This window comes from Cognatishimia sp. WU-CL00825 (assembly GCF_040364665.1).
In the GTDB taxonomy this organism is placed as follows: Bacteria; Pseudomonadota; Alphaproteobacteria; order Rhodobacterales; family Rhodobacteraceae; genus Cognatishimia.
Genome location: NZ_BAABWX010000009.1, coordinates 1 through 57671, shown reverse-complemented (window position 1 = coordinate 57671; position 57671 = coordinate 1). Strand labels below are relative to the sequence as shown.

The 57671-nt window shown below is 53.0% G+C and carries 51 protein-coding genes and 1 pseudogene (1 of these 52 running past the window's edge); 18 read left to right on the top strand and 34 right to left on the bottom strand.

The features are described from left to right. The 8 genes from repC to ABXG94_RS17080 all read right to left on the bottom strand — a co-directional run. Window positions 1-537 carry the start of a plasmid replication protein RepC gene (gene repC / locus ABXG94_RS17115; RefSeq protein WP_353536204.1) on the bottom strand. 639 nt of this gene lie to the left of the window's left edge, so 537 of the gene's 1176 nt are visible here — the first part of the coding sequence; it begins with the start codon at window positions 535-537; its stop codon lies beyond the left edge, outside the window. Between the two features lie 216 nt (window positions 538-753). Then, on the bottom strand, window positions 754-1731 hold the full coding sequence (repB, locus tag ABXG94_RS17110) for a plasmid partitioning protein RepB (protein WP_353536203.1): 978 nt from the start codon (window positions 1729-1731) through the stop codon (window positions 754-756). Beyond that, window positions 1721-2941: a plasmid partitioning protein RepA gene (repA, locus tag ABXG94_RS17105; RefSeq protein ID WP_353536202.1), complete on the bottom strand. Its 1221-nt coding sequence runs from the start codon at window positions 2939-2941 to the stop codon at window positions 1721-1723. The genes repB and repA overlap by 11 nt, the downstream gene beginning before the upstream one ends. A gap of 375 nt (window positions 2942-3316) precedes the next feature. Next, window positions 3317-4564: a glycerate kinase type-2 family protein gene (locus ABXG94_RS17100; protein ID WP_353536201.1), complete on the bottom strand. Its 1248-nt coding sequence runs from the start codon at window positions 4562-4564 to the stop codon at window positions 3317-3319. Window positions 4565-4695: 131 nt separating this feature from the next. Continuing rightward, entirely contained in the window at window positions 4696-5115 is a 420-nt protein-coding gene (locus ABXG94_RS17095; RefSeq protein WP_353536200.1) for an NUDIX hydrolase, read from the bottom strand. Between the two features lie 83 nt (window positions 5116-5198). Continuing rightward, the gene (locus ABXG94_RS17090) at window positions 5199-6005 is read right to left on the bottom strand and encodes an ABC transporter substrate-binding protein (protein ID WP_353536199.1); all 807 of its coding nucleotides are present in this window, start codon (window positions 6003-6005) and stop codon (window positions 5199-5201) included. Further along, the gene (locus ABXG94_RS17085; RefSeq protein WP_353536198.1) at window positions 6002-6718 is read right to left on the bottom strand and encodes an ATP-binding cassette domain-containing protein; all 717 of its coding nucleotides are present in this window, start codon (window positions 6716-6718) and stop codon (window positions 6002-6004) included. The genes ABXG94_RS17090 and ABXG94_RS17085 overlap by 4 nt, the downstream gene beginning before the upstream one ends. After that, on the bottom strand, window positions 6712-7416 hold the full coding sequence (locus ABXG94_RS17080) for an ABC transporter permease (RefSeq protein ID WP_353536197.1): 705 nt from the start codon (window positions 7414-7416) through the stop codon (window positions 6712-6714). Before ABXG94_RS17080 ends, ABXG94_RS17085 begins: the two co-directional genes overlap by 7 nt. Before the next feature lie 281 nt (window positions 7417-7697). Between ABXG94_RS17080 and ABXG94_RS17075 the strand changes: the two genes are divergently transcribed. Both ABXG94_RS17075 and glpD read left to right on the top strand, forming a co-directional pair. Further along, on the top strand, window positions 7698-8471 hold the full coding sequence (locus tag ABXG94_RS17075; protein ID WP_353536196.1) for a DeoR/GlpR family DNA-binding transcription regulator: 774 nt from the start codon (window positions 7698-7700) through the stop codon (window positions 8469-8471). Then, complete coding sequence (gene glpD, locus ABXG94_RS17070) at window positions 8464-10041, top strand: glycerol-3-phosphate dehydrogenase (RefSeq protein WP_353536195.1); 1578 nt, start codon at window positions 8464-8466, stop codon at window positions 10039-10041. The genes ABXG94_RS17075 and glpD overlap by 8 nt, the downstream gene beginning before the upstream one ends. Window positions 10042-10447: 406 nt before the next feature. Here the strand turns inward: glpD and ABXG94_RS17065 are convergent, their stop codons facing one another. Both ABXG94_RS17065 and ABXG94_RS17060 read right to left on the bottom strand, forming a co-directional pair. Beyond that, complete coding sequence (locus ABXG94_RS17065; protein ID WP_353536194.1) at window positions 10448-11554, bottom strand: saccharopine dehydrogenase family protein; 1107 nt, start codon at window positions 11552-11554, stop codon at window positions 10448-10450. Between the two features lie 114 nt (window positions 11555-11668). Beyond that, a complete protein-coding gene (locus ABXG94_RS17060) occupies window positions 11669-12100 on the bottom strand; it encodes an Lrp/AsnC family transcriptional regulator (protein ID WP_353536193.1) in 432 nt (143 codons plus the stop codon). Window positions 12101-12408: 308 nt separating this feature from the next. Between ABXG94_RS17060 and ABXG94_RS17055 the strand changes: the two genes are divergently transcribed. Genes ABXG94_RS17055 through ABXG94_RS17040 form a run of 4 tightly spaced genes read left to right on the top strand, consistent with a single transcriptional unit; the run spans window position 12409 to window position 16363 of the window. Beyond that, window positions 12409-13821 (top strand): circularly permuted type 2 ATP-grasp protein, encoded by a 1413-nt coding sequence (locus tag ABXG94_RS17055; RefSeq protein ID WP_502901727.1) that lies wholly within the window; start codon window positions 12409-12411, stop codon window positions 13819-13821. Between the two features lie 6 nt (window positions 13822-13827). Beyond that, window positions 13828-14772 (top strand): alpha-E domain-containing protein, encoded by a 945-nt coding sequence (locus ABXG94_RS17050; protein ID WP_353536214.1) that lies wholly within the window; start codon window positions 13828-13830, stop codon window positions 14770-14772. Then, window positions 14765-15583 carry a transglutaminase family protein gene (locus ABXG94_RS17045; protein ID WP_353536191.1) on the top strand — a complete coding sequence of 273 codons (819 nt, stop codon included), beginning with the start codon at window positions 14765-14767 and terminating at the stop codon, window positions 15581-15583. Before ABXG94_RS17050 ends, ABXG94_RS17045 begins: the two co-directional genes overlap by 8 nt. Window positions 15584-15622: 39 nt before the next feature. Next, window positions 15623-16363 (top strand): proteasome-type protease, encoded by a 741-nt coding sequence (locus ABXG94_RS17040; protein ID WP_353536190.1) that lies wholly within the window; start codon window positions 15623-15625, stop codon window positions 16361-16363. Between the two features lie 99 nt (window positions 16364-16462). On the opposite strand, the gene ABXG94_RS17035 is transcribed toward ABXG94_RS17040, so the two are convergent. The 6 genes from ABXG94_RS17035 to ABXG94_RS17010 form a co-directional block, all read right to left on the bottom strand. Beyond that, window positions 16463-17863: a TRAP transporter large permease gene (locus ABXG94_RS17035; protein ID WP_353536189.1), complete on the bottom strand. Its 1401-nt coding sequence runs from the start codon at window positions 17861-17863 to the stop codon at window positions 16463-16465. Window positions 17864-17873: 10 nt separating this feature from the next. Next, on the bottom strand, window positions 17874-18512 hold the full coding sequence (locus ABXG94_RS17030; protein ID WP_353536188.1) for a TRAP transporter small permease subunit: 639 nt from the start codon (window positions 18510-18512) through the stop codon (window positions 17874-17876). 65 nt (window positions 18513-18577) lie between these two features. Continuing rightward, window positions 18578-19588 (bottom strand): TRAP transporter substrate-binding protein DctP, encoded by a 1011-nt coding sequence (gene dctP, locus ABXG94_RS17025; RefSeq protein ID WP_353536187.1) that lies wholly within the window; start codon window positions 19586-19588, stop codon window positions 18578-18580. Between the two features lie 135 nt (window positions 19589-19723). Further along, window positions 19724-21064, bottom strand: a complete 1341-nt coding sequence (locus ABXG94_RS17020) for a sigma-54-dependent transcriptional regulator (protein WP_353536186.1) — start codon at window positions 21062-21064, stop codon at window positions 19724-19726. Further along, window positions 21057-22793, bottom strand: coding sequence for a sensor histidine kinase (locus ABXG94_RS17015; RefSeq protein ID WP_353536185.1), 1737 nt, complete (start codon window positions 22791-22793; stop codon window positions 21057-21059). Before ABXG94_RS17015 ends, ABXG94_RS17020 begins: the two co-directional genes overlap by 8 nt. A gap of 158 nt (window positions 22794-22951) precedes the next feature. After that, window positions 22952-24157 (bottom strand): methionine gamma-lyase, encoded by a 1206-nt coding sequence (locus ABXG94_RS17010; RefSeq protein ID WP_353536184.1) that lies wholly within the window; start codon window positions 24155-24157, stop codon window positions 22952-22954. Between the two features lie 164 nt (window positions 24158-24321). Between ABXG94_RS17010 and ABXG94_RS17005 the strand changes: the two genes are divergently transcribed. Beyond that, window positions 24322-24789 (top strand): Lrp/AsnC family transcriptional regulator, encoded by a 468-nt coding sequence (locus ABXG94_RS17005; protein ID WP_353536183.1) that lies wholly within the window; start codon window positions 24322-24324, stop codon window positions 24787-24789. Between the two features lie 13 nt (window positions 24790-24802). Here the strand turns inward: ABXG94_RS17005 and ABXG94_RS17000 are convergent, their stop codons facing one another. The 9 genes from ABXG94_RS17000 to ABXG94_RS16960 form a co-directional block, all read right to left on the bottom strand. Further along, window positions 24803-27238 (bottom strand): GcvT family protein, encoded by a 2436-nt coding sequence (locus ABXG94_RS17000; protein WP_353536182.1) that lies wholly within the window; start codon window positions 27236-27238, stop codon window positions 24803-24805. A gap of 165 nt (window positions 27239-27403) precedes the next feature. After that, window positions 27404-28378 (bottom strand): LysR family transcriptional regulator, encoded by a 975-nt coding sequence (locus ABXG94_RS16995; RefSeq protein ID WP_353536181.1) that lies wholly within the window; start codon window positions 28376-28378, stop codon window positions 27404-27406. Between the two features lie 529 nt (window positions 28379-28907). Next, on the bottom strand, window positions 28908-30284 hold the full coding sequence (locus tag ABXG94_RS16990; protein ID WP_353536180.1) for an FGGY-family carbohydrate kinase: 1377 nt from the start codon (window positions 30282-30284) through the stop codon (window positions 28908-28910). After that, window positions 30281-30595, bottom strand: coding sequence for an L-rhamnose mutarotase (gene rhaM / locus ABXG94_RS16985; protein ID WP_353536179.1), 315 nt, complete (start codon window positions 30593-30595; stop codon window positions 30281-30283). The genes ABXG94_RS16990 and rhaM overlap by 4 nt, the downstream gene beginning before the upstream one ends. Before the next feature lie 15 nt (window positions 30596-30610). Next, complete coding sequence (locus ABXG94_RS16980) at window positions 30611-31606, bottom strand: ABC transporter permease (RefSeq protein ID WP_353536178.1); 996 nt, start codon at window positions 31604-31606, stop codon at window positions 30611-30613. Further along, entirely contained in the window at window positions 31603-32580 is a 978-nt protein-coding gene (locus ABXG94_RS16975; protein WP_353536177.1) for an ABC transporter permease, read from the bottom strand. Before ABXG94_RS16975 ends, ABXG94_RS16980 begins: the two co-directional genes overlap by 4 nt. Beyond that, window positions 32577-34121 carry a sugar ABC transporter ATP-binding protein gene (locus ABXG94_RS16970; RefSeq protein ID WP_353536176.1) on the bottom strand — a complete coding sequence of 515 codons (1545 nt, stop codon included), beginning with the start codon at window positions 34119-34121 and terminating at the stop codon, window positions 32577-32579. Before ABXG94_RS16970 ends, ABXG94_RS16975 begins: the two co-directional genes overlap by 4 nt. A 95-nt stretch (window positions 34122-34216) precedes the next feature. After that, on the bottom strand, window positions 34217-35206 hold the full coding sequence (gene rhaS / locus ABXG94_RS16965; protein WP_353536175.1) for a rhamnose ABC transporter substrate-binding protein: 990 nt from the start codon (window positions 35204-35206) through the stop codon (window positions 34217-34219). Window positions 35207-35263: 57 nt separating this feature from the next. Next, window positions 35264-36064, bottom strand: a complete 801-nt coding sequence (locus ABXG94_RS16960) for a DeoR/GlpR family DNA-binding transcription regulator (RefSeq protein ID WP_353536174.1) — start codon at window positions 36062-36064, stop codon at window positions 35264-35266. Window positions 36065-36251: 187 nt separating this feature from the next. Here ABXG94_RS16960 and ABXG94_RS16955 point away from each other — a divergent pair, with 187 nt between their 5' ends. Continuing rightward, window positions 36252-38348 carry a bifunctional rhamnulose-1-phosphate aldolase/short-chain dehydrogenase gene (locus ABXG94_RS16955; protein ID WP_353536173.1) on the top strand — a complete coding sequence of 699 codons (2097 nt, stop codon included), beginning with the start codon at window positions 36252-36254 and terminating at the stop codon, window positions 38346-38348. A gap of 55 nt (window positions 38349-38403) precedes the next feature. Then, window positions 38404-39678 carry an L-rhamnose catabolism isomerase gene (rhaI, locus tag ABXG94_RS16950; protein ID WP_353536172.1) on the top strand — a complete coding sequence of 425 codons (1275 nt, stop codon included), beginning with the start codon at window positions 38404-38406 and terminating at the stop codon, window positions 39676-39678. 196 nt (window positions 39679-39874) lie between these two features. Here the strand turns inward: rhaI and ABXG94_RS16945 are convergent, their stop codons facing one another. Next, window positions 39875-40891 (bottom strand): LacI family DNA-binding transcriptional regulator, encoded by a 1017-nt coding sequence (locus tag ABXG94_RS16945; protein ID WP_353536171.1) that lies wholly within the window; start codon window positions 40889-40891, stop codon window positions 39875-39877. Between the two features lie 242 nt (window positions 40892-41133). Here ABXG94_RS16945 and ABXG94_RS16940 point away from each other — a divergent pair, with 242 nt between their 5' ends. The 7 genes and pseudogenes from ABXG94_RS16940 to ABXG94_RS16910 all read left to right on the top strand — a co-directional run bounded on the left by ABXG94_RS16940 (window position 41134) and on the right by ABXG94_RS16910 (window position 47895). Beyond that, the gene (locus tag ABXG94_RS16940) at window positions 41134-42168 is read left to right on the top strand and encodes a TRAP transporter substrate-binding protein (RefSeq protein ID WP_353536170.1); all 1035 of its coding nucleotides are present in this window, start codon (window positions 41134-41136) and stop codon (window positions 42166-42168) included. An 80-nt stretch (window positions 42169-42248) separates the two neighbouring features. Continuing rightward, a pseudogene (locus ABXG94_RS16935) lies at window positions 42249-42812 on the top strand (TRAP transporter small permease subunit); the annotation flags it as partial. Window positions 42813-42986: 174 nt separating this feature from the next. Continuing rightward, entirely contained in the window at window positions 42987-44264 is a 1278-nt protein-coding gene (locus ABXG94_RS16930) for a TRAP transporter large permease (protein WP_353536213.1), read from the top strand. A gap of 1 nt (window position 44265) precedes the next feature. Next, window positions 44266-45183: an L-threonate dehydrogenase gene (ltnD, locus tag ABXG94_RS16925; protein WP_353536169.1), complete on the top strand. Its 918-nt coding sequence runs from the start codon at window positions 44266-44268 to the stop codon at window positions 45181-45183. Then, window positions 45180-46451, top strand: a complete 1272-nt coding sequence (gene otnK, locus ABXG94_RS16920) for a 3-oxo-tetronate kinase (protein ID WP_353536168.1) — start codon at window positions 45180-45182, stop codon at window positions 46449-46451. Before ltnD ends, otnK begins: the two co-directional genes overlap by 4 nt. Next, the gene (gene otnC / locus ABXG94_RS16915) at window positions 46448-47098 is read left to right on the top strand and encodes a 3-oxo-tetronate 4-phosphate decarboxylase (RefSeq protein ID WP_353536167.1); all 651 of its coding nucleotides are present in this window, start codon (window positions 46448-46450) and stop codon (window positions 47096-47098) included. Before otnK ends, otnC begins: the two co-directional genes overlap by 4 nt. Continuing rightward, window positions 47095-47895: a hydroxypyruvate isomerase family protein gene (locus ABXG94_RS16910; RefSeq protein WP_353536166.1), complete on the top strand. Its 801-nt coding sequence runs from the start codon at window positions 47095-47097 to the stop codon at window positions 47893-47895. The genes otnC and ABXG94_RS16910 overlap by 4 nt, the downstream gene beginning before the upstream one ends. A gap of 53 nt (window positions 47896-47948) precedes the next feature. Here ABXG94_RS16910 and ABXG94_RS16905 read toward each other — a convergent pair whose 3' ends face one another. The 6 genes from ABXG94_RS16905 to ABXG94_RS16880 form a co-directional block, all read right to left on the bottom strand. Further along, window positions 47949-48878: a LysR family transcriptional regulator gene (locus ABXG94_RS16905; protein WP_353536165.1), complete on the bottom strand. Its 930-nt coding sequence runs from the start codon at window positions 48876-48878 to the stop codon at window positions 47949-47951. A 22-nt stretch (window positions 48879-48900) separates the two neighbouring features. Further along, window positions 48901-49938, bottom strand: coding sequence for an ABC transporter ATP-binding protein (locus tag ABXG94_RS16900; RefSeq protein ID WP_353536164.1), 1038 nt, complete (start codon window positions 49936-49938; stop codon window positions 48901-48903). Further along, window positions 49935-50930 carry an ABC transporter ATP-binding protein gene (locus ABXG94_RS16895; protein WP_353536163.1) on the bottom strand — a complete coding sequence of 332 codons (996 nt, stop codon included), beginning with the start codon at window positions 50928-50930 and terminating at the stop codon, window positions 49935-49937. Before ABXG94_RS16895 ends, ABXG94_RS16900 begins: the two co-directional genes overlap by 4 nt. 4 nt (window positions 50931-50934) lie before the next feature. Then, the gene (locus ABXG94_RS16890) at window positions 50935-51879 is read right to left on the bottom strand and encodes an ABC transporter permease (RefSeq protein WP_502901726.1); all 945 of its coding nucleotides are present in this window, start codon (window positions 51877-51879) and stop codon (window positions 50935-50937) included. A gap of 2 nt (window positions 51880-51881) precedes the next feature. Beyond that, window positions 51882-52862, bottom strand: coding sequence for an ABC transporter permease (locus tag ABXG94_RS16885; protein WP_353536162.1), 981 nt, complete (start codon window positions 52860-52862; stop codon window positions 51882-51884). Window positions 52863-52987: 125 nt separating this feature from the next. Continuing rightward, window positions 52988-54547: an ABC transporter substrate-binding protein gene (locus tag ABXG94_RS16880; protein WP_353536161.1), complete on the bottom strand. Its 1560-nt coding sequence runs from the start codon at window positions 54545-54547 to the stop codon at window positions 52988-52990. A 389-nt stretch (window positions 54548-54936) separates the two neighbouring features. Between ABXG94_RS16880 and ABXG94_RS16875 the strand changes: the two genes are divergently transcribed. Next, the gene (locus tag ABXG94_RS16875; protein ID WP_353536160.1) at window positions 54937-55371 is read left to right on the top strand and encodes a MarR family winged helix-turn-helix transcriptional regulator; all 435 of its coding nucleotides are present in this window, start codon (window positions 54937-54939) and stop codon (window positions 55369-55371) included. A gap of 82 nt (window positions 55372-55453) precedes the next feature. Then, window positions 55454-56407 (top strand): formylglycine-generating enzyme family protein, encoded by a 954-nt coding sequence (locus ABXG94_RS16870; protein ID WP_353536159.1) that lies wholly within the window; start codon window positions 55454-55456, stop codon window positions 56405-56407. Here the strand turns inward: ABXG94_RS16870 and ABXG94_RS16865 are convergent. Together ABXG94_RS16865 and ABXG94_RS16860 are read right to left on the bottom strand one after the other, a co-directional pair. Then, window positions 56404-57282, bottom strand: a complete 879-nt coding sequence (locus tag ABXG94_RS16865) for an isocitrate lyase/PEP mutase family protein (protein ID WP_353536158.1) — start codon at window positions 57280-57282, stop codon at window positions 56404-56406. The genes ABXG94_RS16870 and ABXG94_RS16865 overlap by 4 nt on opposite strands. Before the next feature lie 77 nt (window positions 57283-57359). After that, window positions 57360-57671 (bottom strand): IclR family transcriptional regulator domain-containing protein (locus ABXG94_RS16860; RefSeq protein ID WP_353536157.1); only part of this gene is annotated, 312 nt, incomplete at its 5' end.

Here is a 57671-nt window from a genome sequence, read left to right as displayed (position 1 = left end):
CCAGCAGTCGCGCTTCATCAGGGCCGTTTTTTCACGGCGGCGCTTGGTTTCTGCTGCCAGTTTCAAAGCATCTGTGGCGGCTGTGTGAATGTCGACGGCCTTTACCAAAAGCGGGCGCAGGTCAAATCCAAAGGCGCGTGTGATGTCACCCCCCTGCCCTCTTACGGCATAGCGTTTGCCATTTGGGCTGTCGTGGCGCGCAATCAATCCGGCCTTGATCAGCACGTTTAGGTTTCGCCGCAAAGTGCTCTCTGGCATGCCGTGTGCCCGGCCCGCCAAAGTGCGGTTTGAGGGAAACACCACCAAAGCCCCGGTATCCGCCAAAATGTCGCCACGATGAAAACTGAGCAAAGCGTTCAGCACGGTCAATGCGGATGCGTTTAAGCCAAAGTGTTTTTTGGCCACAGTCAATTCGCGCATGATGTCCCATTTGCTGACCTCGGCCAAGGCCGCGCCGGCACGTGTTGCCTTGGCACGTTTGATCAATCCAGCCGTTACCGGCCGCTGCCCAAAGGGCGTCGTTGTTAAAACTTCCATCTATTTGCCACGAGACAAAGAATTTCCGCCCGCCGGAGTCCGACGCCTGTTGACAGCTGTCAACGCAACCCATTAGATTCGAAACTGCTAAGACACGAATTAGGGCCTCTCGGGATGATCTCGCCAAAGATCACTTGGGGGGCTTTAATTTTTACTCTGTCGTTTGTGCCTCCTTGGTTTTACTGCTCGTTTTTGTGACCTCGCCAAAGGCCACGCCTATTCGTCAGTCTGGTTTTTCCAGTTCTGATGAATCTCTGCAAAGTTCTGAAGCAACCAAGTGTTAAACCCGTCGCCAGCACCTTCGCTTAATGTCATAATCATCTGCCCGGCCTTCCAGGTCACCCGCCCCAGTTCGGCCCCGTCTTTGGTCTTCATGGCGTGGGAACTTGGGCGCTTTTGTGCTGCCCCCTGCCCGCTTGATGATTTTTCAATCATATCAAACACAGCCTTAAACCGCAGATCCGATCCGCCGCCCGTTGCCGCCGCCAAAGACACCGCATCTTGCAGGTTCGCGGCAGATTTCTCCAACCCCGCCGCCAAAGCCAACCAACGATCGCGACCAACCGAAGGTGCTGGGCCAATGGCTTCGATCAACGTAACCGGTATCAGGTCAGCGACGCTCAGCATGCGTGAAATCACGGTTTTATCCACATGCAACGCATCGCCAATCACTTTGCGATCATAGCCTGCCTCGCGCATTTGCCGGGCGAAATTTGCGCGCTCGATGAAGGTCAGGTCCTTACGAGCCGAGTTTTCCTGGCCCTGCGCGATAATCAAAGCCCGATCATCTAGGTCGCGGATCAGCGCTTTGGCCGTCAGGCCCAAATCACGCAAGGCGCGCAGTCGCCTCCGACCATAGACCACTTGATAGCGCTCTGGATCATTCGGGTTCGGTCGCAATAGCACCGGCACTTGTTGGCCGTACTCTTGAATGGATTGCATCAAGGCCTGATGGTCGGCGTCATTATGTTCCAGCCGGTCAACATTGCCGGCCCAATCCACCAATGCGACATCGACCTCCATCACCGAGCGGCTTTTAAGCTCTGCAATGGATTGGCTAACAGCACCAATTGCGCCCTTGGTATAGCGCGGGGTTGCAGCTTTCTTTGTCTGCGATGGGGCAGGGGGGCTTTGCCCAGCATTGGGTTCTTCCGCAGTTTCCATCAAACTTTTCAGCAGGTTTTTACGCGCCATCTATTCGTCCCCATGCCTGTTGCACCAAGCCTTCAATCTCTCCGTTTACCGCATTCAGCGATTCAATGGCCCGATCATAGGTCGCCCGGGTGAATTGAGACTTTTCCACCTCATAAAGTGTCTGTTTGGTGATGCCGGCGTCCGAAATAGCGGTAGATTTCAGCACAGAATTGTTCAACACATGGTCACCAAACATCGAACGCATAAAGGTTACCATTTGGTTTTGCGGTCCATCTCCCGGTTCATAGCGCGTCACAACATAGCGCAGCCAATCATAGGTCATATCGCCGCCTGCCTCTGCCACGACGCCCAGCAAATTTGACGTCATCAACAAGAACTGACACATCGACATCACGTCCAGCATCTGCGGATGCACCGTCACCAATACAGCTGTGGCCGCGGATAAGGCGCTCATCGTCAAAAAGCCCAATTGCGGTGGGCAATCAATGACAACAACGTCATAATCAGACTCTATTTCCGCCAAAACGTCACCAACACGGGTAAAGAACAGGTTGCCACTGCGCTCTGCAATCGCCCGCGGTGTTTCGTGTTCAAACTCCATCAGGTCCAGATTGCCCGGAATGATATCAAGGTTGGTAAAATAGGTTTTCTGAATGATATCTTGCACAGGCACCGGATCATCATAGCGAATGGCATCATACAGCGTGCCGCCATCCAGCAGATCAAATTCCGGCTGAAACCCATGCAACGCGCTCAGGCTGGCCTGTGGGTCAAGGTCCACCGCCAGCACTTTATAGCCATCAAGCGCCATTTTCTGGGCCAGATGCGCAGAAGTTGTGGTTTTACCGGACCCACCCTTGAAGTTGATCACCGTGATCACCTGCAAATGGTCGCCTTCGCGCCGTCCAGGCAGATAAGTGCCCGGAACTTTTGCCCCTTGTTCCAGCAAATCACGCAACGCCTGAATGTCTTCTGGCGAATAATACCTGCGGCCCCCGGCTCGAATTTCGGGCTCCGGGCCTTTGCCATCCAAATGCAGCTTGCGCAAATAGGCGTCTTTGACCCCCAATAGGTCTGCGGCTTCCCCGGATGTAAATTTGCGCAGCATTTTGCTGGCATCTGGTGGGAACAACTGTTCCCGGTGTGCTTGCAGCCGTTCTGACAGCTTTAGGGCGTGTTCGCCCACCAGCTGATCGATACGCTCTTGCAATGGGCGCCCAATATTGAGACGCTCTTGTACAGAATTCATCCTGTTTGCACTGTGGTCATAGTGCCCTCTGACTTTTACCGCTCGGGGTAGACGTTGCGCCCCAAAATTTCTTGGCCTAATTCCGTTTGTTACGGAGAAAGCCGTTTTATTCACTTATTACCGTAATTATTTGCCTGCTCAATCAGATTCTGGCAAGTGTTTTCTACAGGTGCCTGTGGATAAGTTTAAGACCAGGTTTGGATAACTGTCTGAAAGGGGCCTTAACAGAGTCTAATATAGACTCTGTTAAGGCCCAAATTGCCTATCTTGCAACGATGGCGCAACGCATCTGCCAACCCGATCGTTGACAGCTGTCAACCACAACAAGTGGCTGATACAATGGGTATTTCGATTTTATAAGGCACAGCCGCGTAACTAGGATCTTAAGAAGATCTGTACATCAGCAACATTGGTCCCAGTGCCGCCGGTCACCAAAAGATCACCAGCAAGGTCAAGCGCCGCATAGCTGTCATTGTTGCCAAGCAGGGCCGCAAAGTCACCTCCTGCCGCTGAAATCCGACCCAGCGTGTCAGAATCAACAAGACCACCGGCAGCATCAGTTGGCCCATCGCGCCCATCGGTGCCACCACTTAGGAAGACCCAATTTGGTGGCAATCGTCCAGCGGCACCTTGCGCAACCAATAGCGCCAGTTCTTGGTTTCGGCCACCGCGCCCGCTGCCTTTCAGCTGTACGGTTGTTTCGCCGCCAAAAATCAAAGCCACCGGGCCTTGGGTCGCCTCTGCGGCCTGTAAAATTTCCTCGGCCGCTGCATGCACGTCCCCCACAAGGGCATCGCTGACAATGCGGGCGTCAAATCCTTCGGGCACCGCATCCAGCATCGCCTGCAAGCTGTGACGGTTGGACCCAATCAGGTGGTTCTGCGCCGCGGGAAGGTTTTCGGCCGTGTCCTGGCCCGTCGCCAAATGTTTGCGCACAACTTCGGGGATCACATCCCACAGATTGACAGATCTAAGCATTTCAACAGCCTGGGCACGCGTGCCGATGGGAGCCACAGTGGGGCCAGACGCAATCGCCCGCAGATCATCACCGATCACGTCGCTCAGCAAATAGCTAAAAACCTCAGCCGGGGCCGCATGGCGCAGCAGCCCGCCGCCTTTGCTGTCAGACAATTGCTGACGGATCAAATTCATATCATTGATTTCCAGACCGCTGGCCAGCAAAAGGGCATTTACCTTGGCTTTGTCAGCTAGGGTCAACCCCGGGGCAGGGGCCACCATCAGCGCCGAGCCACCACCAGAGATCAAGGCCACCACACGGTCGCCCGATTTGGTTTCCGCCAGCAAATTCAAAACCGCCCGACCCGCTTCAGCAGAGGCTTCATCTGGTACCGGGTGCGATCCGGCCATAACTTTGGCCCCATCGAGGTCACACAGGTTTTCGGGATTTGTCACCACCAAGGCGCGATGCACCTCGGGGATCTGATCAAGCGCTGTGCGCATCATGGGCACTGCGGCCTTGCCAATGGCAAGCACAAAACAGCGCCCAGCCTGCATGTCGGGCAGGGGGTGCGTCGTCAACGCCCGCCGTACGGCCTGTTCCGGATCCGCGCGGTCGACGGCCGCTTTGAAGACATTCGTTGCGATCTGACGCAGTTCTGGCATGCTGTTATCCCCTAAACACAGCCGAATTTCCCTGTTAGCGCTACCACATTCTGAAAATTGCGCAAGGCTTAGCCCTTGTTCTTGACAAAAATACCCAAATCCCAGCGTTGACCCAGCCGCCAAGCTTGGTTTTACGCAAGCATCAGTTTTGCAACGCGGATCACATCGTCGTTCATCGCGCGGGTTCCGGCAAGCACTTCTGCGATCGGCACCCATTGTGCATCTGCTGCATCATCCGCCGCCACCGGATCACCGCTGACATAAGTACAAGCGACGGCTGCCACAAGATATTGATACGCAACTGCGCCGTCCAAATGCACAATGACATCCACATTGGTCAAATATCGATCCGCAGTAGCAACCACGCCGGTTTCTTCCGCCAATTCCCGTATCGCGGCCTGCAATCCAGTTTCGCCAAGCTCAACATGTCCGCCCGGAAACCCCCACAGCCCGCGCCCCGGATCTTTGCCGCGTTGCACCAGCAAAAAACGAGCCTCGTATAGCACCACTGCTATGGCGCCCAGTTTGGGGGCAGGGGAGGGGGCTGTCATCTGGCTATCCTCAGGCAAGTGCGTTCAACTTAGCCTGATATCAACCACAACAAATTCCAACGATCAAAGCATTGATGAAATTATTATGGCTGTGCGTTAAAAAAGAACAAAGCCTCGCCGTGCAGCCGATAACCGTTGATCAGCGTTTTGGCGCGCGGGCTGGTCAGCCATGCCTCTAGTTTGGCAACCTCACGTTGGGCCACGTGGCGGTGTTTTGCAGGGTTCACCGGCAAAAACGCATATTGATTGAACAGACCTGGATCGCCAGAGAACAGCAACGTCAGGTCGCCCTTGTTGCCAAAGTTCAACCAGCTGGCCCGGTCACTCAGAATATAGGCGTTCATGCCAGAGGCCACATTCAAAGCAGCCCCCATTCCAGCGCCCGCAGAGCGATACCAGGGCGTGCTCAAATCTTGCGGGTCTATGCCGGCAGCCCGCCAAAGCGCCTGTTCGGCCTTGTGGGTGCCGCTGTCATCACCACGCGACACAAAAGCGCTGTTTATAGAATGAATTTTTTGCAGTGCCTCTACAACCGTATTGGCATCCCGAAGCTGCGCCGGGTCCGAGCCCGGCCCGACAATCACAAAATCATTATACATTATTTCGGTGCGATGGGTGCCAAACCCTTGTTCCACAAAGGCCTGTTCGGCGCTGCGCGAATGTACTAAAATGGCGTCGACGTCACCAGCTTTGCCAAGACGGATCGCCTGTCCAGTACCGACCACCAACAGATGCACGTCCAACCCCAGATCCTGCTTGATCTCTGGCAACAAGACCTCTGACAATCCTGAATTGTGAAACGACGTGGTGACCGCAAGTTTTACCTCTTGGGCCATGGCCCCGGCTCCGATGGCCACGCCAACAATCAAGGTTGCAATGCGCAAAATCATTCGATGATATCTCCGTTCAAATAGGCCATGGCTTGCGGGGATTTTGGGGTGTCAAAAAACGTGGTTGCACGGCTGTGCTCTACGAGCGCGCCCTTGTGAATAAACAAGACGTCATCCGCAAGGCGGCGGGCCTGACCAATGTCATGTGTGGCCATGATCAACCGCGTGCCGGCCGCGCTGGCCTGACGCAACAGCGCTTCAATTTCGCGGGTCGCGCGCCCATCCAGGTTGGCGCAGGGCTCGTCCAGAAACAGAAGCTCTGGCTTGCGGATCAAAGCCCGCGCCAAGGCCATTTTTTGCCGCTCGCCGCCAGATAACACGCTGGCCCGGCGTTGTGCCGCCTGCGCCAGACCAACCTGGGTCAGCCAATGCATGGCCTCTTGCCGCGCTTTGGCTCGCTTGATGCCCTGTAAAATCAACGGATAGGCCACATTGTCCAGGGTGCTGCGTCGCATCACGGTTGGGGTCTGAAACACAAAGGCCTGACGCGCGCGCGCCGCCGTTTTGCCGATGTTCCATTGCATCTGCCCGTCAGACAGCCGCTCCATCCCGTGCAGCGCCTTTAGAAGGGTCGATTTTCCGGCCCCATTGGGACCCATAACCATGGTCACGCCGCCGACATCAAGTTGCAGCGACAAGGGCCCCAACAGGCGTTGCTTGCGTTTGCGCACAACGATGTCGCGCACCAGCAGGGGAAACAGTGTCTCTACCATCTGCCGCTTACCTCGGTTTTGGACAGGCTGTGAATCAGCAGGTTGATGGCGATGGCCAGAAAGATCAGAACAAACCCCAGCCCCAGCGCCAGCGCAAAGTCGCCTTTACCGGTTTCCAGAGCAATGGCGGTGGTTAAGACGCGGGTCACATGGTCGATATTGCCGCCTACAATCATGATTGCCCCCACCTCGCCGATGCCACGCCCAAAGCCTGCCAAAGCCGCGGTCAACAGCGCGCGGCGGCCGTCCCACAAAAGGGTACGCATGCGCTGGCTGCGTGTGGTGTTCAATGAAATAAGCAAATCATGATATTCTGCCCACAAATCCCGAATGGCCTGATGAGCGATCGAGGCAATCAGCGGCGTGATAATCACAACTTGGGCAATGATCATCGCCCAGGGCGTAAACAACAAACCAAACACCCCAAATGGACCAGAGCGCGACAGCAACAGATAGACAATAAGGCCAACCACAACCGGCGGCAGTCCCATCAGGGCGTTTAATAGGGCAATAACAGCGCGGCGAAAGCGGAAACGTCTAACCGCCAACCAGCAGCCAATCGGCAAACCGATGAGAGCCGCGATCACCACCGCGCTGGTGGTCACATAAAGCGACCGCAGGGATATTTCGATCAGGTCAGCATCCAACGACACGATCAATCGCATGGCAGCCAGCAGACCTTCGAGCAACTCGTTCATAGGCTTTGCGCGTCCGGTTCTTTTTGCCAATCTACCCAGCCGCCATATCGATGCCCACTCGAAAGCGACGAATAAGCCGTCGTTTCGGCCAATCTGTGGGGCAGGGGGGCACCAAGGTTTCCGATCTGCCTCTTTTGGGTAAGCTTGGGCAATATGCGAACTCGTTTGAACATATGTGTTGCCGAAATGGCCCGAGAATCGGGATATTTCCATATTTTACTGGACATGAAATGTTCATTCGCGCTATTTTGAGCGCAAATCGAAAATAATGGAATGTCGTGATGCCGTTAAATCAACGCCAAGAAGATATTTTGGGCCTTTTGCGTGATCAAGGGCGCGTCGAAGTCGACGACCTCGCGGTGCGCTTTGCTGTGACCACGCAAACCGTGCGACGCGATTTGACAGAACTATGCGAGCGGGGCTTGGCCACGCGCACGCATGGGGGCGCGCGCAATCTCGTATCAGCTTCCTCCTTTGGGTACGAAGAACGCCGCCTCCGCCAATCTGCTGAAAAAGAATCCATTGCCAAGCGCACCGCCAGCCTTATCCCCAATGGCAGCTCGATTTTACTCAACATCGGCACCACTACGGAACTGGTGGCTGCGGCGCTGGCCACCCACGAAGACCTGCGGGTGATCACCAATAATATCAACGTTATTCACATTCTGCGCGGCGCGCGTTTGAACTCTTTGGTGATAGCGGGCGGCTCTGTGCGTCAAAGCGACGGGGCGGTTGTGGGCGCTGAAGCGGTGGAATTCATTCAACGCTACAAAGCAGATTTCGCGATCATCGGCACCTCGTCTTTGGACGAAGACGGTGCTGTGCTGGATTTTGACGAACGCGAAGTTGCTGTGGCTCGCGCCATTCTGCGCAATGCCCGTACAAAAATTCTGGTGGCGGATGTCAGCAAGTTTGATCGCAATGCGCCAGTGCGCATCTGTGATGTGGCTGACCTTGACTATGTCATCACCGACAAACGCCCGCCGCTGCCCTTTGTCCAAGCGGCGCAGGCGGGTGGAACGAAACTTATCAATTTGGAAGACAACAATGTCTGACACCTCCGACACTCTTGATCTCTTTGTCATCGGCGGCGGCATCAATGGCTGCGGCATCGCCCGCGACGCGGCAGGCCGCGGCCTGACCGTGGCTTTGGCGGAAATGAACGATCTGGCGTCTGCCACATCCTCGGCCAGCACCAAACTGTTCCATGGTGGTCTTCGATATCTGGAATTCTTTGAATTCCGTCTGGTGCGCGAAGCCTTGGTCGAACGCGAAACCCTGCTGCGCGCCATGCCCCACATCAGTTGGCCCATGCGCTTTGTGCTGCCCTATCACAAAGACATGCGGTTTGACGCTGAAACGCCGACTTCCAAGCTTTTGACCCTGTTTATGCCCTGGATGAAGGGCCGACGCCCCGCATGGCTGATCCGCTTGGGGCTGTTTATGTATGACCACCTCGGCGGGCGCAAAATTCTGCCGGGCACCTCTACCGTTGATCTATCTTCTGGTCCCGAAGGCGCGCCAATAGATGATCGTTTTGCCAAGGCCTATGAATATTCAGATTGTTGGGTGCAAGACAGCCGTTTGGTGGTTTTGAACGCCCGCGATGCCGAAAGCCGTGGCGCGAAAATCATGACGCGCACCAAAGTGACCCAGGCGCGGCGCGAGGGCGACCTGTGGGTAATCCAGACCGCTGACACCGAAACAGGGGCAGTCAAAGAATTCAAGGCGCGCATGTTGATTAACGCGGGCGGTCCCTGGGTGATGGATGTGATCAGCGGCGTGGCAGGCATCAACTCGCAAGAGGGCGTGCGTTTGGTGCGTGGCAGCCATATTGTGACCAAACGACTGTATGACCATGACAAATGCTATTTCTTCCAGGGCGAAGACGGGCGCATTATTTTTTCGATCCCCTATGAACAAGATTACACCCTGATCGGCACAACCGATGCCGATCACACGGATGCCAATGTCAAACCGGTGTGCACGGATGATGAGCGTGATTACCTGCTGAAATTCGCCAATGGCTATTTCAACCAGCAACTCAGCCAAGACGATGTGGTTTGGACCTATTCCGGCGTGCGCCCGCTGTACAATGACGGTGCCTCCAGCGCCACGGCGGCCACGCGCGATTATGTGCTGCGGGTCAATACCGATGGCGGCGCACCAATCTTGAATGTGTTTGGCGGCAAAATCACCACCTATCGCCGGCTTGCGGAAAGCGCGCTGGACGAAATCGCCAAATTCTTCCCCAACCTGCCCGGAAAATGGACCGCAGGCGTGCCGATGCCAGGCGGGGACTTCCCGGTCGAGGGCGTCGCGGATCTGATCGCGCGGGTCGCAGCCAAATACGGCTTTCTAGAACCGGGGCAGGCGCAGCGTTTGGTGCGCATCTATGGCACAGATACATTTGCGGTTCTGGGTGCGGCCACATCCGCAGAGGATCTGGGGCAATCCTTTGGCGCGGGCATCACCGAGGCCGAACTGAATTGGGCCATGCAAAACGAATGGGTGCGCGATGCCGATGATTTTCTATGGCGACGCACCAAACTTGGTCTGCGCCTCAATGACGCGCAAAAATCTGCGATTGCCAGCTATGTTGATGGCAAGGCTCAGGCGGCTTAAAGTTGGGTAAAAATAAATCTTAAAAATCGGGCCAGATGGCCCGTTTTTTGTTTGATGTACAAAATTTGGTCGTCCCTCGCGGGCCTCGCCGCATTGTTAGCGTCCAAAGCCCCGCTAGAAAATCTTTCAAAAGAATCAAAGCTTTCGCCGTGATTCGTATGATTTTAGTGAAATTTTATCGTTTGGATAAGTTTCAGTTTGAGAGTTAATCTGCCTGCTAAGTTGCTTAAAAAACACGCGAAATTAGAACGAGAAAGGGCCGCACATGTCTGTGCGACCCTAGAAATTCCGGCGTCATCCTCCAAATCCCTGATGCGCCGGAATAGCTTGTAACAGTTTTATGACATCAGAGTTGCTTGAGGCGCGCTGAATGTCAAACAGCTCGCGCCTGCTTTTTTTGCCTATTTCAAGCTGCCTGATGATGGGCCCTGACATTGCCGTCTTGATACAGGCGGCCAAATTCGGTGTTCAAGAACGCCTCTAGATCCACCTGCTCTTGGCGCACAAACCCCGCGGTTGGCAATTTCCCTTGCCGCATCAGGTCAACCACACCCAAAACTCCCGCAGCGGTGGTGACCTGGATCGCGCTCCAGATCCGACCATCGATTTCGCGCGAAAACGATTTGTTGATGTAACTTTCTTCGCGCAGACTGCCGTCTTTCATGCCTTTGGCCGTGCAATAGACCAGCACCACATCCTGATCGGTGCGGGGCAGGGCGGATTCAAAGATTTCCTTCAGCAGATCCCGGCGCCGTTCCAGGCCCAGATCATGCAGCAAAAGCTTTAAGATATCACGATGGCCAGGATAGCGGATCGACCGATACGACACCGCTTGGGCCTTGCCTTCCAGCGTTTCGGGCAAAGTGCCCAACCCGCCGGATGTGTTAAAGCATTCATATTCCACCCCGTCGTGCCCCAGAATCTCGTAATCTTCCAAGGGCGCCGTTTGGGTCAATTTTCCCCCGACAATTGCGTCACACGGATTACAATACTCGTTGATCAACCCATCAGTGGACCAAGTTAGGTTGTATTTCAGCGCATTGGTGGGAAACAGCGGCAAGGCGCCCACGCGCATATGCAGACTGTCCAAACTGTCAAACTTATCGGCCAATGCAGCGCCCGCAATGCCAACAAACCCAGGTGCCAGGCCACATTGCGGCATAAAGGCCGTTTTGCTGTTGGTCGCCAGATCCCGCACCACATTCGTCGCAGCCACATCTTCTGTCAGATCAAAATAATGCGCGCCCGCCGCTTTGGCCGCAGCGGCAATTTTTGGTGTCAGAAAGAACGGGGCGGCGGAAATCACCGCGTTAAACCCGGTCAGCGTTTTGGTCAGCGCCGTTTTATCATCCGCATCGATTTGCGCGGTTGCCAAGCCTTTGGCGCGCATTTTGCCAAGGGCGCCTAGATCATGATCCGCGATGGTGACCGAATAATTTGGCGATTGCCGCAAGAGGCTCGCGATCATCTGACCGATTTTGCCCGCACCAATAATGCAAATGTTCCACTGCATAATGCACTCCATTGTTTTTTAACAAGAATGCAGAGGCAGCTGTTCATCTGAAAGAGAGCAAAGTGACGAATTGACTGGTAATTTCGTCATATTGATGAGGTTTTCGTCACTTTGTTAGGTGCGATCGATCCGACGTCCAAAGACAACGGATGTTTTGGTGCGGTTGACACCGGGAATGGCCCCGATTTCATCCACCATAATGTCCAAATCTTCGATGCGCGGTGCCTCGGCGGACAACAGCAGGTCAAATTCACCATTGACCGACAGGCAAAGCTTAATCTCGGGATAAGATTTCAATCGGGTGATAATGCGTTTGGTTTCCGGTTGTTGCACCGACAGAGAGACAATCACCTGCACCATTGGCGCATCATTCGGGTGCCCAAGCACAACCGTATAACCGGTGATCTCGCCCCGGTCCTCCATCCGCGCGATGCGCTCGTGCACGGTGGTGCGCGCAACCCCCAATGTCTCTGCGATTTTTGAAGTAGATTGCCGTGCATTGGCTTGCAAAACGGCGATGATTTTTCGATCTAAACTGTCTTTCACAAAGCAATCCTTGCATGGGTCCTTTTGTCTAGCCTCTTTGCGAGGCCAAAAAAACCCTCTGTATATGTGACCTGAAAGCAGCACGGGGGAATCAATTTCAATTTTAGGCTGGCCTTGGTTTTGCGACTCGGCACGCTGCATCGCAGAAAACTCGATTATCTGCCTATTTTTTAGGCAGGTTTCGGAAAGTTTCGCCATTGACCTTTATTATTTCCAAATATTTCACGCAAATTTGTCTCAAAAACCGGGCAATTGGTTGCGCTCGGAATTCTCTGTGTCACCGTTTTGACATGACGGGGAACAAAAAAATGTTTGATGAGATGTTGGCGGGCGCGGATCAGCCCCGGCAACCTTACGAAGCCTATTACGACTGGTTCCGCCAAGAGGACATAAAAGCGCTTAAGCGCAAATCCCAAGAAGCAGAGACCTTTTTTCGTCGTATCGGCATTACTTTTAACGTGTACGGACAAGAGGAGGCAGACGAACGTCTGATACCCTTTGACATTGTCCCAAGGATCATCGCTGCCAAGGAATGGCGCACGTTGGAACGGGGCATCGAACAGCGCGTACGCGCCATCAATGCCTTTTTACACGATATCTATCACCGCCAAGAAATCCTGCGCGCAGGCCGTATTCCCCGCGAGTTGATCGCCGGCAACGAAGCCTTTCTGCCTGAAATGATTGGCGTAAAGCCTCCGGGCGGCGTCTATACCCATATTGTGGGCACCGATCTGGTGCGCACCGGAGAAAACGAATTCTTTGTGCTCGAAGACAATGCCCGCACACCGTCCGGTGTCAGCTATATGCTGGAAAACCGCGAAACCATGCAGCATATGTTCCCGGAACTGTTCACCAAACTAAAGGTCCGGCCGGTCAGCGCCTATCCTTCACTGTTGCGCCGCTCGCTGGCAGATTGCGCCCCGGCTGACTCGCCAAATGCCAAACCTATTGTCGCGGTGCTAACGCCCGGTATCCACAATTCGGCCTATTTCGAACATGCGTTTTTGGCGGATCAAATGGGCGTAGAGCTGGTGGAAAGCAATGATTTGCGCGTCGAAGACGGCCGCGTTGCCATGCGCACCACCCAGGGCTATCAATCGATTGATGTGCTGTATCGCCGTGTCGATGATGACTTTCTTGATCCGCTTACATTCAATCCAAATTCAATGCTGGGCGTGCCGGGCATCATGGATGTGTATCGTGCGGGCAATATCACTATCGCCAATGCCCCCGGCACTGGCATTGCGGATGACAAAGCTCTGTATTCTTACATGCCGGACATCGTCGAATTCTATACCGGCGAACAGGCCATTTTGAAAAACGTGCCAACCTATCGCTGTTCTGAATCTGACAGTCTGAAATATGTGCTGGATAATCTGGCAGAGCTGGTGGTCAAAGAGGTGCATGGCTCGGGTGGATACGGCATGCTTGTTGGCCCGGCTGCCAGCAAAAAAGAACTGGCAACCTTTGAAAAGAAACTGTGCGCGAACCCATCCAACTACATCGCCCAGCCCACCTTGGCGCTTTCGACGGTGCCCATCCTTGCCAAATCAGGACTGGCACCGCGCCACGTCGATTTGCGCCCCTTTGCGCTGATGTCGCCCAACCGGATCGATCTGACCCCCGGTGGCCTGACTCGTGTTGCGTTGAAAAAGGGATCGCTGGTGGTGAACTCGTCTCAGGGCGGAGGCACCAAAGACACTTGGGTGCTGGGAGATTAAGATATGATGCTGGGAAAAACCGCAGGCGGTCTGTTCTGGATGTTCCGTTATCTTGAACGCGCCGAAAACACTGCACGTTTGCTGGAGGCAGGCTGGCACATTGCCCTCACGCGCGCCGCCGATGGGTCGTCAAACGAATGGCAATCAATCATTGCAACTGCAGGCATGACACAGGCCTATCAAGCCCAACACGACAGCTATGAACCGGCGCAGGTGATCAATTTCATGCTGCGCGACAAGCAAAACCCATCCAGTGTGATGGCCGCCATCGATGCCGCCCGCAGCAACGCGCGGCTTGTACGCACCGCGCTCAGTTCCGAAGTCTGGGAAGCCACCAATGAATGTTGGATGCTACTGAAAGATTTGCTGTCAAAACCGGTCAGCGAACGCAGCTTGCATGACACGCTGACACAGATCCGTTTTCGCACTTCGGTGGTGCGCGGTGCGCTGCACGGCACCATGCTGCGCAATGATATCTTTGCCTTTTCGCGGCTTGGAACCTTCATCGAACGCGCCGATAACACCGCGCGCATTCTGGATGTGAAATACTATGTGCTGCTGCCCTCTGCAGCCTATGTCGGCACCACCATCGACAACGCCCAATGGGAAGTGATCTTGCGCTCTGTTTCAGCCCGCAATTCTTATCGCTGGCTTTATGGCGGCGAAAGCACACCGCTGACCATCGCCAATTTCCTGCTGTTGGATGCGCGTATGCCCAGGTCACTGGCCCATTGCGCCCGCGAAATCGGCGAAAGCCTGGAGCTGCTGGAGACCGAATACAACCACCGCGCCGAGGCGCAGGTTCAGGCCGAAGCCATGTGTCATCGGCTGAAGACCCATTCGATTGACACGATTTTCGAAGAGGGGCTGCACGAGGTTCTCAGTTGTTTTATCGCCGACAACGCCAAGCTGGCTGGCCACATCGAAGAGGATTTCCGGTTTTATGGCTGATGCAAAACGATTAAATATCCGCCATGTCACAACCTATCGCTATGACACGCCGGTGCATTATGCATTGCAACAGTTGCGCCTGACACCGCGCAACGGCAATGGGCAGACCGTGTTAGAGTGGAACTGCACCTTTACTGGGGGCACTAGCCAGGTGGTTTTTGACGATCATTTCTTGAACCACACCGAACTTGTCAAAGTCGACCAGAACGCCACCGAAGTACAAATTCAATGCGAAGGCGTGGTGGAAGTCGAAGACAATGCAGGCGTGATTGGCAAACACCGGGGCTATGCGCCGCTGTGGCTTTTTATGCAAGACAGTGTGTTGACCCAACCGGGCCCCGCGATCACTGAACTGGCGACCCGTATCAAGACCTATCAACAAGACGTTGATGACATCGCGTTGTTACATGCGCTGTCTGCTGAAATCACCAAGGCCGTGGTCTATGAAATTGGCAGCACAACCAGCGATACTCAGGCAGAAGACGCGCTGGCCGCGGGGCGGGGGGTCTGTCAAGATCATGCGCAAATCATGATTTCGACCGCACGTTTGCTGGGCTTTCCAGCGCGCTATGTGTCAGGCTATTTGCTGATGGATGACCGCATCGACCAAGACGCCACCCATGCGTGGTGCGAGGTGTACACCAAAGATCTGGGTTGGGTTGGCTTTGATGTCTCCAATGGCATCTCGCCCGACGCACGTTATGTGCGCATTGCCACTGGGCGCGATTACCGCGATTCAGCCCCGATATTGGGTATTCGTCAGGGGGATGGCATAGAAAACCTGCAAGTTGCCTTGCAAGTACAGCAATAGCCTGCTTCAAAGCCCGCAAATAGACACGTTGGAAAGCTCATGACCTATTGCGTTGGCCTGATGATGCACAAAGGCCTTGTGTTCATGTCCGATACCCGCACCAACGCGGGTGTCGATAACATCTCGACCTTTCGCAAGATGTTTTCCTGGGACGTTCCCGGCGAGCGGTCCATCACCTTGATGACGGCGGGCAATCTGGCCACCACGCAATCGGTGATCAGCCTGCTGGATGAACGCAGCAAAGCCACTGGTGATCGCAACCCCGGCATTCTGCAGGCCGAGTCGATGTTTCAGGTCGCGACCCTTGTGGGCGATACTCTGAAAGAGGTCATCTGCACCCATGCCGAGGCCGGTCAACGGGCCGACAGCGCCTTTAACGCCAGCGTGCTGGTGGGCGGCCAAGTGGGTGACGGCGAACCGCGGCTGTTTCTGGTCTATCCCGAGGGCAACTTTATCGAGGCCAGCCCCGACACGCCTTTCCTGCAAATCGGCGAAACCAAATACGGCAAACCCATTTTGGTGCGGGCCTTTGACCCCAAGATGAGCTTTGAAGACGCGATCAAACTTTTGATGGTGTCGTTTGACTCGACCATCAAAGCGAACCTTGGTGTTGATTTGCCGCTGGATGTGCAAATCTATGAAACCGACAGCCTGACATCTGGTCGCAGTTTCCGCATCGAACACGATGATCCCTATTACCAGAAAATCTCCGAAGGCTGGGGCCACGCCCTGCGCGACGCCTTTGGTCAGCTGCCCGGATTTGAGTTTCCGGAAAAGTAAAAAGGCCCCCAACACGTCAGGGGCCTTTCGAATCGTACAATTCAGCGGCTGAAACGTACAAATTGTACAATTAGCCAGACATTAAAGCGCCGAGCGCTCTTAGGCCAAAGATGGCAACCACAGCACAATCTGCGGGAAGGCCACAAGCAAAGCGATGGTGATTGCATCAGCGATAAAGAACGGCGTCACGCCCTTAAACACATCTTGCACGCTCAGGTCATCACGCACGCCAGCAACCACAAAACAGTTCAGGCCAATTGGCGGTGTGATCAGACAGAACTCTGCCATTTTCACCACCAAAATCCCAAACCAAATGGCACACATCGGGCCACTCATGCCAAATGAGCTGTCTATGGCGGCCACGGTTTCACCACCGTTCAAAGCCATCACAGCTGGGTAAACCACTGGCAACGTTAGCAAAAGCATACCGATCGCGTCCATGAACATGCCCAAGACCGCATAGGCCAACAGGATGCACACCAAGATCAGCATGGGCGACATTGTTAGGCTGGTGATCCAGTCTGAAAACGCGGCTGGCAACTGGGCAAAGCCCAAAAAACGCACGTAAATCAACACACCCCAGATGATAGTAAAGATCATCACGGCCAGTTTTGCGGTCTCCAGCAAAGCATCTTTCAGCTGTGACCAACGCATGCCTTGATACAGCGCCATCAGAAAGACCACAAAGGCCCCAATCGCGCCACCCTCTGTTGGCGTCCCCCAAGCGTCTCCGCCGAAAGGGTTGTAAACAAACAGAATAATCGTCGCGACAACAAACAGGATGGGCAGCGCAGGCGGCAAAGATGCGAACCTTTCACGCCACGTAAAGCCAGAGACTGGCGGCCCAAAGCCCTTGATTGACAGTGCCAACCCGATAATTAGCAAGCCATAGACCAAGGCTGAAAACGCCCCAGGAATAAAGCCCGCCAGCAGCAATTTACCCACGTCCTGTTCCACAATGATGGCATATATTACCAGGATCGCTGAGGGAGGGATCAAAGATGCAAGCGTCCCCCCCGCAGCGACCACCCCTGCTGCAAACCGTTTATCATAGCCAATTTTTAACATTTCAGGGATCGCGATCCTCGCAAAGACCGCGGAGGTTGCCACCGAAGCCCCTGAAACTGCAGCAAAACCTGCGGTCGCAAAGACGGTGGATACAGCCAGGCCACCGGGCACCCAGGCCAACCAACGTTTGGCTGCTTCAAACAGCGCTTTGGTGAGGCCAGCGTAATAAGCCAGATAGCCGATTAGAATAAATGTCGGAATCAGGCTGAGGGCCTGAGACGAAATTTTGGAGTGTGGGACTTGCCCTGCGGTTTTTACCGCGACGGTCAAAGCCCAGCTAAAGTCTTCTGGATCATAGCCTTTTTTGGACCAAAAGATCCAAATCAAGCCAATCATACCTGCCAAACCCGCCGCAAAAGCAACACGCATACCCAGCACGACCATCACCAACATTCCGCCAGAGACAATCAGGCCAATTTCAATAGGTTCCATGATTATTACCTTACTTCTCTGACTCAAGGCCCGAGACGTGCTCGGCCTCCATTGCGGCCTGCGTTGCAGCATCTGCAATCAAAGGCACCGCAACGGGTGTGTCTGTGTTTTCTGCAAATGCCCGTGCATATCCCCAAAGCTGTAAGACCAGCCGAATACACAGGACCGAAAAGGCGATTGGTGCCAACAACTTAGCAGGCCAAATAGGCAGAGCGATATCCATGGAACTGTCGCGGCTCCACATCGGTGCGGCAAAGTCGAAACTGCGCTGGAAATGCGCCCAGGTGCCCCAAACCAATAGGATCATAAGTACAAGGACCGCAAAAGTCGTAAAGAATTCAGCCACATACAGCAGGCGGCCGCGCAGTTTTCCGACCAGCATATCCATGCGAATGTGCCCACCATCGCGCTGCGTAAATGAGATGCCCATAAAGGCGATCAGCGGCATTGCCTGTTCGATCCAGTCCACATAACCGGGCAGGGGTTGGTTCAGAAAGTTTCGGCCGCTGACAGAGAACACCGCCAAAACCATAAGCGAAAACACCGCCAGACCACTGAGAAGAGCCAGAATTTTTTCGAATTTATTAAGGGATTGGTCGATGCGGGACAGGGTGCTGTCGTCCGATAAAACCAAAGATGCGCCAGCCATGGCGATCTCCTTTCATGGGAAAGGGAAGATCTCTGGCAAACATGTCGCCAGAGATCAGTTTCAGATTACATGCCTTTTGCGATCATGCCGGTCACAAGGTCATACAGCTCTTGGGCTGGCAGCCCACGCGAGGTGTTTTCCTCGATCCAAGCGCTTGCGGCTGGGGCTGCGGCAGCATCTTTGAAAGCAGCAATTTCCCCGTCTGCAAAGGTCACTTCCATGATGCCGCGTTCTTCTAGGGCAGGGCCCCAGGCAGACATCGTTTTGTTATTATAGCTGTCCACATAATGATCCAGCGCTTCGTCGATCGATCCCAACAGGGCATCACGATGGGCGTCAGACAAATCAGCCAATGCATCGGTGTTCGCCACAACTGGGCAGTTCACAGTGCCTGGGTTCAGGTTTGTGGTCCACCATTTGCCGTTTTCGATTGTGCCAAAAGACATATGTGCGTGAGGTGCAAAGCTGACAGCTTTGACTACACCACTGTCCATCGCCTGACGAACTTCTGTTGCGGACATCGATGTTGGAACGGCGCCAACGGTCTTCATCGCAGCCCCGATACCACCTGTTGCGCGCACGCTTAGGCCTTCGAAATCAGCCAAAGTTGCAGGTGCATCGCCAACCCCAACCAAGTTATATTGTGGCAAAGGTGACGGCATCAGCAGTGTTGCGTTCCAACGCCCAAGGTCCTTTTGTACCGCAGGGTGGTTATACACCGCCATCGACAACTCAACCTCTTGTTCTAGCGAAGAAACACCAAGGAAAGGCAGCTCTAGGACAGTGATTGATGGGTTCTTGTCACGGTGATAACCGGCACAAAATTGCGCCATTTCAAACGCGCCGATGGAAATTCCGTCAAGGTTTTCGCGGTTCTTAGACAGGCCGCCGTAGCTGATATTCAGAGTAAATTCGCCGTTGGTTTTTGCGCTGACCAACTCGGCGAGTTTCTCTACGTGCTCTGTAAACGCGCGGCGCTTACCCCATAAAGAAACATTCCATTCTGTCGCCATGGCTTCGCCTGCAAAAGCGATCGCCAAAGCTGTTACAGCCGTTTTTCCAAAAAGATTGCGCATGTGAACCTCCCAAATGTGCATGCAGTCTGGCCACAGCATGAGTTATTGCGATGAACCTGCCTATGAAGAAAAACGCATGCGGTAATTGGAAGCCTATGCGGAAATCCGCAAGGCGGTTCTAGCCCCCCTTTTGACCTATAATAAAGCGCCTTTATCCAGACCCAATTTAACGATTTTTTCGTTCAGGGTACGGCGACCAATTCCCAAAGCTTCGGCGACGGCATCCATGCGCCCCTCATTGGCTTTGATAGCTTTGGCGATCAATTCGCGTTCAAACGCAGCCACGGCTTCGCGCAGTGTCACCGGAACATCGTCGAGCGAATGGTCCGTTTGTAAGGCCTGAGCCATAGACCCAGAACCCCGCCGTGCAGACAACAAACGACGCTCTGCAACGTTGCGAAGTTCGCGTACATTTCCGGGCCAATCGTGGGCTATCAATGCCGCAATATCGTCTTGGGTTAATTCGGGCGCTGCTGTTTCATAAAGCGTGGCAAATTCTGCAAGAAAATAAGTTGTCAATAAGATCAGATCTTCGCGGCGCTCGCGCAGGGTTGGCAGAGTGCAGGCAAACGTGTTGAGTCGGAATAGCAAATCGGACCGCAACCGTCCTTCGGCCACTGCCTTCTCTACGTTTTCGTTGGTTGCGGAAATCACCCGAAATTGCAGGGGTAGGGGCTTGGTGGCCCCGAGTGGCAGGATTTGTTTGTCTTCGATCACCCGCAACAATTGGGCTTGAACCGGCAAGGGGCAACTGCTGATTTCGTCCAGAAATAACGTGCCGCCATCTACGGATAACAGACGCCCGTCTTGCCCACCTTGGGCACCAAACATCTCTGTCTCGAAAGTCTCAGCTGTTAACGCCGCGCAGTTGAGTGCCAGAAACGGACTGTCGGGATTGGGGCCAAGATCGTGTAACGCGCGCGCCACGAGTTCTTTTCCTGTGCCCGTCTCGCCTTGCAAAAACACCGGAGCTTCAGTTTCGACCAGATCAAGAATGTCTTCGCGCAGAGCTTTGATACTTTTGCTTTCTCCCAACAGGATGCGGTCCAAACCGGACAATTGCAGCAATCGTCCCTTTAGGCGCTCAGACGTTCGGCGCATTTGGCTTTGGTCGGCGGCATGTTTAAGTATGTTCAATAGCCGCCGCGGTTCATAAGGTTTTTCGACAAAGCCATAGGCCCCATCTTTGATGGCCTGCACCGCCATTTGAATGTCGCCATGCGCAGAAATAAGAACCAACGGTGGTGAAATGTCTGGTGTAAGCGATTCCAGCAATTCCAACCCCGACATGCCGGGCATGCGCACATCTGACAAGATCACGTCAGGTTGAAATTCGACCAAGCGATCTGCTACTTTTTCTGCTCGAGACAAAGCCTGAACCCGCCACCCGGCTGCCTCTAGCAATTCGATTAGCGACGTCCGCATTGACCTATCGTCTTCGACCAACAGAATGCTTTGGCTTGCAGGTTCACTCATGGAAATCCCTATCTTCGCTGGGTTTGTACAAAGGTATTTCAACCCGAAACTCCGCGCCACCGCTTGGCCCGTTCTGTGCGCTTAATCTGCCGTGGTGTTCTGCCACGATATTGGTAGAAATGGCCAATCCCAAACCCATACCATGCCCACTTTCGCGGGTCGTCACAAAGGGTTCTTGTAGGTCAGTTAGGGTTGCGTCGCCAAGCCCGTGACCTTCGTCTTGAATGCGACACCAGCCCATGCCATCGAAGCTGCCAATCGCAATGCGCATATGACGCGGGTCTTCGTCTTGCATCGCATCAATCGCATTGCGCAGCAGGTTGGTCAGGACTTGTTCCAGACGTAATTTGTCACCAAAAACCAGAACAGGCGCGTCAGGCTGTTCTAAGTCCAGCGTTGTCTCGCTGGTCGTCAAGTTTGGCTCGACCAGGGCGAGTGAGGCTTGCATTGCCTGACGCAGATCCACTTGGGAAAACCCGTTACCTTCGGTGCGTGCAAAAAATTTGAGCTGCCGCGTGATACCTTCCATGCGGTCCACCAAATCTGCCAGTCGGGGCATCAACCGTTTGGGGCCTGTTGGGCTCATTTCTGCCGCGGCCAGATGATTGCGCATCGCTGCGATTGGTTGCCCGAGTTCATGAGTCACCGAGGCAGACAGCTGCCCCAAAGCGGCCAGACGTCCGGCGCGCTCCAACTCGTCCTGCGTGCGTTTCAAACGCCGCTCTGCTGTACGCCGGTCTTCGATTTCCACTGCCAAACGTTCGTTGGCCTGCCGTAGTTGCGCTTCTTCTGCTTCTGATCGCCTTAGGGCGGCCCCAATTTGCCGGGTTTTGCGAAATTGTGTGAATATCAGCACCGCAGAGGCCAAGATCGTGAAAAGCCCGGTCACCAGCCAGCTGCGGGTGCGCACCTGAGTCTGATCGGCAAAATAGTGCAATTGCCAATCATGTGGCAGGTCACCGGCCCTCAAATACATACGTTCTTTTGCATCAATGGTCGCGGTCCCATCACCAGTTTGCGACCAATCCAAAGGCAACAGCGCTTGACCGGTAAACTGCCGCGCTTTGTCGATGTCTGCGCGTTGCGTGTCCGTTAGGGGTGACAGAACTTGATATCTAACAGCGGGGTTTGAGGCCAAAAGCACCACACCATCTTTGTTGGTCAGCAGAACTTGCTCGCCGGCAACGCGCCAGCTTTCTTCGAGTTTGGAGAGATCAAGTTTGATTGCTATGACACCCGCAATCTGGTTCTGAGGGTCCCGCACAGCATCGGCGATAAAGTAACCAGGAAGACCGGTTGTGGTTCCAATCCCATAAAACCGCCCTTGAGCCCCGGCGGAAGCATCCTGAAAATAGGGACGAAAAGAATAATTGTGGCCCACAAAACTGCCATTGGTCCTTGCGTTTGACGCCGAAATGGTCACCCCATCTGGTTGCATCAGATAAATCGCATCTAATCCGGCCTGATCAGCAAAGGCCGATAGGCGGACATCAAGCAGATCGGTGGATGCACCTTCTGCAGTGGCCACGACATAGGGGTCGCGTGCCAAAATATAGGTCAGATGTGAGAACCGATCCAGTTCTGCCACAACTGTACTGCGATACAAAGACAATCGGCCCTGCGCCTTGGCTTGCTCTTCGGATAGAAAATAGTTGAATGACAGCCAGAAAATACCGATAGCAGCGGCCAAAACGGTCAAAAACGCAAGGGCGCGGCGGCTATAGCGCATCTAGGCTTCCAATCTGTATTGTCATTGTCTGCGCGCAGAGGCGCGGTGACGTTACAGTTATCCACGTGTTCGGGCAAAGGTCAAAACGAAACTGCACCCAAAGTTTGGGTGCAGTGCAGTTAGGCTAAAGCACTAAGTTAAGAGGTGTCTTTGCGACATTATTCCACAGCAACCGCATGTCGCGGCGGCAGGGCATTTTCCAAATCTGCCAAAATATCGCCCAGCCCCTCAAGCCCCACAGACAAGCGAATGAGCCCGTCGCTGATCCCATGTTCGGCCCGTTCTTCTGGTGTATAGGTTGAATGAGTCATGCTGGCTGGATGCTGAATAAGTGTCTCTGCATCGCCAAGCGACACCGCACGACCAATCATATTCAAACGGTTCATCATGGTGCGCCCCGCGTCCAGCCCCCCCGACAATTCAAAGGCAATCATACCGCCAAAATCAGACATTTGGCGCCGCGCCAAATCATGTTGTTCAAAACTTTCCAAGCCCGGGAAATACACTTTTTCAACGCTGTGATGCGCTTCAAGCGCCTGCGCGACATGAAGTGCACTCTGACAATGACGCTCCATGCGCAAGGCTAAGGTCTTTATACCGCGCAGCACCAACATGGCATTAAACGGAGAGATCACTGCACCGGTCATATCTTTCATACCAAAGAGGCGAATTTCTTGAACCATGTCAGCACGGCCGACGACCAACCCTGCCACCAAATCGCCGTGACCACCCAAATACTTGGTCGCTGAATGCAAAACAATGTCTGCCCCAAATGCGATGGGTCGCGTCAAATAAGGTGTGGCATAGGTGTTATCAACGACAACAGTGGCTGCATGGCGTTTGGCAATTGCAGAAACGGCTGCAATGTCCACCAAGCGCATATTTGGATTTGCTGGGGTTTCAAAATACACGACTTTGCAACGGTCGCTGATCACGGACTCAAGATTTGTGGCCTCTGTCAGATCAATAGGGGTGATTTTGATACCAAATTTTTGCAACCCATGCTGCATGAACGAAAATGTGCAGCCGTATAGTGTTTTATCGACGATCAATTCATCGCCAGGGGACAGCAGGGTCCACAAAGTTGAGGAAATTGCCCCCATGCCAGAGGCCAAAGCAAGCCCCGCTTCGGCCCCTTCCAAGCTGGCGATGCGCTGCTCTAGCAGGTCGTTTGTTGGATTGGAAATGCGGGTATAAAAATGGCCCGCGCGTTCACCCGCAAACATTTCGCCACCAGCTTCTGCAGTTTCAAATAAAAAAGTAGATGTCATATGCAAAGGAGGCGCAAGCGCGCCCTGATTGGCCTGAGGATCATACCCAAAATGAATGGCACGCGTTGAAAAATCTTGAATTGCGTCGGACATCGTCTTCTCCTTTGTTATTAAAAGAATGACACAACTTAGATGTACGTATTGTTTAAAATCGCCTAGAAACAATCACTCTATTGGACAAATATGCTATAATTTGACAAATTATTAGATGATTACGCTAATACGAAGTTTGCTAGCCGGGGGGGGGTGAAATCAAGATGACGCGCAAATTGGACTCTAAGGACCGGCAGATTCTACGCGTGCTGCAAAAAGACGGGCGCATTTCCAACCAAAAGCTTGCCGATGCCGTAAGTCTGTCAGCGACACCCTGTCTACGCCGCCTCAGGTTGTTGGAGAAGTCCGGCGTCATTCGCGGATTTCGCGCAGATATAGATGCCAAACAATATGGTCTTTCTCTCCTCGCCTTTATTTCGATCAAGCTTGAATCTCACACAAAGACATGCGTCGAAAACTTCGAACACCGCATTCAGTCGATGGACGAAGTTCAAGCCTGTTATTTGCTGACCGGCACCCAAGATTACTTGCTGCATGTCTTGGTGGCAGATCTCGACGGTTACAACGGCTTTGTCCGCAACAAATTACACACCGTTGGTGGTATCGCTTCGATAGACAGCAGCATCTCTTATGATGTTGTCAAAAGCGCTCCAGTTTACCCAGCGGTCTGAATAAGCCCAGTGTTTAGCCACGCATACGAGAAAAACTAGGATCATAGGGTGACGCTGCAATAACTGTTGCCGGAACCAAATCGCCAAACATATCCAGTTGCATTTCGCTCCCTGTGGCTGCAAATTCTGGTTCTACAAATGCATAGGCCAGGTTCATGTCAATACGATGGCCCCAGTCGCCGGATGTGACCGTGCCAACAACTTTGTTTGCATGCATCAGCGAAGCACCCCCTTGGGCGGGCGCATTATTTGCAGCGATCTTCAACGTAACAAGCTTTCTGTTCTCGCCTTTGGCCTGACGGCGCAGCAACGCCTCTTTGCCCACAAAATCACCTTTGTCCAGTTTGACAAATCGAGCTAAGCCGGTTTCCAACGGGTCAAATTCTGTCAGCAAATCAGCTTTCCAATGCAGAAACCCTTTTTCCATGCGCATGGAGTCTACGGCACGGGCACCGAACAATTTCATTCCATGAGCGTCGCCGGCCGCACGCAATGCGAGATAAACCGCATAAAGTGATGCATTTGGTACATGAATTTCATAGGCCAATTCACCTGAAAAACTGACGCCGAGAACCGTTGCTGGCGCAAATCCCAATATGCATTCACGGGCGCTGAGCCAGGGGAAGGCAGTTTTGGACCAGTCGCCACGAGCACAAGCAGATAAGACTTTGCGGGCCTTTGGGCCGGCAAGAACCAGAATGGTTTGATCGTTGGTCAATGATTTTATCTGCACATCCTCGTCGTCAAGCAAATTCTGTTGAAGCCAATCCATGTCATGCAATTCGGCCGCAGCGGCCGACCCAAACCAAACGCGCTCTGGACCGCGGTCACTGGCAGGCAAATTGGCGAATGTAGCCTCGCCTTTGACCATGCCTTGAGCGTTCAACATATAGCCTAGGCCGACGCGCCCCTCGCGCTTGGTCACTGCTCCACAGAACATTCGCTCAAGAAAGGCATGGCGGTCTGAGCCGGTTATCTCGATGCGGTTGAACCCATTAACTTCGCAAAGGCCCACATTTTGCTGCACGTTTTGAACCTCTGCCCGCACAAGATCAAAGGTCTCGTCAAAGTCAAAACCAAGTTCGGGATGAAAATCTGAATTAGGCTTGATGTAATCCATGCGTTCCCAACCATTTACCACGGCGAACGCAGCCCCTTGGGCAGCTAGGATTGGTGTAAGGGGTGTGGTCTTGGCAGGGCGACCCGCAGGGCGATGTTCGTGTGGGAAATGAAATCGGAATTCGTTTTGGTAATCTTCGATGGCTTTCAGCGCGGTCAATTCTACATTTGTGTGGGTAGCGAACCGTCGCGGGTCGATGCACCAAGTGTCATATTGTGCTTCGCCATGTACAATTTGTTGAGCCAGTAACCAGCCGTGACCGCCACCTTCTCCTAAGCCAGCACGTAAACCGATAATGCAAAAGGCGTTGCGTTTGCCGGGAATCGGGCCAACAAGCGGCGCGCCATCGATGGTGTAGGTGATGGGACCGTTCACAATTGACCGAATGCCAGTTTCAGCCAGAGCGGGCATGCGCTCAAACGCTCCTTCCATGACGTTCATGACACGGTCCAGATCGTCCGGGCACAACGCATTTACGAAATTCGGATCAATCCCGTCCATGCCCCAAGTCTTGCAATCCTGTTCATAGAAACCAACCAGCAGGCCGCCCTTTTCTTGGCGGCAGTAGTAGTCTGAAATCGGGCAACGCAATAAAGGCATGCGGTGACCGGCATGAGCGATCTGGGGGATGTCTTCGGTTAAGAAATATTGATGTTCCATTGAGGCCACTGGATGATGCACCCCCATCATCGCACCAACTTCGTTGACGCGATATCCTCCTGCGTTAACGACGATGTCACAATCAATTTCACCGTGTTCGGTTTGCACCGTCCAAGTGTCATCCTTGTGCTGAATAAGCGCGGTGACCGGAGTATTGCGATAGACTTCGGCCCCAGCTTTGCGAGCATGATACGCCAATGCCTGACACAGTTGGGCCGGATCAATGTCTCCGTCAAGCGGGTCCCAAAGACCACCAGCCAAATTGGATGTTGAAATAAGCGGATGCCGGCGCGCGCATTCCGCGGCGTCAATCACCTCAAGCTCAACGCCCATACCACGCGCCATTGATGTGAAATGACGATATCCTTGCATCTGTGCTTCAGTATTTGCCAAGCGAATGCCACCATCAGCGTGGTGATAGTTGATTGGGTATTCTGGATTTTCGGAGAGCGCTTTATAAAGTTTGATCGAGTGTGATTTGAGCCCAACCATGGTTTGATTCATGCCAAAATTCGTCACCTGCGCGGCTGAATGCCAGGTTGTCCCGCTGGTCAATTCGTTGCGTTCGACAAGTACAACATCGCTCCAACCTTCTTGGGTCAGGTGATAGAGCGTGGAGCATCCAGCGATGCCGCCACCAATGACAACTACTTTGGTTCGAGATTTCATAGCCGGGTCTCCGAGGACATTTGACTAAGATACACCCGCATTTCGCGACAGTTGGCAATGATACCGCCAGTATTCCTATTTTATTAAACTTATTTTATCAAAAAATCGAATTAAGGACTGAGAGAGTTTTATCGAGTTAAGAAAAATTCAACTAAATAGACCATCTCAGTTAACCAGATTAAAACTCTGCGCCAGCCAAGGACTGCTCTGGTGCAGTGGAAAGATAGCGTGTTCGTTGAGCAAATTTCGCATTTTTCTGTCAACCAATTCCAACACCGAGCTAGCGCAATCTGGTGTTGCGACAAGGGCCAAGGTGCGTGAAAAACGTTTACCAGGGAAACTGTGCATTTTCAGTTTTGGCTGAAACCGCTTGGCCCGTGAAAATAACAATGGGGTAGTTATGGTCCATCCCGCACCTGCGGCCACCATCGCCATGAGTGTCTGATTATTGCTGCACTCAAAGCTAGAGGATGACGATAATCCCAATCGCCGCATTTGCGATTCTATCTGACGGGCAATGATCAAGTTATTTGAAAAGCGTAAGAATGGTAGTTTTGTTTTTCCGTCGACGATATCGGTCAGCGAATGTTGGGGCACTCGCGGCAGCACAACAACAAAGGGGTCGCGCAGCAATGGGCGGATTTGCAGGTCGCGCAACTTATCATCAGGCGTCGTTGAAATACCCAAATCCAGTTTCCGATTGCGCAGCATTTCGATAATCTTGTGACTCGAATTTGTGTGATACAGAAATTCGCAGGAAGACATGCGAGCAGACAAGAATACAGCCAGCTCCGGAATGATATCGCTGTCAAAATCCTCGATGGTGCCAATCCGCAAAGAGCGCGCTTCAGCAACATTCCCGGCGGAAGCCTCTGCTTTTGCTTTTCGAATGGCGAACAGGGCGCCATCGATATTTCTTAGAAAAGCTTGCCCTTTGGGAGTCAAAACCATCGGTCTGCGCGTATGATTGAACAGTTCAACGCCCAAATTCTCTTCAAGATTACGCAGATGGTGGGAAACAGTACTTATCGTCAGTCCAGTTTCTTCGGATGCCGCTTGCAGCGATCCGCGTTGAGCGCAGATCTGGAAGAGCTCTAACCATTTGAGGCTAAGGTCTTTGGGAGCCGAGGGACGCGCCATTGGTCTCTTTCGTTCGCAAATTATGCGATCATTGTTCAGATCTATTAGTAAGATTATTGTTGCTCAACCAAAGCAATAAGGCAATCAACGAATTCTACAACTGCGCCCACACGATTCAGTACCTTTTAGGCAAGATATCAAAATCGAACTTCAGTGTGAGCGATACTTGAACCGCGATTCCTATTGCCTTCGAGGGTAGCGCGCTCCTTAATACGAGGATGTAGCGCATAATCAATATTATGTTGAATCCGGATCAAATACGATGCACGTCCCGCCGCATTTGTGTTCTTCGTCGAAGTACCCGTGTCGATCCCGTAGAGCAACAATCGAGTCGCTGTTAATCGTTACTATTTCTGCGGCTAAGCTTATTGGATTTTTGTTTGAGTTCAGGCAATATTCCGCTCGCGTTACGCCGTGCTACTGCTGTCATACCGCTAGGGGCTCACAATGCGCAAAGCTTCAACTCGCAGCAAGAAACCGGAAAACTCTGCGACAATACCGTTGAAACTTTGCCCTACCTGCAGAACGCCTATTTCTCAGACGTCAGCGCTTTCCAGTTTTGGCAATACTTTTGGAGGTCTTGATCGTTTCTTGCAGGACATGATCTCAAAGACACCTGAGAGTCTGACGACTGCAGCAACATAGCCGCACCGATACTTGTTCCGGTCGCTGAATCTGAAAGGTGAACTGGTTTGGCACGAAGCGCGGCAAGTGTCTCAATGTAGTCGCAATTTTGCGCAAATGGCCCTTCAACAACAACCGGATCATTTGCACCAGCCAGGTCCAAACAATGATTGGTCATCAAAGCCAAATAAAGCGAAAGTGCATAGTTTCTTTCACCAACTGTTTGCGGTTGCTTGTTCCACCCGCCAGACTTCCCGGCAAAAGGGCCGCTCTCCGCAACCACAGCGGGTTGAAGCATGATCCCCTGTTGCAACACGGCCCGCCGATCCTCTGGAGCTGGTGGTTCAAATACCCCCTCCGTCACCAGTTCAAATTCGCGTCCCCCCATGAATCGCGCTGAAGACACGGCATTCCCAACTGCGTTGACGTTCACCAGACAATCTTTGGTTGGATCCAAGCGCACATGGCCATCGTTCAGCGACATACAGATGACCCATGTGCCAGTGGACACGACAGAATTAGGCCGCGCTTCGCCTTTGAGATAAGGCACCAAGGAGGCGTTGCTGTCATGGATACCACACACAACCGGAACCGTCGTTGGAATCCCAGTTTGATCAGAAACCTCTTGGGTCACAGTTCCAAGAACATCAGACGACATTCGCGCCGGCGCCAGCTTGTCTTCGATCCCCAGTTTTTTGACCAGCGAAGAGGGCTCTCCCAAGATTGGGTTCCAAAGATCGGTATGGCACCCTAAGGAGGTCACATCGCAGGCAAGATGACCGGTTAGCTTATAGCCCCAATACTGCGGGTAGGTGATGATGTGTTCGGTTTTATCTAGTAGATCGACATCACAGTGAAACAACCAGTGCAGCTGTGCTCCAACATTGAGACCGCCGCTCAACCGCGGAGAGCCAGTTTCGTCAAACGACGGACGCAGACGGTTGTAGTCTTCTGCCAGTACATCTGGTGCCGCGTGCTCATAGTCGAGCATGGGCGTTACCAATTCTCCGTCCTTGTCGAGCAATACAACGGATGCGCCATGAGTCGTGACGGAGATCGCATCCACGCCCTGGCTGGCTTGGAACTTTGCAAGGTTTTCTACCAAAAAATCCCAGTGCCCTTCCAGGTCAAACTGCGGATATGGATCTTGGTTCAAAATTCTGTTGGGCCGCGTTACAACAGCGATTTCAATCATTCTCTCGGCATCGACCAGTGCGAGTTTTGCATTGGTCTTGCCAATATCAATGACCGCGATATTGGAATACTTTGGAACAGCGGTCATGGCAAATAAAACACTTGAGTAAGGTCTTGGACCACTGGACTTTTATCGGCGTTGCATTCCATCAAATCCGCCATATGGACCCACCATGCTTTCATCACCGGGTGCTCAGGCAACGCGGCCATTGAGTGGTTTGACGTCCTCAGCAGGACACCAAAAAGCTGATTTGTGGTGGGATGGAAGTGAATAGAATAATCCTCGATCCCAGTCTCTTTGAGAAGCTCCACCAATTCCGGCCAAATTTCGTCGTGCCGCTGGCGGTATTCTTCCATCCGGCCCGGTTTCAGCTGCATACAAAACGTGTATTTTTCCATCTGTATCGCTCCCACTTAGGACTTGCGCCACATTGCCCAAAGGCGCGGCAATGCGATGACGCCGATTAACAACAAGCCAATGAAGATTGACATAACGATCCCCGGAACATTCAGCAGACCAAGGCCAAAGGTGACCAAGCCCATGACAAAGGCTGCAATGACAACACCGGGAATAGAGCCTGATCCCCCAAGAATATTAACACCGCCCAGAACCACCATCGTGACAACTTCCAGCTCCATACCAGTGGCAATGGAAGGGCGGGTCGAACCCAGACGAGACGTCAGGCAAACCGCCGCAAGACCTGCCATCAGACCTGTCATAAGGAATAGAAGCATTTTAACCCGATCCACGCGTATGCCCGAAAACAGCGCCCCAGTTGGGTTGTTGCCAATCGCATAAACAGAGCGACCAAAATTGGTTTTGTGAAGCAGAACGCCGAAGAAGATCGCAAGAATGACAAAGATCACAAATTCGACGGAAATCACCCAGAAGACGTAGCCCTGACCAAACCAGGAAAAGTCACTTGGGTAACCGCGAAACGCGCCATCCCCAAGGATGATATAGCTTATCCCACGAAAGAGACTCATCGTACCGATCGTCACAACAATGGACGGCAATCCGAGTTTGGTCACCAAAGCTCCATTGAAAGCGCCACAAATCAAACCCGTTCCCAGACCTACCAATACCAGAACCGGGGTACCGGCCCCCAATTCCATTGCGACCCCCATCGCAGTAGATGCTAGGGCAATGATAGAGGCGACGGAAAGATCGATTTCTCCGGCAATGATCAGCAGAGCCATAGCAAAGGCAATCATTGCTTTTTCGGTAAAATTGAATGTGGCATCTGACAGGTTCCAAGCATTCAAGAAGTAGGGCGATGCAAGGGAATTGAAGGTGAAAACGCCGATGGCTACGGCCAGAAGCAGGGTTTCCCAGCTCACCAGCTTGCTTTTCAACGGAGAACGGAGACGGTCCGGGATGTGGCGGGTATTGGCTTCAGCAAGGCTCATTGGGAATGCTCCGCAGATTTTAGAATGACGCGTCCTTTGGACCGCCCAGATTGGGCATTAAATGCAACGGCGATAATGATGGCTGCACCTGAGATTGCGAGCTGCCAGAACGGTGAAATGTCAACGACGGGCAATGCATTTTTAACGACTCCAAGGAACAATGCTCCGAGCAGCGTGCCGATAACCGTGCCCGCCCCGCCAGCGATGGAAACCCCACCAATCACACAGGCTGCGACGACCTCCAGCTCGAACCCGCCAGCAATATCAACATAAGCCACCGCATAGCGGGCAATCCACAGATAGCCTGCCAAACCGGCCAACATGCCCGAGATGACAAAAGCGTAGAACTGCGTCCGGCCAACGTTGATTCCTGTGTAAACAGCCGCGTGCGGGTTGCCACCGACGGCATAGATGGACCGTCCTAGCGTTGTCCGCGCCATGGCAATGACGGCTACCAAAGCCACAACAATTCCAAACCATCCCAAAATCGGCATTCCCAGGATAGACGCCCTAGGGAACGCGGTGAAATGGGCGCTCATTTCATGTGCATTGATCCACTTGCCTTCAGTCAGCAGAAAGATAATGCCACGGAAAATCGTCATCGTGCCAAGGGTCACAACAATTGGCGGTATGTTCAGTTTCCAAACGAGAATGCCATTGATGGCCCCCAGAAACGCCCCCATGACAAGGGAAACGGCCAAGATCACTCCGATTGGCAAATCCGGCATCGCGACATTGATCATCGCACAGACCATACCTGTGAGCGCCAAATTGGCAGCAACAGAAAGGTCAATGCATCGAGTCAAAATGACAACCATCTGACCGATTGCAAGGATCATCAGGGGTGAGGTGTCTGTAAAGACCGCAACCAGATTATCCGGCGCAATGAACCCTGGAAATCTGGTAGCAACAAGGCTCATCAGAAAGATGATCGCACCAAAAAGCAAGGCTTCACGGGATTTTAAATAGGTCATGCCACGTTCTCCATTTGCGCAATCCCCACCGCATGGCGCACAAGAGATTCAGGATTCATTTCATTGCCTTCCAGTTCTGCAACCATGCGTCCTTCTCGCATGACAATGACGCGATCAGACATGCCAAGAATTTCGGGTATTTCCGAACTTACCATAATGACCGACAACCCTTCCGACGCGAGTTCAGACATGAAATCGTGAACCGCTGCCTTGGACCCAATATCGATCCCCTTGGTGGGTTCATCCAAAATAATTACTTTCGGCTTGGTGGCCAGCCATTTTGCGATGACAACCTTTTGTTGGTTTCCTCCAGACAGGGCACCGACATTTGTATCCAACGAAGCGGCGCGCAGGTCCAAGCGCTCAGTATACTCACGCGAAAGCGCGAATTCTTCAGCCATCTGAAGGAACCCTTTGCGAGAGGTTTTACTCAGTGACGGTAGGGTTACGTTCTGGAAAATTGGCATATCTGTGATTGCGCCTTGTTTGCCGCGATCTTCCGGCACATAGACAATACCGGCTTCGATCGCCGCAGCTGGCGAGCGAAGGACTTGTATTTCATTGTCCAATTTGACAGTGCCGTTTGAAGGCCGCGTTATGCCAATAAGAGACTGCATAAACTCTGAGCGTCCGGCACCAACCAACCCGTAAAAGCCAAGGATCTCACCCTTGCGTAGAGAGAAACTGATGTCTTCAAATTCCGTTGGGTGGCAATATTTTTCAACTGTCAGAACGGTTTCTCCGATGTCAGCATGCCGTTTCGGAAACAGCTGATCCACAGCCCGGCCAACCATCATTTTCACGAGGTCGGATTCCTGCACTTCTGCAATATGACCTTCGCCGACAAATTGTCCGTCGCGGAACACTGTGAAGCGGTCTGCAATGCGGAAAATCTCGTCGAACTTGTGGGAGATAAACAAAATGGCTTTGCCTTGCGCCTTAAGCGTATCAACCAGTTCATAGAGTTCTTCGATTTCGGTTTGGCTCAATGCCGCCGTCGGTTCGTCCATGATAACAACACGCGCATCAACGGACAAAGCGCGCGCGATGGCGACCAAATGCCGTGACGCAATACTGAGGTCTTTCAACTTCACCCGCGAATCAATCTTTGCTCCGATGTCATTAAGAATTTTTGTCGTTTGCTCAAACATGGCCGTTTTGTTGATAAGGCCAAGTTTGGTTTTGGGCGCATGCCCAATGAAAATATTCTCGGCAACCGTGAGCTCGTCGAACAATACCGTTTCCTGGTGGATCGCAGTAACACCAGCATCCGCTGCATCTTGCGGCGTGGCAAATTTAACCCCTGCCCCTTCAAGCAGGATTTGACCGCCATCAGGCTGATAAATGCCGGTTAAGGTTTTAACGACGGTCGATTTTCCGGCACCATTTTCACCGATCAACGCGGTGACTTGACCAGGGTAAAGCGACAGCTGAACGCCATCCAATGCCTTTACGCCTGGAAACGTCTTGGTGATCTGATCCAATTGAAGTACAGGGTTTTGCGAAATTGACTCTGTGGATCGAGTTTTGAGAGTTTGCATGGGCGCGGTCCTATAGAATAAGGCTCTAGCGGGCATTTCAAATTTCGCAGAAGGGGCAGCGCTTAGACATCCCGCCCCTCCTACTAAGGAGGTCTTTAGAAGATCTCTTTAAAGGCATCGATGTTGCTAGCATCGTAAACAAACGGATCAGCCATGGCTGCCGCATTTGTATCGTCCAAAGTGATCGTACCCATCCGGCCAATTGAAATTTCAGCGCCCGGCTCTGCGGTGGCCGCTTCGGTTGCCAGTTGGTGCGCCAACATGGTCGCAGAGTAACCAAGATCAATTGGATTCCAAATCGCGAAGGATTTGGATGCTCCGCTTTCAATTGCGCCGGCCATTTCAGATGGCAGCCCCAGGCCAGTGACATTAACTTCACCAATCTTACCTGCGTCAGCAACTGCCTGAGCTGCAGCAACGATACCTACGGATGTTGGCGCGATGATTGCATCTAGCTCCGGATGAGACTGCATTAGGCCGGTTGCTTCGCGATAGGACTTATCCGCAAGGTCGTCACCGTAAACAGTAGAAACAACTTCGATACCCTCGTAGTTGCCCATCACTTTGTTCATTTCATCGATCCAGATATTCTGGTTCGTAGATGTTGTTGTCGCGGACAGAACCGCCACTTCGCCACCATCTGGCAAGTGATCCGCCGCCAGTTTGATGATCATGTTTCCGATCAAAGCGTTGGAAGATGGGTTCAGGTGAGCCTGACGACCGTCTTGCGCTACACCGGAGTCCCAGGACACAACTGTGATGCCGCGCTGCATCGCTTTTTTCAATGTTGGCACAAGCGCATCTGTGTCGTTTGCAGAAACTGCAATCGCATCAACCTTCTGCGCGATCAAAGAGTTGATCACCTCGATTTGGCCTTCTGCAGTTGTGTCAGTTGGGCCAGTGTAGATGATCTCCACTCCGCCAATTTCGTCTGCAGCTTCTTGAGCACCTTCAGCAGCGGCTTCAAAGAAACCAATACCTAACGCTTTTACCACCAAGGCGATCCGCATATCTTCAGCGGCCGCTGGTCCGGCGAACAGGCCCGCGGCAATCGCCACGGATGTCATATATTTTGCAACTTTCATTGGGTTTCCTCCATGTTTATCCCAAATTATTGCGGCTCGCCGTAACCAATCGGCTCCCTACGAGACCGCTTCCTCCTTCGCCCCAATTGTGGATGCGACGATTAGTTTGATGTCCGCGGCCTCAACCATCGCGGCGTGGCGATCGCTGATACCTTCATCAGTGATCAGGACATCGATATCTTTCAACGGGCAAAGCACGAGGCTCGAGCGGGATTCGAATTTCCCGGAATCAACCAGAAGCACGACCTCATCTGCTTGCCCAATCAGTTTTTGTTCTGCCTGGATGATCAGCGGGTCGCCTTCCATAACGCCAAGCGGCCCGACACCCTGCGCCCCCATGAACATGCGCCGCGCATAGAAGTTACGTGTCACATCGTTCTCGAAAGGAGACAAAATGATGTTTTGCTCGCGATAGATCACTCCGCCTGACAAAAGCACGGTATTTTTTGAGTTCTTCAGCAGATGTTCAGCGATTGGGAACGAATTGGTAAAAACCTGGCAGCGACGAGTCGCCAAAGGATGCACCATTTGAAATGTCGTCGTTCCGCCGTTGATGATAATCGGCTCACCTTCTTCACACAGTTCTACCGCCTTGCGCGCAATTGCTTGCTTCTGATCAATATTGATTGCTTCGTTCACAGCAAATGGGCGACCAGCCAAACTGGGGAACTGATTGGGATGCAAGGCTTCAGCACCCCCTCGAACGCGACGAAGTTTGTTTTCCGCGTGTAACCCAGAAATGTCTCGACGGATGGTTGCTTCTGAAGCGCCAGTCATGCTGCACAGCTCCAAAACCGTCACAACCGGACGCTCCTGAACCGCTGACAGAATAACCCTATGGCGTTCCTTCTCGTGCATTTTTTCCTCCCGTTGACAGTGACGATGCCGTAAAGAACCAATCATTGTCAATCATTAATTGTCATTTTTGCTCGATTTAAGTCATCTTTTGATCATTAATGATCGTTTATGATTGACATTCAGACGCACCAAGCGCAATCTATGACCAAATCTGACTAGACTATCTGTCGATCGGGAGGAGATCACAATGACAACCAACCAAAACCGCCTCAATTCCCTTTGGGACCATGAAAAGGCGGCGCATATGAGTGAATCTGAGAAACTGCTCTATCGCTCGAATCTGCTTGGATCCGACAAACGCGTAACCAACTACGGCGGCGGCAACACCTCAGCCAAGGTTTTCGAAAAAGACCCCCTGTCTGGCAAAGAGGTCGAAGTACTTTGGGTCAAGGGGTCCGGCGGTGACGTCGGGTCTATCAAAATGGACGGCTTCTCCACGCTTTATATGGAAAAGCTGCGCGCGCTTAAAGAAAAGTACCGCGGTGTTGAGTTCGAAGATGAAATGGTTGGGTTCCTCCCCCATTGTACCTTCAACCTGAACCCACGCGCGGCTTCTATCGATACACCTTTGCACGCTTACGTGCCAAAGGTTCACGTCGATCATATGCACCCCGATGCCATCATTGCGATCGCGGCGTCAAAAGACAGCAAAGCGATGACACAGGAAATCTTTGGCGATGACATCGGTTGGTTGCCTTGGAAAAAACCGGGGTATGAATTGGGTCTGTGGCTCGAAAAATTCTGCCTGGACAACCCAAATGCCAAAGGCGTTGTGCTCGAATCACACGGTCTGTTCACATGGGCAGATGACGCGCATACTTGCTATGAGTTGACGCTGGACATCATCAATAAAGCGATTGCCTATTTCGAAGAAAGGACCGCTGGTGTTCCAGCCTTTGGTGGCGCTATCCATAATAGCATCGATGCGGATTCTCGCCGGGGTGTTGCAGCCAAGCTGATGCCAGCCATCCGTGGCTTTATTTCCGGTCAACAGAATATGGTCGGTAACTTTGTAGACACAGACACGGTTCTGGAGTTTGTGAACGGCAAAGACATGCCAGCCCTTGCGGCGCTTGGTACCTCTTGCCCGGATCACTTCCTGCGCACCAAAATCTGCCCATTGGTGGTTAATTTTGACCCAGCTCAAAACAATATTGAAGCGGTGCTGGCAGGACTGGAAGCACAGATCGCAACCTATCGCGAAGGCTACGCGGCTTATTATGACCGCTGCAAACACGACGACAGCCCGGCGCTGCGTGATCCAAACGCAGTTGTCTATCTGATTCCGGGTGTTGGCATGATCACTTTTGCCAAAGACCGTGCAACTGCGCGTATTTCCGGCGAATTCTATATCAACGCCATTAATGTTATGCGTGGGGCCTCTGCCGTATCAGAATACTGTGGCCTGCCGGAACAAGAAGCCTTTGATATCGAATACTGGTTGCTAGAGGAAGCCAAGCTGCAACGTATGCCTAAGCCAAAATCATTGGCTGGCCACGTGGCGTTGGTCACCGGCGGCGCTGGTGGCATCGGGGCTGCAACTGCAGAACGCTATCTGTCGGAAGGTGCCTGCGTGATGCTGGCAGACATCAACCCGGAAAACCTAGATGCTACTCACGATAACCTGACCAGCCGCTTTGGTGCAGATGCCGTGCGCAAAGTTATTATGGATGTTACAAGCGAAGCTGCAGTAGCCAAAGCCTTTGCCGATACCGCTGTTGAATTCGGTGGCGTTGATATTCTTGTGTCGAACGCAGGTATCGCCTCGTCGGCACCAGTCGAAGAAACAACCCTGAAACTCTGGAACCTGAACATGGACATTCTGTCCACGGGCTATTTCCTTGTCTCTCGCGAAGCATTCAAGATGATGCGGACGCAAGACATGGGGGGGTCGATTGTATTTGTTGCGTCTAAGAACGGTCTTGCAGCATCTCCAAATGCATCCGCCTATTGCACGGCCAAGGCTTCGGAAATCCACCTCGCGCGTTGTTTGGCTCTCGAAGGCGCCGAAGCAGGCATTCGCGTTAATGTGGTTAACCCGGACGCGGTCTTGCGTGGCTCCAAAATCTGGGAAGGCGACTGGCTGGATCAACGCGCTGGCACCTATGGCACCGACAAAGGCGGCTTGGAGGAAATGTATCGCAATCGCTCGATGTTGAAACTCTCGGTTCTACCAGAGGACATAGCGGAAGCAGCCTATTTCTTTGCCTCAGACAAATCCGCAAAATCGACAGGCAATATCGTCAATGTTGATGCGGGCAACGTTCAAGCATTTACACGCTAAGATATCTGCGCCGCTTTGATCGGGTGGCGCAGCAACTCCTTGGGAGGAGAAAGACATGATTGATAAGTCCACGATTGAGGCTGAAAACGCCAAACACATAGATGGCTTGAACATCGACTTTGCGAATCTGGCTGAAAAACTGGATCGCCGCGGCGTCAGCATCGCCGCGTTGGTAAAACGAGCACAGGCCTTTGGTGTGGCTGTCCCATCCTGGGGCACCGGCACGGGCGGCACGCGATTTGCTCGCTTTCCGGGTGGTGGCGAACCAGCAAGCATCTTCGACAAACTTGATGATTGCGGCGTTATCCACGCGCTGACAGATGCCGCGCCTTCAGTGTCTCTACATTTCCCATGGGACAAAACTGATCCCGCTGATCTTCGTGCAAAAGCCGAAGAACACGGCCTGACCTTTGATGCCGTGAACTCAAACACCTTTCAGGACCAGACAGATCAAGTACATTCCTACAAATTCGGGTCGTTGACTCACACCGAACAGGCCACACGTGCCCAAGCGGTTGAGCATAACCTAGAATGTATCGATTTGGGGGATCAGATTGGCTCAAAGGCGTTGACGGTTTGGATTGGCGATGGTGCCAATTTCCCGGGTCAAACCCATATGGGTCGCCAGTTTGAACGCTACCTGTCCTCGATGCAGGAAATCTATTCAGGTCTCCCGGATGATTGGCAGATTTTCTCTGAGCATAAGATCTATGAACCAGCTTTTTATTCAACCGTTGTGCAGGATTGGGGCACCTCTCTTTTGACAGCACAGGAGCTCGGCGAAAAGGCCAAATGTCTGGTCGATCTAGGCCACCACGCACCAAACGTGAACATTGAAATGATTGTGTCTCGTCTGATCCATGCGGGTAAACTGGGTGGCTTCCACTTTAACGACAGCAAATACGGCGACGATGATCTAGACAGTGGCACTATTGATCCCTATCGCCTGTTCCTGGTTTGGAATGAATTAGTCGACGCAGAGGATACACCAGGTCTGGACCTCTCTCATATGATTGATCAGTCACATAACGTGACCGATCCAATCGAAAGCCTGATGATTTCCTGCATTGAAATTCAACGCGCCTACATTCAGGCCGCTTTGGTGGATCGCGAAGCCTTGGCAGCATATCAGGCTGACAACGACGCATTGATGGCCTCCGCGACTTTGCGCAGCGCTTTCCGCACCGATGTGGATGCGATCCTTGCAAGAGCGCGGAGCCTTTCTGGCGGCGCAATTGATCCAATCGGAACCTATCGGGCTTCTGGCTACAGAGCAAAAGTTTCCGGCGCACGGCCAGATTCTAGCGGCGTTGGTGGCGGCATCGTCTGATTTACCTCGCAACCTAATCATCCAATGTAAAAAAAACAAAGGGGCGCTAAGCGCCCCTTCTTCGGTTTGATCCAGAAGCCTTCCTTAAAAGGACTTCAACGGAAAACGGGCCGGCTCATTGTTTTCATAAGAGGTTGTTGCAATTCGTTTCAACGGCAGCTTTTCGAGAGACACCCAAGTTGTCCTTTTTAGGCAATTAGTTTTCGCCCTTCGCCAAAGCGCCAAGTGAGATTGTCGGTTGAAGGACAACGGTTTTCTGTTTCTCTTCTTCTGAATTTTCGAGCGACTCTAAGATAATTCTGGCTGATGTCTCTCCAATCTCGCGGCGCAAAGTAATTGAAGTGGCAATTTTCCCAGGGAACCCCTCGATGATGCCAAGGCCGTTGAAACCCGCCAAAACCACCTTCGTCGGGATCGAGATTCCTGCGTCGATACAATAACACAACCCTCCGACCGCGAGGTCATCATTTGAGAAATAGATGCAATCGAGTTCCGGATGGCCCGCGAGGAGTTCGGCGGTCAGTCGGCGGCCAGCTTCGACAGAGGACAAGCCCTGCTCATCCACCGACGCAATCAGATCGAATTGCCGTTTCCGTAGCGCTTGAAGAAAGCCTTCTTTGCGCTTTGCGGCCCTATGATCCTTGTCGAGGTTGCACCCAACGTAACCAAATCGTGTCCTGCTTTCTGCAAGCAAAGCTTCGGCCATTTCTAAACCTGCTTGAGTATGGGAAAACCCGACGCAGGCATCAATCGGGTCACCATCGCAGTCCATGATCTGCACAACCGGAATGTCCGCATCGGCAAGTAGCTTTCTGGTTTCTAGCGGTTGGTCCAATCCGGTCACTATTAAGCCAGCAGGGCGCCAAGATAACATGCTTCGAAGGATTTCATATTCCTTGTCCGGATCATAGTCAGTCACACCGAAAACCGGTTGGAAGCCTGTTCCCATGAGGGCGTCAGTTACCCCCGACATCACTTGCGGGTAAACGATATTCGATAGGCCTGGAACAACAACGCCAATCAAATCTGAACGTTTGCTGGAAAGCGACGCCGCGAGGTGATTCCCATAATAACCAATGTCGCGCGCCGCTTGACGTACCTTTTCGATATTCGTCTGAGACACATCTTTATCGCCGCGAAGTGCCCGTGAAGCGGTCATTTTACTGACACCTGCGGCAGCGGCTACATCGATCAAAGTTTTTCTTTTTTTCATGCGCTTGGTGCCATTTCGCCTGACCCGTTTCTAGGTGATTACCTGCGTCGTCTCAGCGCAATCTATGACGTTTCTCTTTGAAAGGCAAAACCAACTGGGTGTTGACAGACTGATCTTGCTTGCAGTACTGCTACCGATACCGGTATCGATACCAGTTTTGCGATACAGGTCTAGTCGTGAGCTGAGAGGGGCTCGCATCAGCCAAAGTCCTGCACCCAGGTCGGGTGCCAAAGGGAGGAAATATGAAAACTCTAATCCTAAAATCCACCGTGGTAAGCGCGGTGTTTGCATCCACCGCGCTGTTGGCCACAACTGCCATCGCGCAAGAACATCAATGGACCTTCCAGACCTCGGCGCAGGCTGGTGACAACTTCTTTCCAATTGAGGAAGCATGGGCCGATCGCGTCAATGAACTGTCTGGCGGCCGCATAGAAATCACCGTTGTGCCAGTCGGAACTGTAGTAGCTCACAACGAGACGCTGGACGCTGTCGGCGCTGGTATTTTGCAAGGCCACATCACCGACCCGTCTTATTTCTCGGGCAAGGATCCGGCGTTTGCGATGCTGGGCAATCTGGTCGGTGCCTGGTCGGCGCCTGAGCAAATGTTCGACTACATGGAGAACGGCGGCGGCAAAGCTCTGTTCAACGAGTTGGTGAACCCATACGGGCTCCAGTTTCTCGGAGCGTCGGCCACCGGAGTCGAAGCCTTCTTGTCTACCAAACCGCTGCACGGCGTTGCGGATCTGGACGGGCTGAAACTGCGTGCACCCGAAGGCATGGTGCAGGAAGTCTTTGCAGCTGCAGGCGCCGCTCCGGTGAACCTCCCTGGTTCGGAGGTCTACACCGCGCTTGAAAAAGGCGTGATCGATGCTGCTGACTACACGGTCTTCTCGACTAATCACGCACAGGGCATGCACGAATTTGCGAATTACCCTATCTACCCCGGCTTCCACTCGATGCCTGTGATTGAAGTCTCGCTGAACAAGGTAATTTATGACGGACTGTCCGAGGACCTCCAGGAGATCCTGAACGACTCGGTATCGGTCTTTGCCCGTGACATGGTCGGCCAGCTTGATGAACAGAACGAGATCGCGGTCTCTGAGGCCGAAGCTGATCCTAAAATCACCGTGATCAACTGGTCCAACGAAGAGCGCGCAGCATTCCGCGGCATCGCAAAAACCCAGTGGGCGAATTGGGCCGACCGCTCGGAAATGGCTGGCAAAGCCTATGAAAGCGTTACGACCTACCTTGTTTCTGCAGGGCTTTTGGCTGAATGAACTAAGCCATTTTTTCAAAGAAGGGGCCAAACTGGCCCCTTCACGCTCATTCAAACACCAGGCGCTCCAGGGAGGGGACCATGGCACAAGAAACTTTAGCAATGACCGAGGCTGAGATGGACGAACAGCTTGAGGCTCTTAAGCGCGTTCACGAAGAAGACGCTGGAGGCCCGCAAAACGCCTTGGATCGAGGAATCGTTTCCTTTGGCACTATTTTTAGTTTTCTATTCGCGATTGCGACCGCCGTTTCGATCTACGAAATTGTAGCGCGCTATTTCTTCAATGCTCCGACGATCTGGGCCCATGAAACCGTAATCGCCCTGATTGCCGCCTGTTATCTTTATGGCGGAATGCAGTGTTTGGCGGCGGACAAACATATTCGCATTGGCTTGATCTACTTTGGGACCAGCGGAGGAACGCGCCGTTTGCTGGACATTGTGAACGGATTGCTGGCCTTGTTTTTTGCGGTGGCGATTGCCTATGCCGCCTACACGATGGTCGATAAATCCTGGTTTACGCCACAGGGTGATTTCCGGTTGGAACGGTCTGGATCCGCTTGGAACCCGATCACGCCTGCCTTGATCAAAATGGCGTTGCTGATAACTGCGCTAGTGCTGGCGATCCAATCGGTTGGACATATCTGGACTGCCTGGAAAGGGACCGGATTTCGTCAAAGCTCCGGCGAGTCCCCTAGCAAATATGCAATTATCGGAATTGGCGTTGTTTTCGCCCTGCTTGCGATAGGTGGTTATGCACTGTTTAGCGAAGGCCGCAATCTAGGCATTCAAACCGGATCCCTTTTGTTGGTTGGGTCGATCATGATCCTGATCCTGACGGGCATCCCACTGGCTTTTGTGACGGGTTTGATCGCCATCCTGTTCACCATCGCCTGGTTTGGTCCAACGGGCGTACCATTGGTGTCCAGCCGCATCTATTCCTTTGTGAATGAATATGTTTTGGTTGCCATACCGATGTTTGTCCTGATGGCTTCATTGCTGGATCGCTCAGGCATGGCACGCGACCTCTATGACGCGATGCGCCTGATTGCGGGTCGTCTGCGCGGCGGTGTGGCGGTGCAAACATTGGTGGCAGCGGTATTCCTCGCCGCGATTTCTGGCATTATCGGCGGTGAAATCGTCTTGCTTGGTCTGATCGCCCTACCACAGATGTTGCGCCTGGGATATAATCGGGCTCTGGCGATTGGTACTGTCTGTGCTGGTGGGTCGTTGGGGACGATGATCCCACCCTCGATCGTGCTGATCGTCTATGGCTTGACGGCAAGCGTCTCGATTGGCGACCTGTTTTTGGCCACGGTTACGCCTGGGCTGATGCTGGCGTCGTTCTACATCATCTACATTCTGGTGCGCTGCTATATGGACCCTGAAATGGGCCCGCCAATTTCACAAGAAGAGCTGGACATCCCAATGTCCGAAAAGCTTGCCAAAATCCGTGGCGTTATCCTGCCGGTGGGCGTGGCGACGATGGTTCTGGGCTCTATCTATGGCGGCATCGCTTCGGTGACCGAAGCGGCAGCCATGGGTGTAGTCGGTGTTTTTCTGGCGGCGCTGATCCGTCGCGAAGTCACTTGGACATTGATCCGTGACAGCCTGAAGCAAACACTTGAAACTTGTGGCATGATCATCTGGATCGGCCTTGGTGCGGCGGCTTTGGTGGGTGTTTATAACCTGATGGGTGGGAACCGCTTTATCGAAAACACCATTTTGGACAGCGGCGCTTCCCCACTTGTCATTGTTCTGATGATGATGGGAATTCTGGTGGTGCTTGGCCTGTTCATGGATTGGATCGGGATCGCATTGCTGACCATGCCGATCTTTGTTCCGATCATCATTAAACTGGGTATGGACCCAGTTTGGTTTGGCATCTTGTTTGCAATGAACATGCAGGTCAGCTATCTGTCACCGCCCTTTGGACCTGCCGCGTTTTATCTGAAATCGGTTGCCCCAAAGGACATGAGCCTGTCGGAAATTTTCCGCGCGCTGATCCCATTCATCTGCATTCAGGTCGTGGCACTAGCTATTGTGCTGTTCTTCCCAGGCGTTGCCCTGTGGCTGCCCGAGTGGGTGAAAGGAAACTAAGATGAACGAAGTTAAGCAACTCCGCAGTAATGTCGCTGCCATTGGACTTGGCTCCATGGGCTACGGGATTGCCTCGTCAGTGCTTAGAGACAACCACCTGGTCTGGGGCGCTGATATCAACCCAGACCAGGTTGCCCGGTTTCGCGAGGAAGGTGGTCAACCAGAGGAGCTGTCCGACGTCGCGGGGGATTTGGATGTGGTCATTGTTGCGGTACTGAACGCCGCCCAAACCGAAACCGTGCTCTTTGGAACAGAGGGGATTGTCAAATCTCTGAAGCCCGGCGCGGTGGTTCTGGCATGTGCCACGGTGCCGCCTGTCTTCGCCAAGGATATGGCAGCGCGTTGTGCACTGACCGGGGTTCTTTACCTTGACGCACCGATATCAGGTGGGTCCATAAAAGCAGCCAACGGGCAGTTGTCGATCATGGCGTCAGGAACGCCTGAAGCATTTACCTCAGCAAGGACGGTTCTGGACAGCATCGCCGAAACCGTATTCGAGCTTGGCGACGAAGCCGGCGCGGGCAGCGCTATGAAGTCGGTGAACCAGCTTCTGGCCGGAGTTCATATCGCCGCCATGGCCGAGGCATTGACCTTTGGTATGACACAAGGTGTAGCGCCGGAGAAATTCGTCGAAGTGATCAGCAAATGTGCGGGTACCAGCTGGATGCTGGAGAATCGCGCGCCGCATATTGTGGCAGGTGACTATACACCTCGTAGCTCGGTCAATATTTGGCCCAAAGACTTGGGCATCGTGCTTGATGTCGCCAAATCTGCCCAGTTTAGCGCACCGATCACTGCGGCGGCTTTGCAGCAATTCGTTGCCGCCGCCGGAATGGGCCATGGCAGGGAAGACGACGCCGCTGTGGCCAAGGTCTATGCCCGCATTGCCGGGCTGACATTGCCGGGAGAAGCCATATGACTACTGTACTTGGCTGTATAGCTGACGATTTCACCGGTGCTACTGACCTGGCGGGCCTGCTGGCTCGAAGCGGGGTGCGCGTTTCGCTCAGAATCGGGGTGCCATCCGAGCCCCCAACTGACCCGGCCGCCTTCGAGGTGATCGCCCTGAAGTCGCGCACCGCACCGGTTGTGGAAGCCGTAGCAGAAAGCCGAGCGGCATTGAAGTGGTTGCAGGCCGCAGGGGCACAAAGGTTCTTTTGGAAATACTGTTCGACCTTTGACAGCACAGCAGAGGGCAATATCGGCCCCGTCGCCGAGGCGTTGATGCAGGATCTGGGCACCGATCAGACGATCTATTGCCCGGCCTTTCCGGAAAATGGGCGGTCAATTTTCATGGGCAACCTCTTTGTCGGGTGCCAACCGCTGGCGGAAAGCCCGATGAAGGATCACCCGTTGACCCCGATGGGCGATAGCGACCTGATGCGTCTGTTGAAGCCTCAGGTGACGAAACCGGTGGGTCTGGCGGACCGGCTGACTGTGGCGCGCGGCGCGCGGGCGCTTGCAGCCGAACTAGCGGCGTTGAAATCGCGTGGCGTGGCGCATGTCGTGGTAGATGCGGTGGCCAATTCCGATCTCGAGGTGATCGCCGAAGCCTGCCGTAACATGAAACTGATGACCGGCGGCAGCGCCGTGGCGATGCCTCTGCCCGCATGTTATCTGGCAGACGGAACCCTGTCGCCAGATGCGCCAAAAGTCCGGACACCAAAACTTGGGACCAAGACCATCGTGCTGTCTGGCAGCTGCTCGGCCATGACCAACAAGCAGGTTGCGGATTACACAAGTCGCGGTGTGCCTGCCTTCCAGCTGGACCCATTGGCTTTGGCCGAAAATGGACCGCAGAAGGCTCTCGACTGGCTGGCAAAACAAGATCTAGAGGTCGCGCCGCTGGTTTACGCCACCGCAAATCCTGCAAGCGTTCGTGCCGCGCAGGAAAAGCTGGGCGTCGCAGGCGCTGGCGAGATCGTTGAGGCAACGCTTTCAGCTTGTGCTGTTGCTGCGAGAGACAGGGGCGCGCGGCGCGTGATTGTCGCGGGAGGCGAAACCTCCGGTGCGGTCACCAAGGCGCTTGGCGTCACCCAGCTCGACATTGGGGCAGAGATCGCACCGGGAGTGCCCTGGACTTATTGCCATTCGGGTGGCCATGAAATCGCACTGACCCTGAAATCGGGAAATTTTGGCTCCGAGACATTCTTTTCAGAAGCTCAAACAAAACTGGAATTCTTATGAGCGAGGAATCCAAACTACGCGAGCAAATCTGCCTGCTTGCAAAGTCTATGTTCGACCGTGGACTGACCGGCGGCAGCACCGGCAATATCTCGTCGCGGACTTCTGATGGGGGCCTGCTTGTTAGCCCAACCGGCGCAAGCTTCGGTCGCTTGGATCCCGGACGGCTCAGCCGATTTGACGCGCAGGGCAATCATATCGAGGGCGATGATCCAACCAAGGAAATGCCCTTACACACAGCGTTTTACGACACCCGTTCAACTGCGAGCGCGGTGGTGCATCTGCATTCCTGCCATTCGGTGGCGCTGTCGATGATGCCTGACGCAAATGCCGACAATTTCCTGCCGCCGCTGACACCCTATGGGATCATGAAACTGGGTCGCGTTAAGCTGCTACCTTTCTTCTTGCCTGGTGATCCTGCCATGGGAGAAGCCGTGCGTGGTCTTGCGGGAAAGCGATCGGCGGTAATGCTGGCCAACCACGGTCCAGTTGTGGCGGGCAAGGATATCGAAGCCGCCTGCAACGCGATCGAAGAGCTTGAGGAGACTGCACGGCTGGCTATGCTGACACGCAGAATGAACCCGTGTGCCCTGACCGAAGACAATGTTCAGGCGCTGATCACGAAATTCGACGTGGAGTGGGCCAGATGAAGTTTTCCGCCAATTTGGGTTTTTTGTGGAATGATAAGCCGCTGCCCGACGCAATCCGCGCCGCAAAAGCGGCGGGTTTCGACGCTGTGGAATGCCACTGGCCTTACGACACGCCGACGAGTGCTGTGAATGCCGCGCTCGAGGAAACCGGCTTGACGATGTTGGGTCTTAATACTCGGCGTGGCAATGTTGACGCTGGGGACAACGGTCTTTCGGCAATTCCAGGAAGCGAGGCCGAAGCCCGTGCCGCAATCGACGAAGCCATCGCCTATGCCACCGCAATCGGCGCGCCGAACATTCATGTCATGGCAGGGTTCGCGCGCGGTAGTGCCGCGCACCAAACCTTTGTAGGCAATTTAAAGTATGCATGCGAAATCGCAGCCAGAAACGGCATCACAATCCTGATCGAACCGCTCAACAGCTACGATGCACCTGACTATTTTTTGACCACGACCGATCAAGCTCTGGCGATCATCGAAGCGGTCGGTGAAGCCAACTTGAAACTGATGTTCGACTGCTATCACGTTCAACTTATGGAAGGTGATCTGACCCACAAAATCGGGCGGCTCTTGCCGTCGATCGGGCATATCCAGTTTGCTTCCGTCCCGGATCGTGGTGCACCAGATCATGGAGAGATCAACTACGATCACGTGTTTCAGGCGATATCTGGACTTGGCTACACAGCCCCTTTGGGGGCCGAATACAAGCCCCGCGGCAACACTAATGATACGCTTGCGTGGATGAATGGTAACGTCAAGTTATTGACCACAATCCCAATAGTCCGTAGCGCTTGCTGATGATGCGCCAGATTTCCCTGCTTCGCCACAAGGAACCGCCGAACTAATCGGGCTCAAATACCCGCGCTGGAACTCATATTTTGCCTAATACCTCCCCATAGCTCTTCAAGTGGTGGCTTGCTGGAATCGCGCCGTCGGTAAACCCGTACTTCCAAACTGGTGGAATGACCTGAATTTCCGGCAAGCGCCAACTCGCCTGATGCCAATTCTGCGGCGCACATTTTCTTTGGCAACCACCCCAATCCAAAACCTTCTAAGATCAGCGCCTTAACCGAATTTGCCAGTGCATTCTGGCTAACTATCAGGGTTTTTGGGCCTGATATCTGAGCCCGCATCATATCATCGACAACCGGGCGAAACGCACTAGAGGCACTATAGGACAACAGCGGAACTCGGTTTTTTTCATTGCTGTCCAATCGAAATATCGCGCGCCCATCTGGACCAGTCTTTGCCACAAGCACAAAGTCGTCTGTATCCAGCGACAAATACTCAAACTGGTTCATCTCTAAAGGCGACAAATACGACATCGAAGGATGCCAGTAATTCAAGATCACGTCGCAATAACCCTGCTGCATGGCATTCACAAATTTGTCGGCGGGCCAGGAAGCAGAGTTTAAGTCGATCGACAGATTACCAGCAGGCACCAGCGGCGCAATCCGGGTGGTATAATAGGTCGTGTATAAGGATTGCGATGCAGCAAAGCGCACAACGTTTTCACCAGCAGCATCCACGGCCTGACAACGTTCGACGGTTTCATCCAACATTTGCAGCATCATCCGCGCTTGAGTCGCAAAAATATCCCCGGCTGGTGTTAGGGAAAGCGGCAATGTTTCACGATTGATCAGTTGCACCCCCACAGCATTTTCAAGCGCACGAATACGTCGCGAAAACGCCGGCTGACTGACATGTCGCTCTTCTGCCGCGCGCGAAAAGTTTCGACACGCCGCCAAAGTTTCAAAATCTTTAAGCCAATTGAATTCCAAAATTGCGTCCTACGACCTGGGCCTATGCCTGGGATGTCATGCGATCTTCTTCGACTGCGTGGCAGGCGACAAGGCTTCCGTCGGGTTGTTGCAGCGCCTTTGGCTTCTCTTCACCACATCGAGTGTTGGCAAAAGCACATCGGCTTTGAAACGGGCACCCTTGTGGCAGATTGATCGGCGTCGGAATCTCCCCTTTCAGCCGAATGTGGTTTGGACGGTCGTCTTTAAGCTGCGGAACAGCCGACAATAAAGCGCGCGTATAAGGGTGCTTTGGATTGGCAAACAAAGTCTTGGTATCAGAGACTTCGCAAATCGACCCAAGATACAGCACCACGACCCGCGTGCCAAAATGTTCGACAACACTAAGATCGTGCGTAATGAACAAATATGTCAAGCCACGGCTTTCTTTGGCCTCTAGCATCAAGTTCAATACTTGGGCTTGAATTGACACATCCAAAGCGCTGATTGGCTCGTCGGCCACCACAAACTCCGGGTCAACAGTCAGGGCGCGCGCAATGGCAATCCGCTGACGTTGCCCACCTGAAAATTCATGTGGATAGCGTTGCGCCCATGCTGGATCCACCCCAACAGATCGCATAACTTCGGCCACCCGATCACGTACTTCCTGCGCGGAAAACCCCGGGTTATGCTGGCGCACAGGTTCTTCTAACGCTTGAAGAATGGTCATACGTGGATTCAAAGACGCATAGGGATTCTGAAAGATCATCTGGATCTTTTTGCGCAGTGGTCGCATGCTTTGACGCGAAAGATTATCGATCCGGCGTCCCTCATAGTGAATTTCACCATGGGTCGGCGTCAAAAGCCCTGCGACCAGCCGTGCAACTGTCGACTTGCCGCAACCGCTCTCACCAACAACGCAAAGGGCCTCACCTCGATGCACATTTAGCGTCACCCCATTAACCGCATGAACCGCGCGCGTTTCGCGGACAATTTTACCGCCGCGCAATTTCAAAGTTTCCAAAAAGCCACGATCCAGATCGAACTTTTTTTCCAGCCCTTTGATTTCAAGTAAGGGTTCAGATTGTATTAGATCCTTCATGCTTTTTCTTCCTTAAGCACAGGGTCAACGTGCAAGCGCCGCACTTCGTGACACGCCACTTCGACCTCGCCAAATTGGCTAATTTCCGGCAATTGGCTGCGACAGGTGTCTGTGGCGAACTCACATCGTGGATGAAAGGCACAGCCATTTGGTACCTGTGACAGCGTTGGCATATTGCCTGGAATCTGCCGCAGTTGCTCGCCTGGCATGGTTTGTTGCGGCAATGCATTGATAAGCCCCTGAGTATAGGGATGCTGCGGGTCGTTAATAATTGATCTGGTGCGGCCGCTTTCGATGATCCGCCCTGCGTACATCACCAACGTGCGTTCAGTCATTTGGCTGACCACGCCTAGGTCATGGGTGATCAAGATTAAGCCCACTTGATTGGATTGGCACAGCTCTAGCAACAGTTCCATAATGTCAGCCTGAATTGTCACATCCAGCGCTGTTGTTGGCTCGTCAGCGATGATCAATTGCGGATCAAGCAGCAAAGCAATGGCGATGATGATGCGCTGTCGCATCCCACCTGACAACTCGTGTGGGTATTGATCCAGTCGTTCTTCGGGCGAAGGAATATACACCTCGCGAAGCTTGACGATCGAAATTTGGCGCGCTTCTTCCACACTAAGTTTGCGATGCGCGCGCAGGGTTTCCACCATTTGCTGGCCAATTGTCAGCACTGGATTAAGCGTCACCATAGGATCCTGAAAGATCATCGCCATACGATTGCCGCGCACCTTGCGCAGGGCCTTGTCGTCCATTTGAACAACGTCTTCGCCATCAAACATAATCTGGCCATTGTCGATATAGCCTGGGCGACTTAGCAAGTTCAGCAGCGCAAATCCTGTGATTGATTTCCCCGCACCAGACTCTCCTACGATGCCAAGACGCTCGCCCTTGGCCAGATCAAATGAAATCCCATTCAGTGCCGACACGGTTTGATCCCGCATCGCAAATTTGACGGTCAGGTCACGAACAGACAGTAATGACATGGCCTTACCCTTTGTAAAGTTTTGGGTTGAGAACATCGCGCACCCAGTCACCCAACAGGTTGATGACCAAAACAAGCACAACAAGAACGATGCCAGGGATGACGGTGATCCACCAACTTCCCGAATAGATATAGTCAAACCCTGCCGAAATCAGCGAGCCAAGCGAGGGCTGACTTGGCGGCATGCCCAGGCCTAGGAATGAAAGCGAGGCTTCAGAAATAATGGCATTGGCAACTTGCACTGTCGAAATGACAAAGATCGGCGACAGTGAATTTGGCAGGATATGCCGCAGCATAATCCGCATAGGCCCAAACCCCAGAACCCGCGCACTGTCGATATATTCTTTCTTTTTCTCTGCCAGCACTGTGGCACGCACAGTACGGGCATATTGCGGCCATTCAGCCACCCCAATCACCGCAATCAGGAAAAACACCGCATACCGGTTAAAAGTCTCTGATCCAAACAAGGCCTGTGTGACAGCCAAAAAGATAATCGCCACCATCAACGTGGAAAACGACAGTTGAATATCGGCCATTCGCATCAACAAATTGTCTGTGCGCCCGCCAACATAGCCTGCGATCAAGCCAATGGAGATGCCCAGAAACGCCTGCAAGGCCACGGCACAGACCCCAATCAGAATGGACAAGCGCGTGCCATATAGGATGGTTGACCAAAGATCGCGCCCTTGATCATCGGTGCCCAGAACAAATTCCGGCAAGGCACCATCCACCCAGGCGGGTGGGTATTCAGAATTCATCAGGTCAATTTGGGACGGATCATAAGGATTATATGGTGCGATTATTGGCGCTAAAAACGCCATCAGAGCGATCAGGAAAAACACTGCAAAGCTGCCAACCGCCACCGGATTGCGGCGAAAGCTGTACATCATCCCAGAATCCATGATCTTGGCGAGCCGTGATTGCTGGTTCGGATTTGTGAAATCGCTCATGATCAGGCTCCCATCCGCGCTAGATTGACGGTTGGATTCACCAACCCATAGATCAAATCAACGATGGTATTGGTGACAACAAAAATGAAACCCACGACAATCAGATAGGCCACGATCAGCGGTGTATCGACCCGGTTCACAGCCTCTAGGAACATAAAGCCCATGCCCGGCCACTGAAACACGGTTTCGGTCAAGATCGTATAGGCCACCATGGTACCAATCTGAACGCCGCCAACCGTGATCACTGGCAGCAATGTGTTCTTTAACGCATGAACAAAATAAATCCGCCAGGGGTGAATGCCTTTGGCTCTGGCGTAACGCACATATTCGCTTTGCAACACTTCCATCATTTCTGCGCGGATCAATCGCACAAACAAGGGCAACATGATCGAGGCCAAAGCAATCGAAGGCAAAACAATATGCTGCCAGCCATCAATGGTGGCAAAGTTGGTTTCCCAGTAGCCCCAGACCTGCACGACGTCTCCGCGGCCAAAACTGGGCAACCAACCCAACTCGACCGAAAATACAAAAATCATCAAGATTGCTGTCAAGAATACAGGAATCGAAATCCCAACAATCGACAGACCCATAATCAAACGGGACAATACCGCGTTGGGTTTGATTGCGGTATAAACACCCAGCGGCACTGAAAGCCCCACGATGATGAGCGTTGCACCAAGCACCAATTCCAATGTTGCGGGAAGTTTCTTTAGGATCACGTCCAAGGCGGGTTCTTTAAAGAAATAGGATGTGCCCAGATCACCTTGCAACGCATTGCCTGCAAACCGCAGATATTGCTGCAGAAAACTGTCGTTCAACCCCAACTCTTCACGCAGTTTCTGGCGCACTTCTTCGGACACAGATTGTCCAACAAGTTCCCGCAAGGGGTCGCCAAGATTGCCTTGAATGGCAAATGCAATCAGCGAGATGACAAACATCACCGCAATCGCCTGAAATACTCGTTTGACGAGATAGGCAAACATAGTTCTCACCCAAATTCGATATTACCAACCCGCAGCTTGTGCCGGGGTCCTTAAGGTCGTGGTCGCTTATACCTTAGGAAAATTCGCCCGGGCCAGCACAGATTGCCAGCCCGGGCGCACAGGGATTACTCTGAAACCACAAGGTCACCGAAATACGGGAAGTTCAGCGCATTTACGATGTCGCCTGCATTCATATTGTCCTTTGCTCCCCAAGCCAGGTTTTGCCAATGCAATGGAATAAACGCAGATTCCGCATACAGGATGCCTTCCAACTTTCGCAGCGCTTCACCGCGCATCGCGGGATCTGTTTCGGTGTTGGAAGCATTCATCAGATCATCGGTCATGGCGTTGCAGTATGCGCCAGAGTTATATTGACCATTGCCGGAATCTGCATCCGGGCACGCTGACAGGAACTGGTGGAAATTCGCAGAATCCTCGGTGTCAGAATGCCAACCAATCATCATCATGTCAGCCGCGCGCTCGTCAAACTTTGGCCAATACTGGGCTTTTGGCATGGTTTGCAAATCAACGGTGATCCCGATTTGTGACAGCATAGAGGCCACAGCCTGAGCAATGCGATCATCGTTCACATAGCGGTTGTTGGGCGCCATCATGGTGATGGACAGACCGTCGCCGTACCCTGCTTCCGCCATCAGCGCCTTGGCTTTTTCTACATCATAGCGGGGTGTCAGTGCTGGGTCATGACCCAGATAGCCCGCTGGAGATGCCTGCCCAGCCACGGTGCCAAAACCACGCATGATACGATCAACAATGCCCGCGTTGTTCACCGCATAGTCAATGGCCTGACGCACGCGCGCATCTTTAAACGCCTCGACACGATTCTGGTTCATTTGAAACGTAATAATTCGTGTACCCGGCATAGTGATCAGGTTCACACCATCCGCACCTTCAACCCGCTGCAAATCCGTAGGTGGCACAGGTGCAATGAAATCGACATCACCAGACAACAAAGCCGCGACGCGTGTTGGGTCTTCTTTGATCGGGGTCAGAACAATTTCATCCACGTTGCCCGCAGAAGCTGTGTCCCAATATCCATCATGACGATCAAACACGACCTTAACGCCTTGTTCGCGTTCGGTCACAACAAATGGACCAGTGCCTGACATATTGCGCGACGCGAAACTGTCGCCGTGCTTGACGATCTCGGATTTGTCTTTGCCGTCAGATGTGGTGCCCGAATAAAACGCACTGTCCATCGCAAACAGGTAAGTTGCAGTGTGCAAAACAAGTGGGAAGGGTTCAGCTGTTTTCAAATCAATGGTGAAATCGTCTACAACTTCGACGTCAACAAAAGGCGCAAACACCCCTTTGAAGTCGTCACTTTGCTTGATGCGATCAAAAGTCCAGTCGATGTCTTTAGCCGTGAAATCGTTGCCGCTGTGGAATTTCACACCTTTGCGCAGGTTGAAGCGCATCGTTGTGGCATCGATCTGTTCCCAGCTTTCTGCCAGACGTGCTTCAAATTGCAAGTCTTGGGTCCAGCGCACCAGTGGATCAAATACCATGTGGTTCAGTTGCAGCGTCCCACCTGACAATTGTTCATAAGGATCCATAGAAACTGGATCTGCATCATAAGCAACACGCACTGTAGTATCAGCGTAAGCAGCGCTTGATAACGAGGCGATCAGCGCGGCCGTGGCCACACTGGAAGCAAATTTAAACATGTTAATACCCTCTCTGTTTTTATTACCCGCAGTATTCGAGCCGATCCGAAATTGTTCAAATGCTGGTTTTGCATGACCCCATGCGCGGTTTGAATAGTCCTTTTTTTTCATGAGCTTAATCAGAACTTCACGCCTAAACTTTGCGCCAAATCAATCAATTATCTAGGCTAATGCATCGAATCTTTGCATTGCAATATGCCTCCCTAACGCACGCGCTTTCTGCAAACGTCCAGCCAATTTCACAGTAAGAACAGTTGTACAAACCCTGTCATGTAGCAGGCTGGACACGCCAGAAAACGCCCGAATATTGGTTGCTTTCGCCCCTAGGTTAAGGGCAAAAAGCCAATACTTCAGTTGCAGGCCCCTAGGCCAGCGTTTAGGATCTTGTGATGACCAATACAGCGAAATTTGATCTCTTAGATTTTCTGCCTTACTTGATGACTCAATCTGCAGACGCGCTGAGTTTAGAGTTTCAGCCGGCCTATAAAGATCGCTACGGCATGTTGCGCACAGAGTGGCGCGTTTTGTTTCATGTTGGACGCTACAAAGACATCACCGCCAAGGAAATTTGCGACCGGGCAAGATTGCACAAAACCAAAGTATCCCGTGCCGTCACAGCGCTTGAACAAAAAAACCTTTTGGCCCGCGCTGAACGCCAAGAAGACAGACGGCATGCCAGCCTGACGTTGACAGCAGAGGGACAAGCCGTTTTTCGGGACCTGACGCAAGAAGCCCGCGCGTTTAATGAAAAAATCAAAACGCAGCTTGGTAGCGAAGATGCCGCCACTCTGCAGCGGATTCTTACGCAGATTGCCGACCTTTGACTTTTGGTGCCAAAACCCGATTTTCATTCTGCGCACAAAGCGTATATTCAGCGCATGCGCGACTTCTCTTTAGGACAAGGTTTTGACCCTTCAAAAACCAAGCTGCTGCGCAGCACGCAAAGCACAAACCCCGACTGATCCAGTTCTGGATCCGGCACCTGCGCTCGCCAAGATCACCGCTGGCATGGATCCAGCCTTGCGCGATTGCGTCAAAGTCCCTGGCGGCAACGCCTATATTGGCACCTCTGATCCTCAGATCCCGGTAGATGGCGAAGGGCCGCTAAAACGTAAAAAAGTCAAGGCCCTGCTTTGGGAACGCGGGACGGTGACCATCGCGGCGTTCCGACGGTTTGTGCAAGCAACAAACTATCAAACTGAGGCTGATCAATTTGGCTGGTCCTTTGTGTTTCACAGCCATGTCCCAAAAGACCAACCCGACACCCTGGGCGTCGATGGATTGGAATGGTGGCGGCGCATCGACGGGGCAAATTGGGAGTTCCCACAAGGCCCCTATGGCCCCATTGGCGCTCCTGATATGCCAGCCACACATGTTTCATGGAACGACGCAACGGCCTATGCCAAATGGGCCGGCGGACGGTTGCCGCGCGAAGCAGAATGGGAGCATGCTGCTCGCGGGGGCCTCGGAGATGTGCGCTTTCCTTGGGGTGACACCGAACCAAATGACATCGACCATTTCCCCTGCAATATTTGGCAAGGCAACTTTCCACATAACAACTTGTGTCTTGATGGCCATTCAGGCGCAGCTCCCGCCCTGAGTTTCAAACCCAATGGTTATGGGCTGCACCATATGGTGGGCAATGTCTGGCAATGGACATCCGAACCGTTCAAAGTGAAATCGCTCAAAAAAACCGCGCGCAGCCATGCGCAAGCTACACAGGGCAACAAGCTTATCAAAGGTGGATCATTTCTGTGCCACATCAGCTATTGCTACCGCTATCGCATCGCGGCCCGCACCGGTAATACGCCTGAAAGTTCGTCAGCGCATACCGGGTTTCGCGTGGTCTATGACCGTTAGTTTTTTGTACTGTATTTTTCTTCCAGCGCATCATAATGCGCCTTGTTGACGCTTGCTTGACGCAAGGCAAATCCTGCAACTGGTCCGTCCTCGTCCATGCGGCCCTGTTCTTTCAACTGGCCCAAAGCAGTCTGCATGCCCATTAGCGCACCTTGCAAGGCAACATTGGCATAAAGCACCAGTGAAAACCCAGCTGTATCCAGCTCCGCCAGATCTAGAATTGGTGTTTTCCCACCAACAACCAAATTCAACAGTTGCGGCGCTTGAGGCAAGCGCGCTGGGATGTCTTTCATTTCGGCAACGCTTTGTGGTGCTTCGACAAAAGTAATGTCGGCTCCATCCTCGATAAAGGCGGCAGCGCGATCGATCGCTTCGTTAAACCCGCGTGTGGCCCGCGCATCTGTCCGTGCAACAATCAGAAAGTTTTCGTCCTGACGGGCATCTGCCGCTGCTTTGATCCGGCTGCGCGCTTCATCTAGGTCGACCACCTCCTTACCCGTAAAATGCCCGCATTTCTTTGGATTCACTTGATCTTCCAACTGGATCGCGCTGGCCCCCGCCGCTTCTAGCATACGGACGGTGTGGTGAACGTTGACCGCATTGCCAAATCCGGTGTCTGCATCAACCAAAATCGGCAGATCGGTCGTGTTGCGAATGGCCATCGTGTGATCCACCAATTGCGGCAAGGAAATAAATCCATGGTCTGGCATGCCCAGATAGGTGTTGGTAACGCCCGCGCCCGAAATATAAAGCGCTTCAAACCCCAAATCTGCGATCACGCGAGCCGCCAACGCATTGGCCGCCCCTGGCATCAATATGGCACCGCCTTGGTTCAAACGATTGCGAAACGCTTTGTTGATGTCTTGGCTCAGCATGGCAAATCCTCGATTTCATAAGTTGGCGCTTGTTTGACCGAGCCTAGGGAACGAAACAAGCCAACACGAAGCAAATTTCACCCAAGAGAACGCTCGCCCAATTCGCGCGCCAGCTTTTCCAACAGCGGAGTCACCTTTTTTCTGGCTGCTTCGTCAAATCGGCTAACCAATCCGGACACCGCTAAGGCACCCAGTAACTCTCCGTTCTTTGAGAAAACGGGCGTGGCGACCGAGGAAATATTTGGGTTGGTAGAACCGACAGCACTGGCGGTGCCATTTTGATTAAAGGCACTCAAATCGCCAACATCATCGCCCGTAAAATGTCGCAGCACCATGCCCGAGGCCCCGCTTTGCAAACTTAACCGCATACCTTCTTCAACATGAAACCG

What these genes read in the sequence shown, in the direction of transcription:
- ABXG94_RS16865 (WP_353536158.1), bottom strand. Translation starts at nt 57,282, where the DNA reads ATGCTGAGCCAAGACATCAACAAAGCGTTTCGCAATCGTTTGAACCAA.
- repA (WP_353536202.1), bottom strand. Translation starts at nt 2,941, where the DNA reads ATGAATTCTGTACAAGAGCGTCTCAATATTGGGCGCCCATTGCAAGAG.
- ABXG94_RS16940 (WP_353536170.1), top strand. Translation starts at nt 41,134, where the DNA reads ATGAAAACTCTAATCCTAAAATCCACCGTGGTAAGCGCGGTGTTTGCA.
- ABXG94_RS16895 (WP_353536163.1), bottom strand. Translation starts at nt 50,930, where the DNA reads ATGTCATTACTGTCTGTTCGTGACCTGACCGTCAAATTTGCGATGCGG.
- ABXG94_RS17030 (WP_353536188.1), bottom strand. Translation starts at nt 18,512, where the DNA reads ATGGCTGGCGCATCTTTGGTTTTATCGGACGACAGCACCCTGTCCCGC.
- dctP (WP_353536187.1), bottom strand. Translation starts at nt 19,588, where the DNA reads ATGCGCAATCTTTTTGGAAAAACGGCTGTAACAGCTTTGGCGATCGCT.
- ABXG94_RS16960 (WP_353536174.1), bottom strand. Translation starts at nt 36,064, where the DNA reads ATGCACGAGAAGGAACGCCATAGGGTTATTCTGTCAGCGGTTCAGGAG.
- ABXG94_RS16955 (WP_353536173.1), top strand. Translation starts at nt 36,252, where the DNA reads ATGACAACCAACCAAAACCGCCTCAATTCCCTTTGGGACCATGAAAAG.
- ABXG94_RS17080 (WP_353536197.1), bottom strand. Translation starts at nt 7,416, where the DNA reads ATGAACGAGTTGCTCGAAGGTCTGCTGGCTGCCATGCGATTGATCGTG.
- rhaS (WP_353536175.1), bottom strand. Translation starts at nt 35,206, where the DNA reads ATGAAAGTTGCAAAATATATGACATCCGTGGCGATTGCCGCGGGCCTG.
- ABXG94_RS17085 (WP_353536198.1), bottom strand. Translation starts at nt 6,718, where the DNA reads ATGGTAGAGACACTGTTTCCCCTGCTGGTGCGCGACATCGTTGTGCGC.
- ABXG94_RS16980 (WP_353536178.1), bottom strand. Translation starts at nt 31,606, where the DNA reads ATGAGCCTTGCTGAAGCCAATACCCGCCACATCCCGGACCGTCTCCGT.
- rhaM (WP_353536179.1), bottom strand. Translation starts at nt 30,595, where the DNA reads ATGGAAAAATACACGTTTTGTATGCAGCTGAAACCGGGCCGGATGGAA.
- ABXG94_RS16990 (WP_353536180.1), bottom strand. Translation starts at nt 30,284, where the DNA reads ATGACCGCTGTTCCAAAGTATTCCAATATCGCGGTCATTGATATTGGC.
- ABXG94_RS17000 (WP_353536182.1), bottom strand. Translation starts at nt 27,238, where the DNA reads ATGAAATCTCGAACCAAAGTAGTTGTCATTGGTGGCGGCATCGCTGGA.
- otnC (WP_353536167.1), top strand. Translation starts at nt 46,448, where the DNA reads ATGAGCGAGGAATCCAAACTACGCGAGCAAATCTGCCTGCTTGCAAAG.
- otnK (WP_353536168.1), top strand. Translation starts at nt 45,180, where the DNA reads ATGACTACTGTACTTGGCTGTATAGCTGACGATTTCACCGGTGCTACT.
- ABXG94_RS17045 (WP_353536191.1), top strand. Translation starts at nt 14,765, where the DNA reads ATGGCTGATGCAAAACGATTAAATATCCGCCATGTCACAACCTATCGC.
- ABXG94_RS17075 (WP_353536196.1), top strand. Translation starts at nt 7,698, where the DNA reads ATGCCGTTAAATCAACGCCAAGAAGATATTTTGGGCCTTTTGCGTGAT.
- ABXG94_RS17090 (WP_353536199.1), bottom strand. Translation starts at nt 6,005, where the DNA reads ATGATTTTGCGCATTGCAACCTTGATTGTTGGCGTGGCCATCGGAGCC.
- ABXG94_RS16880 (WP_353536161.1), bottom strand. Translation starts at nt 54,547, where the DNA reads ATGTTTAAATTTGCTTCCAGTGTGGCCACGGCCGCGCTGATCGCCTCG.
- ABXG94_RS16875 (WP_353536160.1), top strand. Translation starts at nt 54,937, where the DNA reads ATGACCAATACAGCGAAATTTGATCTCTTAGATTTTCTGCCTTACTTG.
- glpD (WP_353536195.1), top strand. Translation starts at nt 8,464, where the DNA reads ATGTCTGACACCTCCGACACTCTTGATCTCTTTGTCATCGGCGGCGGC.
- ltnD (WP_353536169.1), top strand. Translation starts at nt 44,266, where the DNA reads ATGAACGAAGTTAAGCAACTCCGCAGTAATGTCGCTGCCATTGGACTT.
- ABXG94_RS16890 (WP_502901726.1), bottom strand. Translation starts at nt 51,879, where the DNA reads ATGAGCGATTTCACAAATCCGAACCAGCAATCACGGCTCGCCAAGATC.
- ABXG94_RS16910 (WP_353536166.1), top strand. Translation starts at nt 47,095, where the DNA reads ATGAAGTTTTCCGCCAATTTGGGTTTTTTGTGGAATGATAAGCCGCTG.
- ABXG94_RS16970 (WP_353536176.1), bottom strand. Translation starts at nt 34,121, where the DNA reads ATGCAAACTCTCAAAACTCGATCCACAGAGTCAATTTCGCAAAACCCT.
- ABXG94_RS17100 (WP_353536201.1), bottom strand. Translation starts at nt 4,564, where the DNA reads ATGCCAGAACTGCGTCAGATCGCAACGAATGTCTTCAAAGCGGCCGTC.
- ABXG94_RS17040 (WP_353536190.1), top strand. Translation starts at nt 15,623, where the DNA reads ATGACCTATTGCGTTGGCCTGATGATGCACAAAGGCCTTGTGTTCATG.
- ABXG94_RS17065 (WP_353536194.1), bottom strand. Translation starts at nt 11,554, where the DNA reads ATGCAGTGGAACATTTGCATTATTGGTGCGGGCAAAATCGGTCAGATG.
- ABXG94_RS16930 (WP_353536213.1), top strand. Translation starts at nt 42,987, where the DNA reads ATGATCCTGATCCTGACGGGCATCCCACTGGCTTTTGTGACGGGTTTG.
- ABXG94_RS17050 (WP_353536214.1), top strand. Translation starts at nt 13,828, where the DNA reads ATGCTGGGAAAAACCGCAGGCGGTCTGTTCTGGATGTTCCGTTATCTT.
- ABXG94_RS17055 (WP_502901727.1), top strand. Translation starts at nt 12,409, where the DNA reads ATGTTTGATGAGATGTTGGCGGGCGCGGATCAGCCCCGGCAACCTTAC.
- ABXG94_RS17020 (WP_353536186.1), bottom strand. Translation starts at nt 21,064, where the DNA reads ATGAGTGAACCTGCAAGCCAAAGCATTCTGTTGGTCGAAGACGATAGG.
- ABXG94_RS16900 (WP_353536164.1), bottom strand. Translation starts at nt 49,938, where the DNA reads ATGAAGGATCTAATACAATCTGAACCCTTACTTGAAATCAAAGGGCTG.
- ABXG94_RS17005 (WP_353536183.1), top strand. Translation starts at nt 24,322, where the DNA reads ATGACGCGCAAATTGGACTCTAAGGACCGGCAGATTCTACGCGTGCTG.
- ABXG94_RS17095 (WP_353536200.1), bottom strand. Translation starts at nt 5,115, where the DNA reads ATGACAGCCCCCTCCCCTGCCCCCAAACTGGGCGCCATAGCAGTGGTG.
- ABXG94_RS17015 (WP_353536185.1), bottom strand. Translation starts at nt 22,793, where the DNA reads ATGCGCTATAGCCGCCGCGCCCTTGCGTTTTTGACCGTTTTGGCCGCT.
- ABXG94_RS16975 (WP_353536177.1), bottom strand. Translation starts at nt 32,580, where the DNA reads ATGACCTATTTAAAATCCCGTGAAGCCTTGCTTTTTGGTGCGATCATC.
- rhaI (WP_353536172.1), top strand. Translation starts at nt 38,404, where the DNA reads ATGATTGATAAGTCCACGATTGAGGCTGAAAACGCCAAACACATAGAT.
- ABXG94_RS17035 (WP_353536189.1), bottom strand. Translation starts at nt 17,863, where the DNA reads ATGGAACCTATTGAAATTGGCCTGATTGTCTCTGGCGGAATGTTGGTG.
- ABXG94_RS16885 (WP_353536162.1), bottom strand. Translation starts at nt 52,862, where the DNA reads ATGTTTGCCTATCTCGTCAAACGAGTATTTCAGGCGATTGCGGTGATG.
- repB (WP_353536203.1), bottom strand. Translation starts at nt 1,731, where the DNA reads ATGGCGCGTAAAAACCTGCTGAAAAGTTTGATGGAAACTGCGGAAGAA.
- ABXG94_RS16995 (WP_353536181.1), bottom strand. Translation starts at nt 28,378, where the DNA reads ATGGCGCGTCCCTCGGCTCCCAAAGACCTTAGCCTCAAATGGTTAGAG.
- ABXG94_RS17010 (WP_353536184.1), bottom strand. Translation starts at nt 24,157, where the DNA reads ATGTCCGACGCAATTCAAGATTTTTCAACGCGTGCCATTCATTTTGGG.
- ABXG94_RS16945 (WP_353536171.1), bottom strand. Translation starts at nt 40,891, where the DNA reads ATGAAAAAAAGAAAAACTTTGATCGATGTAGCCGCTGCCGCAGGTGTC.